General features: G+C 63.3%; 48 protein-coding genes and 2 tRNA genes. 24 read left to right on the top strand and 26 right to left on the bottom strand.

The window, feature by feature from the left end; genetic code table 11:
• Window positions 1-395 precede the first annotated feature (395 nt).
• The 3 genes from DDF70_RS22185 to DDF70_RS22175 all read right to left on the bottom strand — a co-directional run bounded on the left by DDF70_RS22185 (window position 396) and on the right by DDF70_RS22175 (window position 3,491).
• On the bottom strand, window positions 396-1,157 hold the full coding sequence (locus DDF70_RS22185) for an ABC transporter permease (protein ID WP_114946989.1): 762 nt from the start codon (window positions 1,155-1,157) through the stop codon (window positions 396-398).
• A complete protein-coding gene (locus tag DDF70_RS22180; RefSeq protein WP_205772463.1) occupies window positions 1,154-2,125 on the bottom strand; it encodes an ABC transporter ATP-binding protein in 972 nt (323 codons plus the stop codon). The genes DDF70_RS22185 and DDF70_RS22180 overlap by 4 nt, the downstream gene beginning before the upstream one ends.
• Before the next feature lie 241 nt (window positions 2,126-2,366).
• Entirely contained in the window at window positions 2,367-3,491 is a 1,125-nt protein-coding gene (locus tag DDF70_RS22175; protein ID WP_162820572.1) for a DUF2865 domain-containing protein, read from the bottom strand.
• A 157-nt stretch (window positions 3,492-3,648) separates the two neighbouring features.
• Here DDF70_RS22175 and DDF70_RS22170 point away from each other — a divergent pair, with 157 nt between their 5' ends.
• Both DDF70_RS22170 and DDF70_RS22165 read left to right on the top strand, forming a co-directional pair.
• Window positions 3,649-4,032 carry a VOC family protein gene (locus DDF70_RS22170; protein ID WP_114946986.1) on the top strand — a complete coding sequence of 128 codons (384 nt, stop codon included), beginning with the start codon at window positions 3,649-3,651 and terminating at the stop codon, window positions 4,030-4,032.
• A gap of 63 nt (window positions 4,033-4,095) precedes the next feature.
• Complete coding sequence (locus DDF70_RS22165; RefSeq protein WP_170316107.1) at window positions 4,096-4,599, top strand: CreA family protein; 504 nt, start codon at window positions 4,096-4,098, stop codon at window positions 4,597-4,599.
• 15 nt (window positions 4,600-4,614) lie between these two features.
• Here the strand turns inward: DDF70_RS22165 and DDF70_RS22160 are convergent, their stop codons facing one another.
• Complete coding sequence (locus tag DDF70_RS22160; RefSeq protein WP_114946984.1) at window positions 4,615-5,226, bottom strand: LysE/ArgO family amino acid transporter; 612 nt, start codon at window positions 5,224-5,226, stop codon at window positions 4,615-4,617.
• A gap of 94 nt (window positions 5,227-5,320) precedes the next feature.
• On the opposite strand from DDF70_RS22160, the gene DDF70_RS22155 reads away from it, so the two are divergent.
• Window positions 5,321-6,211 (top strand): LysR family transcriptional regulator ArgP, encoded by an 891-nt coding sequence (locus DDF70_RS22155; protein ID WP_114946983.1) that lies wholly within the window; start codon window positions 5,321-5,323, stop codon window positions 6,209-6,211.
• On the opposite strand, the gene DDF70_RS22150 is transcribed toward DDF70_RS22155, so the two are convergent.
• Window positions 6,208-6,531, bottom strand: a complete 324-nt coding sequence (locus tag DDF70_RS22150) for a hypothetical protein (RefSeq protein WP_114946982.1) — start codon at window positions 6,529-6,531, stop codon at window positions 6,208-6,210. The genes DDF70_RS22155 and DDF70_RS22150 overlap by 4 nt on opposite strands.
• Before the next feature lie 293 nt (window positions 6,532-6,824).
• Between DDF70_RS22150 and cysS the strand changes: the two genes are divergently transcribed.
• From cysS to cimA, 3 genes are read left to right on the top strand one after another with little or no spacing between them, the layout of a single operon-like run.
• Window positions 6,825-8,294 (top strand): cysteine--tRNA ligase, encoded by a 1,470-nt coding sequence (gene cysS / locus DDF70_RS22145; protein ID WP_114946981.1) that lies wholly within the window; start codon window positions 6,825-6,827, stop codon window positions 8,292-8,294.
• Complete coding sequence (locus DDF70_RS22140; RefSeq protein WP_114946980.1) at window positions 8,294-8,803, top strand: GNAT family N-acetyltransferase; 510 nt, start codon at window positions 8,294-8,296, stop codon at window positions 8,801-8,803. The genes cysS and DDF70_RS22140 overlap by 1 nt, the downstream gene beginning before the upstream one ends.
• On the top strand, window positions 8,800-10,395 hold the full coding sequence (gene cimA / locus DDF70_RS22135) for a citramalate synthase (protein WP_114946979.1): 1,596 nt from the start codon (window positions 8,800-8,802) through the stop codon (window positions 10,393-10,395). Before DDF70_RS22140 ends, cimA begins: the two co-directional genes overlap by 4 nt.
• 37 nt (window positions 10,396-10,432) lie before the next feature.
• Here the strand turns inward: cimA and DDF70_RS22130 are convergent, their stop codons facing one another.
• Window positions 10,433-10,786 carry a BA14K family protein gene (locus DDF70_RS22130; protein ID WP_114946978.1) on the bottom strand — a complete coding sequence of 118 codons (354 nt, stop codon included), beginning with the start codon at window positions 10,784-10,786 and terminating at the stop codon, window positions 10,433-10,435.
• Window positions 10,787-11,023: 237 nt separating this feature from the next.
• Between DDF70_RS22130 and DDF70_RS22125 the strand changes: the two genes are divergently transcribed.
• Window positions 11,024-11,473 carry a DMT family transporter gene (locus tag DDF70_RS22125; RefSeq protein ID WP_114946977.1) on the top strand — a complete coding sequence of 150 codons (450 nt, stop codon included), beginning with the start codon at window positions 11,024-11,026 and terminating at the stop codon, window positions 11,471-11,473.
• A gap of 6 nt (window positions 11,474-11,479) precedes the next feature.
• Here DDF70_RS22125 and DDF70_RS22120 read toward each other — a convergent pair whose 3' ends face one another.
• Entirely contained in the window at window positions 11,480-12,088 is a 609-nt protein-coding gene (locus DDF70_RS22120) for an LOG family protein (RefSeq protein WP_425374102.1), read from the bottom strand.
• A 94-nt stretch (window positions 12,089-12,182) separates the two neighbouring features.
• Between DDF70_RS22120 and DDF70_RS22115 the strand changes: the two genes are divergently transcribed.
• The 7 genes from DDF70_RS22115 (at window position 12,183) to DDF70_RS22085 (ending at window position 18,547) form a co-directional block, all read left to right on the top strand.
• Window positions 12,183-13,511, top strand: coding sequence for a LysM peptidoglycan-binding domain-containing protein (locus DDF70_RS22115; protein ID WP_245435600.1), 1,329 nt, complete (start codon window positions 12,183-12,185; stop codon window positions 13,509-13,511).
• Window positions 13,512-13,615: 104 nt separating this feature from the next.
• Entirely contained in the window at window positions 13,616-15,529 is a 1,914-nt protein-coding gene (locus DDF70_RS22110; protein ID WP_114946976.1) for an ABCB family ABC transporter ATP-binding protein/permease, read from the top strand.
• Window positions 15,530-15,586: 57 nt separating this feature from the next.
• Complete coding sequence (locus tag DDF70_RS22105; protein ID WP_114946975.1) at window positions 15,587-16,288, top strand: phosphatidylserine decarboxylase; 702 nt, start codon at window positions 15,587-15,589, stop codon at window positions 16,286-16,288.
• 183 nt (window positions 16,289-16,471) lie between these two features.
• Window positions 16,472-17,326 (top strand): CDP-alcohol phosphatidyltransferase family protein, encoded by an 855-nt coding sequence (locus DDF70_RS22100; protein ID WP_114946974.1) that lies wholly within the window; start codon window positions 16,472-16,474, stop codon window positions 17,324-17,326.
• A gap of 107 nt (window positions 17,327-17,433) precedes the next feature.
• The gene (locus DDF70_RS22095; protein ID WP_114946973.1) at window positions 17,434-18,084 is read left to right on the top strand and encodes a Maf-like protein; all 651 of its coding nucleotides are present in this window, start codon (window positions 17,434-17,436) and stop codon (window positions 18,082-18,084) included.
• Between the two features lie 83 nt (window positions 18,085-18,167).
• On the top strand, window positions 18,168-18,371 hold the full coding sequence (gene yacG / locus DDF70_RS22090; RefSeq protein ID WP_114946972.1) for a DNA gyrase inhibitor YacG: 204 nt from the start codon (window positions 18,168-18,170) through the stop codon (window positions 18,369-18,371).
• A gap of 100 nt (window positions 18,372-18,471) precedes the next feature.
• Window positions 18,472-18,547 (top strand) — tRNA-Phe (locus DDF70_RS22085).
• Between the two features lie 92 nt (window positions 18,548-18,639).
• Here DDF70_RS22085 and DDF70_RS36815 read toward each other — a convergent pair.
• The 12 genes from DDF70_RS36815 to hutI all read right to left on the bottom strand — a co-directional run bounded on the left by DDF70_RS36815 (window position 18,640) and on the right by hutI (window position 29,603).
• Complete coding sequence (locus DDF70_RS36815) at window positions 18,640-18,813, bottom strand: hypothetical protein (RefSeq protein WP_162820571.1); 174 nt, start codon at window positions 18,811-18,813, stop codon at window positions 18,640-18,642.
• Window positions 18,814-18,944: 131 nt separating this feature from the next.
• Entirely contained in the window at window positions 18,945-19,196 is a 252-nt protein-coding gene (locus DDF70_RS22080) for a hypothetical protein (protein ID WP_114946971.1), read from the bottom strand.
• Between the two features lie 356 nt (window positions 19,197-19,552).
• Window positions 19,553-19,783 (bottom strand): hypothetical protein, encoded by a 231-nt coding sequence (locus DDF70_RS38200; protein WP_245435601.1) that lies wholly within the window; start codon window positions 19,781-19,783, stop codon window positions 19,553-19,555.
• Between the two features lie 242 nt (window positions 19,784-20,025).
• Window positions 20,026-20,340 (bottom strand): hypothetical protein, encoded by a 315-nt coding sequence (locus DDF70_RS38190; protein ID WP_245435599.1) that lies wholly within the window; start codon window positions 20,338-20,340, stop codon window positions 20,026-20,028.
• A 633-nt stretch (window positions 20,341-20,973) separates the two neighbouring features.
• Complete coding sequence (locus DDF70_RS22065; protein WP_114946969.1) at window positions 20,974-21,765, bottom strand: ABC transporter ATP-binding protein; 792 nt, start codon at window positions 21,763-21,765, stop codon at window positions 20,974-20,976.
• Entirely contained in the window at window positions 21,762-22,538 is a 777-nt protein-coding gene (locus DDF70_RS22060) for an ABC transporter permease (protein ID WP_114946968.1), read from the bottom strand. Before DDF70_RS22060 ends, DDF70_RS22065 begins: the two co-directional genes overlap by 4 nt.
• Window positions 22,539-22,644: 106 nt before the next feature.
• Window positions 22,645-23,586 (bottom strand): ABC transporter substrate-binding protein, encoded by a 942-nt coding sequence (locus DDF70_RS22055; protein ID WP_114946967.1) that lies wholly within the window; start codon window positions 23,584-23,586, stop codon window positions 22,645-22,647.
• A gap of 181 nt (window positions 23,587-23,767) precedes the next feature.
• On the bottom strand, window positions 23,768-24,346 hold the full coding sequence (locus DDF70_RS22050) for a HutD/Ves family protein (protein WP_114946966.1): 579 nt from the start codon (window positions 24,344-24,346) through the stop codon (window positions 23,768-23,770).
• A complete protein-coding gene (gene hutU, locus DDF70_RS22045) occupies window positions 24,346-26,010 on the bottom strand; it encodes a urocanate hydratase (protein WP_114946965.1) in 1,665 nt (554 codons plus the stop codon). Before hutU ends, DDF70_RS22050 begins: the two co-directional genes overlap by 1 nt.
• A gap of 16 nt (window positions 26,011-26,026) precedes the next feature.
• On the bottom strand, window positions 26,027-26,857 hold the full coding sequence (gene hutG, locus DDF70_RS22040; RefSeq protein ID WP_114946964.1) for an N-formylglutamate deformylase: 831 nt from the start codon (window positions 26,855-26,857) through the stop codon (window positions 26,027-26,029).
• Window positions 26,854-28,389 (bottom strand): histidine ammonia-lyase, encoded by a 1,536-nt coding sequence (hutH, locus tag DDF70_RS22035; RefSeq protein WP_114946963.1) that lies wholly within the window; start codon window positions 28,387-28,389, stop codon window positions 26,854-26,856. The genes hutG and hutH overlap by 4 nt, the downstream gene beginning before the upstream one ends.
• 11 nt (window positions 28,390-28,400) lie before the next feature.
• Window positions 28,401-29,603, bottom strand: coding sequence for an imidazolonepropionase (gene hutI / locus DDF70_RS22030; protein WP_114946962.1), 1,203 nt, complete (start codon window positions 29,601-29,603; stop codon window positions 28,401-28,403).
• A 150-nt stretch (window positions 29,604-29,753) separates the two neighbouring features.
• Between hutI and DDF70_RS22025 the strand changes: the two genes are divergently transcribed.
• Both DDF70_RS22025 and hutC read left to right on the top strand, forming a co-directional pair.
• Window positions 29,754-31,112: a formimidoylglutamate deiminase gene (locus DDF70_RS22025; RefSeq protein ID WP_114946991.1), complete on the top strand. Its 1,359-nt coding sequence runs from the start codon at window positions 29,754-29,756 to the stop codon at window positions 31,110-31,112.
• A gap of 17 nt (window positions 31,113-31,129) precedes the next feature.
• Window positions 31,130-31,834 (top strand): histidine utilization transcriptional repressor HutC, encoded by a 705-nt coding sequence (hutC, locus tag DDF70_RS22020; RefSeq protein WP_245435598.1) that lies wholly within the window; start codon window positions 31,130-31,132, stop codon window positions 31,832-31,834.
• Between the two features lie 114 nt (window positions 31,835-31,948).
• Here the strand turns inward: hutC and DDF70_RS22015 are convergent, their stop codons facing one another.
• Both DDF70_RS22015 and DDF70_RS22010 read right to left on the bottom strand, forming a co-directional pair.
• On the bottom strand, window positions 31,949-33,109 hold the full coding sequence (locus DDF70_RS22015; protein WP_114946960.1) for a cystathionine gamma-synthase: 1,161 nt from the start codon (window positions 33,107-33,109) through the stop codon (window positions 31,949-31,951).
• On the bottom strand, window positions 33,109-34,482 hold the full coding sequence (locus tag DDF70_RS22010; RefSeq protein ID WP_114946959.1) for a pyridoxal-phosphate dependent enzyme: 1,374 nt from the start codon (window positions 34,480-34,482) through the stop codon (window positions 33,109-33,111). Before DDF70_RS22010 ends, DDF70_RS22015 begins: the two co-directional genes overlap by 1 nt.
• A gap of 374 nt (window positions 34,483-34,856) precedes the next feature.
• Here DDF70_RS22010 and msuE point away from each other — a divergent pair, with 374 nt between their 5' ends.
• Window positions 34,857-35,441: an FMN reductase gene (gene msuE / locus DDF70_RS22005; RefSeq protein WP_114946958.1), complete on the top strand. Its 585-nt coding sequence runs from the start codon at window positions 34,857-34,859 to the stop codon at window positions 35,439-35,441.
• Window positions 35,442-35,479: 38 nt separating this feature from the next.
• Here the strand turns inward: msuE and DDF70_RS22000 are convergent, their stop codons facing one another.
• Window positions 35,480-35,785 carry a hypothetical protein gene (locus DDF70_RS22000; RefSeq protein ID WP_114946957.1) on the bottom strand — a complete coding sequence of 102 codons (306 nt, stop codon included), beginning with the start codon at window positions 35,783-35,785 and terminating at the stop codon, window positions 35,480-35,482.
• A 249-nt stretch (window positions 35,786-36,034) separates the two neighbouring features.
• Here DDF70_RS22000 and galE point away from each other — a divergent pair, with 249 nt between their 5' ends.
• The 6 genes from galE (at window position 36,035) to tyrS (ending at window position 43,537) form a co-directional block, all read left to right on the top strand.
• Window positions 36,035-37,027, top strand: a complete 993-nt coding sequence (gene galE / locus DDF70_RS21995; RefSeq protein WP_114946956.1) for a UDP-glucose 4-epimerase GalE — start codon at window positions 36,035-36,037, stop codon at window positions 37,025-37,027.
• 103 nt (window positions 37,028-37,130) lie between these two features.
• Window positions 37,131-37,688, top strand: a complete 558-nt coding sequence (locus DDF70_RS21990) for a DoxX family protein (protein WP_114946955.1) — start codon at window positions 37,131-37,133, stop codon at window positions 37,686-37,688.
• Window positions 37,689-37,839: 151 nt separating this feature from the next.
• Entirely contained in the window at window positions 37,840-38,940 is a 1,101-nt protein-coding gene (locus DDF70_RS21985) for an outer-membrane lipoprotein carrier protein LolA (RefSeq protein WP_114946954.1), read from the top strand.
• A gap of 131 nt (window positions 38,941-39,071) precedes the next feature.
• Window positions 39,072-40,046 (top strand): phosphoribosylaminoimidazolesuccinocarboxamide synthase, encoded by a 975-nt coding sequence (locus DDF70_RS21980; RefSeq protein ID WP_170316106.1) that lies wholly within the window; start codon window positions 39,072-39,074, stop codon window positions 40,044-40,046.
• A gap of 78 nt (window positions 40,047-40,124) precedes the next feature.
• Entirely contained in the window at window positions 40,125-41,078 is a 954-nt protein-coding gene (locus tag DDF70_RS36805) for a hypothetical protein (protein WP_162820568.1), read from the top strand.
• A gap of 1,205 nt (window positions 41,079-42,283) precedes the next feature.
• The gene (gene tyrS, locus DDF70_RS21965; protein WP_114946953.1) at window positions 42,284-43,537 is read left to right on the top strand and encodes a tyrosine--tRNA ligase; all 1,254 of its coding nucleotides are present in this window, start codon (window positions 42,284-42,286) and stop codon (window positions 43,535-43,537) included.
• 26 nt (window positions 43,538-43,563) lie between these two features.
• Here tyrS and DDF70_RS21960 read toward each other — a convergent pair.
• The 4 genes from DDF70_RS21960 to DDF70_RS21945 form a co-directional block, all read right to left on the bottom strand.
• Window positions 43,564-43,649: transfer RNA gene (locus tag DDF70_RS21960), tRNA-Leu, on the bottom strand.
• Window positions 43,650-43,714: 65 nt separating this feature from the next.
• On the bottom strand, window positions 43,715-44,902 hold the full coding sequence (locus tag DDF70_RS21955; protein ID WP_114946952.1) for an FAD-dependent oxidoreductase: 1,188 nt from the start codon (window positions 44,900-44,902) through the stop codon (window positions 43,715-43,717).
• Between the two features lie 133 nt (window positions 44,903-45,035).
• Window positions 45,036-45,299 (bottom strand): zinc-finger domain-containing protein, encoded by a 264-nt coding sequence (locus DDF70_RS21950; protein WP_009489367.1) that lies wholly within the window; start codon window positions 45,297-45,299, stop codon window positions 45,036-45,038.
• Between the two features lie 199 nt (window positions 45,300-45,498).
• Window positions 45,499-45,762 (bottom strand): hypothetical protein, encoded by a 264-nt coding sequence (locus tag DDF70_RS21945; protein WP_114946951.1) that lies wholly within the window; start codon window positions 45,760-45,762, stop codon window positions 45,499-45,501.
• A gap of 544 nt (window positions 45,763-46,306) precedes the next feature.
• On the opposite strand from DDF70_RS21945, the gene DDF70_RS21940 reads away from it, so the two are divergent.
• On the top strand, window positions 46,307-46,773 hold a 467-nt coding region (locus DDF70_RS21940; RefSeq protein WP_114946241.1), incomplete at its 3' end, for a helix-turn-helix domain-containing protein.

Raw genomic sequence — 46,773 nt, 5'->3', positions numbered from 1 at the left:
CTTCCATCAACACACCAGTAGCGAGCCGGGCTGCCCGACGCGCCACCCTCGAACCCTGACGGCCCGCAGCGCAAGCTGCGGGCCCGCAGGTGCTGGCTCTTTGACATGAAATGTCATCCCGGACGAAGCGCAGCGGAGATCCGGGATCCAGAGCCGCCGACGATGCAGGAGGAGACGCGACGCGGCTCGCCCTGTCTTGAGACATGGCGGTCATGGGTTCCCGCCTTCGCGGGAATGACAAGGCGCAGGTGCCGGTGCCACAGCTGGCACCCGATCCCGGACCACCACCCGCCGCGTCATGGCCGGACTTGATCCGGCCACCCACGTCGTCGGAACGGCAACGCTGCCAAGACATGGATGCCCGGCACCAAGGCCAAGCATGACGGATGGGAATTCTAGGCCTTGATCTTGTACCCCGTCCTGAAGATCCACCAGACGGCGGTAAGGCAGATCAGCATGAAGACCATGGTCATGGCGAGACTCAAGCCCACGCCCACGTCGGCGACGCCGTAGAAGCTCCAGCGGAACCCGCTCACCAGATAGACCACCGGGTTGAACAGGGCCACGGTCTGCCAGAAGGGCGGCAGCATGTTGATCGAATAGAAGCTGCCGCCGAGGAAGGCGAGGGGGGTGACGATCATCAGCGGGACGACCTGCAGCTTCTGGAAGCTGTCGGCCCAGATGCCGATGATGAAGCCGAAGAGGCTGAAGGTAATGGAGGTCAGCACCAGGAAGCCGATCATCCAGACGGGATGTGCGATCGAGAAATCGACGAAGAGCCGCGCCGTGACCAGGATGATGGTGCCGATGATCACCGATTTGGTGGCGGCCGCTCCCACATAGCCGATCACGGTCTCCAGCGCCGAGATGGGGGCCGACAGGAGCTCGTAGATCGTGCCGGAGAACTTCGGCATGTAGATGCCGAACGAGGCGTTCGAGATGCTCTCCGTCAGGATGGAGAGCATGATCAGCCCCGGCACGATGAAGGCGCCGTAGCTCACGCCATCGATATTGGCCATGCGCGAACCGATGGCGGAGCCGAAGACGATGAAATAGAGCGAGGTCGAGATCACCGGAGACGCGATGCTCTGCATCAACGTGCGCCAGGTGCGTGCCATCTCGAAGAGATAGATGGCCTTGATGCCGTAGAGATTCATGGGCGCCCCCTGACAAGGCTGACGAAGATCTCCTCGAGAGAGGATTCCGAAGTCTGAAGATCCTTGAAGTCGATGCCGTGTTCGTTCAGGCGGCGCAGAAGGCCCGCGATGCCGGTTTCCTGCGTCTGCGTGTCGAACGTGTAGACGAGTTCGCTGCCGTCGGCGGAAAGCTGCAGATTGTCGGATTGCAGCTCGGGCGGCAGGGCGGCGAGAGGGCTCTGCAGGTGCAGGGTGAGCTGCTTCTTGCCGAGCTTCTGCATCAGGACGTTCTTGTCCTCGACCAGGATAATCTCGCCCTTGCTGATCACCCCGATCCGGTCGGCCATCTCCTCGGCCTCCTCGATATAATGGGTGGTCAGGATGATGGTGACGCCGCTCTCCCGCAGGGTGCGGACCATGTTCCACATGTCCCGCCGCAACTCCACGTCGACGCCGGCGGTCGGTTCGTCGAGGAAGAGGATCTTGGGCTCGTGCGACAGGGCCTTGGCGATCATGACACGGCGTTTCATGCCGCCGGAAAGTGCCATGATCTTGCTGTCCCGCTTCTCCCACAGGGACAGGTCCTTCAGGATCTTCTCGATATAGGCAGGATTGGGCGGCTTGCCGAAAAGCCCCCGGCTGAACGTCACCGTCGCCCACACGCTCTCGAACGCGTCGGTGGTGAGCTCCTGTGGCACGAGGCCGATCTTGGTGCGGGCCGCCCGGTAGTCGCGAATGATGTCTTGTCCGTCCGCCGTCACGGTGCCCGTGCTCGGATTGACGATCCCGCAGATGATGCTGATCAGGGTCGTCTTGCCGGCGCCATTGGGCCCGAGCAGCGCGAAGATCTCGCCCCGGCGGATGCCCAGATCGACCTTCTTCAGGGCCTGGAAGCCCGATGCATAGGTCTTGGTCAGGCCGGACACGGAGATGATGGGATCGGAGACGCCCGCGGGTTGCAGCATCTCAGGGGAATCGAGCGGTTTCATGCCGGCGTGATAGCATGACGGGAGGCGGGGCGGAATGGATGCGAAAAGCTCTTCCGATGCCGTTCCTGTCATTCCGGGACGCCGAAGGCGAACCCGGAACCTATAGCCGCCGAGGTCGCAGGAAAAAGGCGAGCGGCTTCACACCTCTTCCTGAAACGTCAGCGGCTATGGGTTCCGGGTTCCGCTGTGCGGCCCCGGAATGACGGCAGAGGGCGTCATCTTCAACACCGTGCCAAGATCATCAGTTCTGCGCGTGCGGAACCGGGATGATGTTGGGGGCGATCACGCGTACGGTCTTCTTCTGGCCGTTGCCCGCGACGACTTCCTGCTTCGAGCCCTCGCCCTGGCCGACGACGGCATTGGTCTCGATGGATTGAGGCCCGATACCGGCTGATTCCTTGCTGGCCGTCGGAGCGGCAGCGGCGATCTCGGCGGCTTCCTTGGTTTCTTCGTCGGCCTTCTTGTCGGCGGCCTTGCGGGCGGCCTGCACCTTCGGCCTGGAGAGTTCCTCGGCCTTCTCGGCGGTGACGATCACGTCGCCCTTGCGCTGCTCCAGCATGCTCTCGGCCTTGCGCAGGACCACGGCCCAGCTCTCGCCCTGCTTCTTGCAGGCACAGCTCTCGTCGAAGGTCTTGCGGAATTTGAACGCATTCGCCAGCGACGTGTAAGGCTGGTTCGACGAAAGCGAGGCGGCCCGGTTGAGGCCCTGATCCCCGCCCGGATAGGCGAACGCCAGGGTTTCCGTGCCGGGGCAGAGGGACTGGCACATCTCGTTGGCGCTCTGTCCGCCGCCCGGAGGAGTGGTCAGCGGGAAGAAGGACCCGTCGCAGGTCTTCACGCAGATCAGGCGTCCGCCGCCCATGGAGGGCGGTCCATCATCGGCGATGATGGGCTGACCCTCGGGCATGATCTCCTGCTGCTGTTGCTGACGCGGAGCGCCGAACAGCGATTCGAAGAAGCCACGGGGCTGCTCGGTGGAGCAGGTCTGCTGAACCGCTACCTGCAGCTGCCGGCGACGCGCTTCGATCTGGCTCTGGTCGACGGCCTGCGAGGCAAGTCGGGCATAGCCGGCCTCGAGCTGGCGAATCTGCTGGGCGATGGAGCCGCATTCGGCCGGGGCCGGGCCCGACAGGAAGCCCAGCGGGCCGCGCTCGCAGCCGATGCTGCGGTAGTAGCCGACGAGGCGGTTGATCTCCATCCGCTGGGCCTGCATCTGTCCGGTCGGTGCGCTCCCGCCGCTGCGGTCCAGGGCCGCGAGTTCAGCCTGGAACCGCTGGCACTGCGCCGATTGGGCATAAGCGGCCTGGCCGGCGGCCAGAAAGGCCGTCATGGTGATGAGGGAGCGGAGAAAAGATATCTTTGCCATAGAGCTTATCGCAGAACCGGTCCGTTGCGGCATCGAATGCCTGGGTCAGGCAGGTCATGTGCCGCTGGAATTTGACCCTATTGTGATTAACGCCTTGCCCCCTTCGAGGGAAGCTGTCTAGCTGATCCCGAACAGCGACTCCGAAAAGTGATCCCGCATGTACTCCCATACGACGATCGGAGCAAATGACCTCGCCCGGGCGAGAACCTTCTACGATGCGGTTCTGGCTCCCCTCGGACTGGAAGTCCGCTTCGCGGACGACAGCATGGTCGGCTGGGGCGTGCCCGGGGGGCGGCCGCAATTCCTGGTCGTGCGCCCGTTCGACGGGGGCAGGCCGAGCGTGGGCAACGGCTCCATGATCGCGCTGCTGGCGTCCCGGCGCAGCCTGGTCGACGCCTGTCATGCGGCCGCCCTGGAACAGGGCGGAGCGGACGAAGGCCTGCCGGGCCTAAGGCCGCAATACCACCGCAACTATTACGGGGCCTATTTCCGCGACCTCGACGGCAACAAGATCTGCGTCGTCTGCCATGACCGGGAATAGCCCCTCGTCAAAGGCCCAAGCCATCCCCACATGACAGCGTAACCGTGGGAGATGACTGGTAAGATGCTTGCGCGATTTGCTTTGGCCTTGGCTGTGACGATGGCTGCCGTGACCGGTGCCGCGGCCCAGGAGCCCGACCTGATCTTCAAGAAATCCACGGTCTGGCGGGCGCTCACCCCGGACGACAAGCTCGCCGTCTATGGGATCGACGATCCCGTGGTGGAAGGCGTGGCCTGCCATTATACGACCCCGGAGCGCGGCGGCATCTCCGGCACCTTCGGCGTCGCCGAGGAGGTCTCCGACATTTCCCTGTCCTGCCGGCAGGTGGGTCCGGTGAAGTTCAAGCAGAAGTTTGGCCAGGGCGATGTGGTGTTCAGTGAGCGCCGGTCTCTGATCTTCAAGAAGATGCAGATCGTCCGCGGCTGCGACGCCAAGCGCAATACCCTGGTTTATATGGTCTATTCGGACCGACCCATCGAAGGCTCGCCCAAGAATTCGACCTCGACCGTCCCGCTGATGCCTTGGGGAACCGAGGCTCCGCCCAAATGCGGGGAGTGGCTGAAATAGGTCGGGGGGCGGACGTCAGGCCGCCCCTTCGCCGAGCAGCAGCCGTGCGGCCGTCACCCACATGATCAGCCCGATAGCGACGTCGAGGATCCGCCAAGTGACAGGCCGGGCAAAGAAAGGCTTCAGGAGACGGGCTCCAAAGCCGAGGGAAAAGAAGAACGTGAAGGAGGCCAGCATGGCGCCCGCAGCGAATGATCCCTTGCCCTGATTGAACTGGGTCGAGATCGAGCCGATCAGGACCACCGTGTCGAGATAGACGTGCGGGTTGAGCCAGGTGAAGGCGAGGCAGGCGAGGACGACCCGGCCAAGGCTTTCCGGCGTTGCTTCGGATGGTCGTAAAGAGGCCGTTCCGAATGCGGCCATGAAACTGCGTGCGCCATATACGAGAAGGAATGCGGCGCCCCCGTAAAGCAGGACCGTCTCCACCCAGGGAACTCGTGCGCTGACCTGCGCGAAGCCGGACACTCCGGCTAGGATAAGTGCAGCGTCCGACAGCGCGCAGGTCAGACATACGGCGAAGACATGTTCGCCGCGCAGCCCGACTCGGAGAACGAAAGCGTTCTGCGCCCCGATGGGAAGAATGAGGCTGAGGCCTAGGAGGAAGCCGGCGAGCAGGGGTGCATTCATGTCGATGATCCGAGAAGGAGTCGACGTGTCCTAAGTCTCGTCCTAGGATTAGAGAAGTTAAACAATCTGATCCTTATTAAGAAAAACTAATCCGATGCTGGATTACGCTCTTCTTGCGGCCCTTGCGGCGGTCGTGCGCACCGGCAGCTTCGAGCGGGCTGCGGACCAGCTCAACGTCACGCCTTCAGCCGTTTCCCAACGGATCAAGCTTCTGGAGGAGCGAATCGGGGCTGTTCTCGTGGTCAGGGGGCAGCCTTGCACAGCCACGGTGGCCGGCGAGCGACTTTGCCAGCACGTGGAACAGGTTGCTCTGCTTGAAAGCTCGTTGCGCTACAACCTGCCAGGGCTGCAGCCCGAGAGCCACCCGGTTACCCTGCGCATCGCCGTCAATGCGGACAGCCTCGCCACCTGGTTCATTCCGGCCATGGCCCAGACGGAGGGCTTTCTCTTCGACCTCGTGGTCGACGATCAGGACCATAGTGCCGAGTGGCTGAGGCGAGGGGAAGTCGTGGCCGCCGTGACCGCGCATGGAAAGCCGATTCAGGGCTGCAACAGCCATTTCCTCGGCAGCTTGCGGTATCTCGCGACGGCCAGCCCTGCGTTCATCGACCGATGGTTGCGGGAAGGGTTGAATGGGCATTCGGCCGCTCGCGCGCCATGCCTCGTCTTCAACCGGAAAGACCAGCTTCAGGCGCTCTGGCTGCGGCGGGTCCTCGGCACAGATGTCACGCCGCCTGCCCACTGGCTGCCGTCATCGCAGGCTTTCGTCGATGCCGCCCTGGCGGGATTAGGATGGGGGATGAACCTGGAAATGATGGTTCAGGAGCACATCCGTGCCGGTCACCTGGTGACCTTGGAGCCCTCCGAACCTCTGGAGGTGCCCCTGTTCTGGCAGCAGAGCCGGATTGTCGGTCCCCTGCTGGGAGACCTGACCCGGGCCGTCGTCGAGACCGCCCGGACCATGCTCGCTCCCGTGACGACTTAATTGGAGCAGGTTACGGAGACCGGGCGCTCCTCAGGGCTGAGGGCAGCCTTCTGGATGGTGCCCGTCACCTCGTCGGGGGCAATCTGCCGATAGGAAACCGCTTTGGTGTAGCCATGGGCCTCGCACCAAGCGGTTGCCACAACTTGGCCACATGCCTGGTTTGAGATCAGGCATTCCGCGACGCCGTAGCCGTCGGCGGCGGGGACCATGAAGGTCGCTTGGGTCGAAGAGGCCTTGGTGCCGTTGGGAAGCAGCGTCAGGGACGCGGCTGCAAGAAACACAACAGTACCCATTCCGAGCATGGTGAATGCGCGGCGCATCGAAGACCTCATTGTTTGAACTCGGGCTATTATGCCACGAGTGTGCGTGAATAAACCTCTAACGCGCTTTGCTGGAACCCGTTTCATGCGGGCGTGCAAATAAAACATGCTTACCAAATTGGAAACCTTGACGTCCCAGGGACGAAAAGGCATTGATGGCTTCATGAACACGGCAACGATCCTCATTTCCGGGATTATTTGCGGCTAGCGCATTTCGCTGGCTGGAGCCGTCTCGTTCTCATTCCAAGATCGAAACCACCCTCCGGCCTGCGGCCTGACAGGGATTTGGTTTCATGGCGGCAAGCTTGAGGCTCTACAACACGCTGACTCGGTCGAAAGACGCTTTCGTCCCGATCGACCCTGGGAACGTGCGCCTCTACGTCTGCGGACCCACCGTTTACGACTACGCCCACATCGGCAATGCCCGCCCGATCATCGTCTTTGACCTTCTCTTCCGTCTGCTGAGATATGTTTACGGTAAGGAAGCCGTCACGTATGTGCGCAATATCACCGATGTGGACGACAAGATTAATGCCCGGGCCGCCCGGGATTACCCGGACTTGCCCCATAACGAGGCCATCCGCGTCGTCACCCAGAAGACGGAAGAGCAGTTCCACGCCGACATTCGGGCGCTGGGCGTGCTCATGCCGGAGGACGTGAACGAGGCGGGCAGGGCTCCTCGCTTCGTCGAGCCCCGGGCGACCGAGCACATCGACGAAATGCGCATGATCATCGAGCGGCTGATCGCCCGCGGGGCAGCCTATGTGGCCGAGGAGCACGTGCTCTTCTCCGTCTCCGCCATGCAGAAGCTGCCGAACGTCCCCCCGTACGGCGCCTTCTCGAAGCGCTCCCTCGACGAACTGCTCTCCGGGGCCCGCGTGGACGTGGCGCCGTACAAGCGCGACGCGATGGATTTCGTGCTCTGGAAGCCCTCTGGTCCGCAGGACCCTGCCTGGCGGTCACCGGCGGGCATCGCGACGCCGGGCCGTCCCGGCTGGCACATCGAGTGCTCGGCCATGTCCTGGAAGCACTTGGTTCAGGCCTTCGAGACGCGGCTTTCCTGCTCGGATCCGACGGAGCGGGAAATCTTCGACATCCATGGCGGCGGGATCGACCTCGTCTTCCCGCACCACGAGAACGAGATCGCCCAATCCTGCTGCGCCTTCGACACCCCGCGCATGGCCAATGTGTGGATGCACAACGGCTTCCTGCAGGTGGAAGGGGAGAAGATGTCGAAATCCCTCGGCAACTTCTTCACCATCAACGAACTCCTGCAGGATTGGCCCGGCGAGGTCTTGCGCTTCAACATGCTGCGCACCCATTACCGCCAGCCCATCGACTGGACGGTGAAGGGACTCGAAGAAAGCGAGAAGACCCTCGACCGCTGGTACGAGCTGTCGGGCCGGGGCGAGAGTGCGTATTTGTCAGACCACATCGTCGATGCGCTCGCGGATGATCTCAACACTCCGAAGATGCTGGCGGAGCTTCATGCCCTCGACGGGCAAGGGGCCCATGAGGAACTCGGCGCGAACCTTCGTGCGCTCGGCTTCCTGCTCGAAGGAGCCGAGGGCTGGAAGGCTCGCAGGCAGGCTTCGCTGAGCGTCGATCCTGCGCAGGTCGAAGCGCTGATTGCCGCTCGCAAGGAAGCACGCGCCGCCAAGAACTGGGCCGAGTCCGATCGCATCCGCGACGAGCTTGCTGCGCTCAACGTGGTCGTGAAGGACAACAAGGACGGCACGACCACCTGGGAGGTTGCACGCTGATGGGACAGGCTTTGCCTAAACCGGGACTTCGTCCCTTCCTGCCGGCAGACCTTCCGGTTCTCGTCGATATCTACGAGGAGAGCATCGCGGAGTTGACCGGCGAGGATTACAGCGAGAGCCAGCAGGAAGCCTGGATCGCCCGCGCTGAGGACGATGCGTTCGCCCAGAGGCTGACGCAGAGCCTCACGCTGGTCGCAACCGTCGAGGGCTCTCCGGTCGGCTTCATCGCCCTGAAGGACAACGAGCTGATCGACTTGTTCTACGTGCATCCAGCCGCCGCCGGGCAGGGGATCGGCACGATGCTCTACGATGCGGTAGAGAAGCTTGCCGGCGCACGCGGCGCGCCGCGTCTCGTGGCGGAGGTCAGCGACAATGCGCTCCCGTTCTTCCAGAAGCACGGTTTCCAGCCACAGCGCCGCAACACGATGCCGCTCGGCGATGAATGGCTTGGCACCACGACCATGGAAAAGCGCCTGGCGCCGCAGGAAGACAGGAAGTTGTCGTCATGAGCCGCGAACACATCACCCTCTTCGACACGACCCTGCGCGACGGGGCGCAGACCACCGGCGTGGACTTCTCTTTGGAGGACAAGAAGGCGATTGCCGCGCTCCTCGACAAACTCGGCATCGACTACGTGGAAGGCGGCTATCCGGGGGCGAACCCGCTCGACACGACCTTCTTTGCCGAGAAACGCACGAAGAGCGCCAAGTTCACGGCGTTCGGCATGACCAAGAGGGCAGGGCGCTCCGTCTCCAATGATCCGGGCGTTGCGGCCCTGTTGGAGGCGCAGGCCGACGCGATCTGCTTCGTGGCGAAATCCTGGGACTACCATGTGCGCGTGGCTCTCGAGACAACGCCCGAGGAAAACCTTACGGGCATCCACGAAAGCGTTGAGGCCGCCCGCGCGAAAGGCCGGGAGGTTCTCGTCGATTGCGAGCATTTCTTCGACGGCTACAAGGCTAATCCCGAATACGCCCTGTCCTGCGTCAAGACGGCGTACGAGGCCGGAGCGCGGTGGGTCGTGCTCTGTGATACCAACGGCGGCACGCTTCCTCACGAGGTGCGCGAGATCGTCACGGCGGTGACGTCGGTCGTGCCGGGAGCGCATATCGGCATCCATGCCCATGACGATTGCGGCTGCGCCGTTGCGAATTCCCTTGCGGCGGTGGAGGCGGGCGCACGCCAGATCCAGGGCACGCTGAACGGACTCGGCGAGCGCTGCGGCAACGCCAATCTCATCACTCTCATCGGCGCGCTGAAGCTGAAGGACGGCTATGCGTCCCGCTTCGATCTCGGCGTCACGGACGATGCCTTGAGCCAGCTCACCCACGTGTCGCGACAGGTCGACGAGATCCTCAACCGCCAGCCGAACCGCCATGCGCCCTTCGTAGGTTCGAGTGCCTTCGCGACGAAAGCGGGCATCCATGCCTCGGCCGTGCTGAAGGATCCGCGCACCTATGAGCACGTGGAGCCGGAAGTTATCGGCAATGCGCGAAAACTCCTTGTGTCGGACCAAGGCGGCCAATCGAACATTCTCGCCGAGCTGAAGCGCTGCGGCTTCGAACTCGAAAAGGGCGACCCGCGCGTCGCGCGGGTGCTCGACGAGGTGAAACGAAAGGAAGCACAGGGCTTCGCATTCGAGGGCGCAGACGCGTCTTTCTACGTGCTGGTCAAACGCATGCTCGGCGAAGTGCCGGCCTTCTTCGATGTGGAGCGCTTCTCCGTCAATGTGGAGCGCCGCTTCAATGCGGTCGGCGAACTCGTCACCGCCTCGGAAGCCATCGTGAAGGTACGCGTGGGCGACGAGGTGCTGATTTCCGCCGCAGAAGGCAATGGCCCTGTGAACGCGCTCGATGTCGCATTGCGCAAGGATCTGGGCAAGTACCAGCACCTGATCCAGGATCTGGAGCTGGTGGATTACAAGGTCCGCATCTATCAGGGCGGCTCGGATGCCGTGACGCGCGTCCTCATCGAGTTCACGGATGGCTCCGGCGACCGCTGGACCACGATCGGCGTATCGGCCAACATCATCGATGCCTCGTTCCAGGCGCTGACGGACTCGATGGTCTACAAGCTGTTGAGGAGCAAGGCATCGCTGTGACGATGGGGAGCTTGGTTAAGGCTCCCATTCCTGCCACTCAGCGGCAAACGTGCCGACGGCCGTCGCTGCCCATGTAGGTGTTCGAGCTCGGGTCGTAGGTCCGGAATCTCTGGGTGCAATAGGACGCGTGCGCTTGTGCCGGACCCGCCTGCGGCATGGCGCCTGCGACGCTGCCGGTCGACATGGGGGCAGCAATACCCGGAACATCGGGGTCATACGGGTTCATGGTGGTTGTCGGACCGTTCTTGCCGAACTGGTCCCGGTGGTTGCAGTAATAAGTCAGGGCATCCTGATTGGTCGTACAGTCAAGGTTTATGTCCTGGGCTTGTGCGGAAGAAAAATATCCGGATATCAAGCCGCAGGCGGCGATAAGGAAGAGAGACTTCTTCACGGCTATCTCCTGTCGATGGGGTCGGAGATTGTTAGCAGCGGGAAGTGTGCTACTCGAGTTTGGTCCAAATACGGGGCCGGAAATCACATTTGCGATATTCGTTTGTTTCGAATCTCTTTAAGAGCCAGCCTGATCATGCATTCAGGTCACATCACCGGTGAATGTCGGAGCCTGCATTCCAATGATTGCATCCGAAGCCGCGGTACACAGGCAGTCGTTCTTCCCAGCGGAATTCCCATGAACATCTCGATCCTGCTGCCGCTCCTCGGCATCCTTCTCGGCGGTGTATTTCTCGCTTCCCAGGCCCCCATCAACGCCGCCCTCGCGCGGTCTCTCGGCGATCCGATCCTCGCCGCATGCATTTCATTTGGAATCGGCTTCGTCATCCTCGCGGCGATCAGTGCCGTGAGGGGCTCCTGGCCGTCCGGCAGCGCCATGGCGGCGGCACCCTGGTGGTCCTGGCTCGGGGGCCTTCTTGGAGCCTTCTACGTTGCCATCGTGATCTGGGGCGTGCCCCAGCTGGGCGTGGTCAGCACCGTGGCGGCCCTGGTCTTCGGGCAGGTGGCGGCCGCGTTGGTGCTCGATGCCGTCGGAGCCTTCGGCCTTCCCGTTCAGGCCATCACCTGGCAACGGCTTCTCGCGGCGGGCATGATCCTAGGCGGGCTGGTTCTGTCCCGTGCAGGATGATGAGTTTTAAAACCGAGACTCGATCTCGTCTTCGTTGCTGATGATCCCGACGCGCCGCGCAGCATTCTCGAGCATGGGAATGACCTCTTCCACCCGCTCGGCGACCAGGTAATTGAGCTCGAGCCCCGGACGGATGAAACCTTGTTCGCGCATGTGGGCGATCAGGGTGAGAAGGGGTTTCCAGAAGCCCTTGGTGCTGAGCATCAGGATGGGCTTGGTGTGCTGGCCGAGCTGCGACCAGGTCATCTGCTCGACGAGTTCTTCGAGGGTCCCGATCCCGCCGGGCAGGGCCACGAAGGCATCGGCCTTTTCGAACATCAAGCGCTTTCGGGTGTGCATGTCGGGCACGACGATGGTTTCCTGGACATCGTCGAGGAGTTTTTCGCGGGATTTCAGGAAGTCAGGGATGATCCCTGTGACATAACCGCCGTGATCGAGCACGGACTGGGCCACGGTGCCCATGAGGCCCACATTCCCGCCTCCATAGACCAGATTGATCCCCTCTTCGGCCATGGAGCGGCCCAATACGGCCGCATTCTCAGCGAAAACGGGGTCGTCTCCGAAGCCGGAGCCGCAATAAACGCAAATGGATTTGATCGGTCTGATGGGTGACATGTCTATTCTGGGGAGGCGGGGAGCCTTCCGCGCTGAGTCGTGGAGCATTAATTGTCCTTTATGGCCGTAGCCTTTTGAAAGATAAACGGTTTAAATGCACGAAAGTGCCGCGTTCGAGAAAAGCACCATGGCGGATCCGAAGGAAATCAAGGGTACAATCGCGTTGCTCGGCGTCGCCGCTGCAGCCGTTGTCGCAGTCCTTCTCGGGGTGCTTTACTGGTCCTGGACTGGCAGGTCCGATCCTACGCAGAGCGCAATGCCTGCCCAACCAACCCCCGCATCCCAGGCGGTTCCTGGCCAGCAGGCTGCCGCCAAGCCGGCTAACCCTTCCGAGGCACCCGGGGCGAAACCCAAGGATGGGTCGGTTGCGCCGTCCTTCGATCTGGTGCGGGTTGAGCCGGACGGCGAGAGCGTGATCGCGGGTCGCGCTGCGCCCGGGGCCACAATCGAGTTGTTGAGAGGCGATCAGGTTCATGCCCGTGCGGCGGCCGACGCTTCGGGCCTGTTCGCCATCGTTCCTCCGCCTCTGCCGCCTGGCTCCCATCTGGTGGTGCTGCAATCCATTGCGCCGGACGGCACCCGCCAGCGCTCGTCCCAGAGCGTGACGGTCGTCATCACAGATGCCAAGACGCGGCCGCTCGTGACCCTGACGGCTCCGGACAAGCCGACGGTGGTCCTCTCGAATCCCGAGCCGCCCGCCAAGGCGACCGAGGAGACCAAGCCTGAGACGAACACGGCCGAAGCCCCTCCGGCAGCGCAGCAACCCTCTCAGCCCGGGCCGCAGCAGGAGGCAGGCATTGCGCCATCGACGGCTTCTCCATCGAGTGCCCCCGCGCAGCCGGCCCCGCGGCCCGAGATCAAGATCGTGACCGTCGAGGCAGAGGAGGGAAAGCTCTTCGTATCCGGCCAGTCGGCGCCGGGTGCGACCGTGCGCCTCTACCTCAACGAGAGCTTCATCGCCCCGGGCGGGGCCGGCGGCGACGGCAAGGTGTCCTTCTCGATCGCGAATGGCGTGAAGCCCGGCGATTACCGGATCCGGCTCGACGACGTGGATCCGGTTTCGGGGCAGGTCAGGTCACGGGCCGAAGTGGGTTTCAACGTACCGGTCCAAGTGGCTTCCGGACAGCCTCAGGCCCCGGCATCGGTCCAACCATCCGCCCGGATCCAGTCGTCCCGAGAAGTGGCCTCCGCTTTGCCTGAAGGGCAGATGGCGAGCGCCGGAACGGTTGTGGTTCCGAACATCAGCACAACCATCGTGTCGCGGGGCGACAATCTCTGGCGCATCAGCCAGAGGATCTACGGCAAGGGATTGCGCTATACGGTGATCTACGGTGCGAACCAGGAGCAGATCAGAAATCCGAACCTGATCTATCCGGGGCAGGTTTTCGTTCTGCCGGGCGATCAGGGCCCGAAGAGCAACTGAAGCGCTCACTCCAACAGCTAAATTGGAACTGTGACAGACTCGGGGTGAATTCATCCCGATGATCGCCTATATCGAGGTCCTGTATTTCGATTGGATTCTCGCGTATGCCTCCCTCCACCGCCGTCCCGACGACGAGCGCTGCTGCGCCAAAGCCTAACGGCTTGGCGGCCACCTGGACGAAGCTCTGGCCCTATCTCTGGCCCCACGGCAGGCCCGATCTCCAGCGACGGGTCTTCCTCGCCTTCGGTCTCCTGCTGGTGGCGAAGGGCGTCACCATGGTCACGCCTTTCGCCTTCAAATGGGCGACGGACGCCCTTGTGGCGGTCACGGGCAGTGGCGGCCAGGGCGCCGAGGCCGCCGCGACCTCGGGCTCCTGGCTCTGGAAGGCGCCGATCCTGCTGACTGCGATCTATGGCGTAACGCGCATCCTCATGGCGGTCCTGACCCAGATGCGTGACGGTCTCTTTGCCAAGGTCGCCATGCACGCGGTGCGCAATCTCGCGCTGCAGGCCTTCGAACACATGCACCGGCTGTCCCTGCGCTTCCACCTGGAGCGCAAGACCGGCGGCCTGACCCGCGTGCTGGAGCGCGGCCGTGAAGGCATCGAGGAGCTGTCGCGCCTCGTGGTGCTCACCCTCGTCCCGACGATCCTCGAATTCATCCTCGTGCTGGGGCTGCTCGCCTGGGAGTTCAACTGGCTCTACTCCGCCGTCGTCTTCGTAATGGTCGTCGTCTATCTCGCGTATACCTACAAGGCGACCCAATGGCGGATCTCGATCCGCAAGCAGATGAACGACTCCGACACGGATGCGAATACCAAGGCGGTCGACTCCCTCCTGAATTACGAGACGGTGAAGTATTTCGGCGCCGAACAGCGGGAGACCGCCCGGTACGACCGCTCCATGGAGCGCTACGAGAAGGCTTCGACCCAGACCTATACGTCGCTTGCCGTTCTCAATGCCGGTCAGGCCGTGATCTTCTCCATCGGCATGGCCATCGTCATGGTCCTGGCCGCCCGGGACATCATGGCCGGGCGCGCCTCCATCGGCAGCTTCGTCCTCGTCAACGCCATGCTGGTGCAGCTCTATATCCCGCTGAACTTCATGGGCATGCTCTATCGCGAGATCAAACAGGCCCTCATCGACATCGACGACATGTTCGCGATCATCGAGCGCAACCCCGAGATCCAGGACAAGCCTGGCGCCAAGCCGCTCCAGGTGGCCGAGGGCGTCGTGCGATTCGAGGACGTGCATTTCGCCTATATCCCCGAGCGCCCCATCCTCAAGGGCGTGAGCTTCGAGGTGCCGGCGGGCCATACGGTGGCCATCGTCGGTCCTTCGGGCGCGGGCAAATCGACCATCTCGCGCCTCCTGTTCCGCTTCTACGAGCCCACCAGCGGGCGGATCCTCATCGATGGGCAGAATGTTGCCGAGGTGCAGCAGGCGAGCTTGCGTAAGGTCATTGGCATGGTTCCGCAGGACACGGTGCTGTTCAACGACACCATCGGCTACAACATCCAGTACGGCCGCTGGGATGCGACTCCCGAGGAGGTGAGGGAGGCCGCGCGTCTCGCCCAGATCGACCGCTTCATCGGCCTCCTGCCGGAGGGCTACGACACCCCAGTGGGCGAGCGCGGCCTGAAGCTCTCCGGGGGTGAGAAGCAGCGCGTTGCGATCGCCCGTACGATCCTCAAGAGCCCCCCGATCCTCGTGCTCGACGAGGCGACCTCGGCCCTGGACACCTTCACCGAAAAGGAAATCCAGGACGCCCTCGACCGGGTGAGCCGAGGACGGACCACCCTGGTGATCGCCCATCGGTTGTCCACAGTCATCGGCGCCGACGAGATCATCGTTCTCGATCAGGGACGCGTGGTCGAGCGCGGCGACCACGCGAGTCTGCTTGCCCGTGGCGGGGTCTATGCCGCCATGTGGAATCGTCAGCGCGAGGCGGACCAGGCCCGCGAAACCCTCAAGCGGGCCGAGGAGGAAGAGCGCAGCCCGGAGAGCGTGGCAGGTTGACAAAAAGCTCCTTCGCCTGCCATCCCCCAATCAAATGCTCTTAAGGCTTGAGAAAATATGACCGATATCCTGGAATCGATGCGCCGTATCTTCGTGCCGATCCACAAGGAGGGCTATCCCTTCATCCTGATCGCGCTGTTTGCGACGATCGTCCTGGCGTGGCTCTGGTCGCCCCTCGGCTGGATCGGCGCGATCCTGACCGTTTGGGTCTGCTACTTCTTCCGCGATCCCCCGCGCGTGACGCCGATCCGGGAAGGCCTCGTGGTTTCCCCCGCCGACGGCCGGGTGAACCTCATCACCACTGCGGTGCCGCCGGCCGAGCTCGACCTGCCGCCCGAGCCGATGACCCGCATCTCGGTCTTCATGAACGTGTTCGACTGCCACGTGAACCGCTCGCCGGTCACGGGCCGGATTGCCCAGATTCTCTACACGCCAGGCCTCTTCCTGAATGCCGAACTGGACAAGGCGAGCGAGGACAACGAACGCAATGCCCTCGTTATCGAGACGGCGGGCGCCAAGATCGGCGTGGTCCAGATCGCCGGACTCGTGGCCCGGCGCATCGTGTCCTTCGTGAAGGTGGGCGACCACCTGAGCACCGGCGAGCGCTTCGGCCTCATCAGGTTCGGGTCGCGCCTCGACATCTTCGTGCCGCTCAACGCCCAGGTTCTTGTGGGCCTTGGCCAGACGGCGGTGGCGGGCGAGACCGTGCTCGCGGACCTCACAGCCAACGAACCAGCGCGTCAGTACCGCGTGGGCTGATGCCCATTCCTGCCGGGAGGAAGGCCTTCTCGGCGGGCATTCGGGCGGAACCGTTTACGCGGCTTGTGCTTTTCCATCACGCGCAAACGGCCCAGCTCTGCTTGCCGCTCTCCTCTTGATGAGCATATCGCTCAAGGTGGAAAACCGGATCCACTTTCCCGCACGATACGCTAGGTTGGTGCCATGAGTGACCTTTTCCCCCCCTTCGCTCCGGACCCGAACGAGCCGCGCAAGCGGCTCTTCAAGCCGGTTCCGTTCCGGATGATCGCCCCCAACATCATTACCCTGATAGCCCTTTGCCTGGGGCTCTGGGCCATCCGGCTGGCCTTCGACGGGCAATATGAAAAGGCCGTCGTGGCGGTGATCGTGGCCGCCTTCCTGGATGGGGTCGATGGGCGGATCGCCCGCCTGCTGAAGGGGACCTCCCGCTTCGGCGCGGAACTCGATTCACTGGCCGACTTCCTGAACTTCGGCGTCACCCCGGCCCTGATCATCTACAGTTTCGTCCTGCACGAGCTGGGACGGGTGGGGTGGATCGGCTCCATCGTGCTCGCCATCGCGGCGGCTCTTCGCTTGGCGAGGTTCAACGTCATGATCGACGATCCGAACCGGCCCGAATGGAAGAAGAACTTCTTCGTGGGAATGGCGGCGCCCATGGGAGCCATGTGCGCCTTGCTGCCGCTTTACCTTTCGTTCCTCGGCATCCCTATCCAGGAATCCTCCGTAGGGCCCATCGTTCTCGTCTACGTGGTCGGGGTCGCCTTTCTCATGGTCTCGACCATCCCGACCTATTCGGGAAAGACCATGGGCAAATATGTCCCGCGCCAGTGGGTCCTGCCGATCTTCGTCCTGTCCGTCGCGGCGTTCGGCCTGCTCATCAGCTTTCCGTGGGAGATGCTGAGCCTGATCACGGTTGCCTTCCTGGTGACGATCCCGATCAGCGTGATGCGGTACCGCAAGCTGGACCGGCAGGAGAACGCGGGTGCTGCCGCGGTCAGCCCGTCTCCATCCGGTGTCGAGCCGCCTCCCGTTGCTTGATCGACTTGATTCAAGCCTGCCCGGTGCCATGTTGCACCCAGCGTGGCCGTTTGCGTTCATGAGTGTCCTGGAAGGATCCTGCGGGGTCCCGAAGCGTGGAGAGAAAAGTGGCGTCGTCTTCAGAGGTGTCGAATTCCAGCGGGCGTCCGAGACTCGTGCTCGCGTCCGCCTCGCCGCGCAGGCTTGGCCTTCTGCAGCAGGCCGGCATCGAGCCCGATGCCCTTTTGCCCGCCGATGTGGATGAGACGCCCTTGAAGAACGAGAGCGCCAAGGACTTGGCCAAGCGCCTGGCCCGCTCGAAGGCCGAGGTGGCCCGGAAGGTCGCCCGTGTTCGCGACGACCTGAAGGATGCCTATATCCTCTCCGCCGATACCGTCGTGGTCGTCGGCAAGCGAGTCCTGCCCAAGGCGGAGCTCGTGGATGAGGCGGCAGGCTGCCTGAGGTTGCTCTCCGGCCGCGCCCACCGGGTCTACACCTCCATTTGTCTGATCACGCCGAAGGATTCCATTCGCGAGCGCTTGGTGGAAACCCGGGTCCGTTTCAAGCGCCTCTCCCGCGACGAGTTCGAGCGCTACCTCGCCTCCGGCGAGTGGCGCGGCAAGGCGGGCGGCTATGCCATCCAGGGCCGCGCGGGAACCTTCGTGGTCAAGCTGGTCGGATCCTATTCCAACGTCGTGGGCTTGCCCCTCTACGAGGCTGCGGCCCTGCTCGACGGGGAGGGCTATCCCGTCCGCTCCAGTTGGCTCGACGCGGCCTGAGTCCGTTCCTTTGATGTGAGAGCTGTCTTGCGTGTTCGGGCGCCGGCAACCACGTTGCCGTTCAGCAGGAAAGGAGGTGCGCGATGAACGCCGCCAACGAAAACAAGCCCCTCGCTTCAGCCGGCAAATGCCCGATCTGCGGAAAGCCCACCCAGCCCGAGTACCGGCCCTTTTGCTCGAAGCGTTGCGCCGATGTGGATCTGAACCGCTGGCTGTCCGGCGGCTACGCAATTCCGGCTGTCGAAAGCGAGGAAGACGACAGCGATGCGGACGACCGAGAAGCCTGAATCAATTTCCGGAATTTTTGTCGTCCGAACCGCTGGACATGCGGCTCAGGTCTGACTATACACCCCTCCACGACGCGCACGGCTTCGCCGCGCATCGGATGCCCAGGTAGCTCAGTTGGTAGAGCATGCGACTGAAAATCGCAGTGTCGGTGGTTCGATTCCGCCCCTGGGCACCACTTCTTCCCACTGCATATCAGCGGTTTGAATGCTCGGCGTGCTTGGGTCCGCTCGCGAGCATTCGGGTGCCTCACGTCACGTGGGCCCGCTGCTATCCGGCCCTCTTCGCAGCCTTGTGCAGCTTCAAGTTTTCGAGCTTGCTATGCTCATATTGCGCAAGCGCGGCACCGACCTGGCCGAAAAGCGCCCCGATGATTAGCCCGGTTATGATGATCAGCGGCAGCTGGCGCCAGTCGAGGTGAGTTTTGGTCGGATCCTGTATCATCGCTCATTCTTCGGTAGGTCTAGGGTTACCATACGGTTGTTCGCGATGATCGTAGCACGTCATCGTGCGGAGTTGAGTAGAGGGCGTCGCCTGCCTCAAGGAGGGAAGCGCAAGTCGAGGTGGATCCAAGTTCAGTCCGAACGGGTCATTACACGCGAGTGTCGCCATTGTTGCCTGGCGGTTTCTACCTCACGAGCGATTTCGGAAGCTTTCGGTGTGAGGGATGATCGGCTGTCGGAGGTCTGCTGATCGAGGAGCGAGATCGCGACGCGCGCCAGATCCCTGAACTCCTCCTGCAAGACCCCGGGAGCAGCGTCCCAGTCGCCTGAATGCTCGGTGGCGTAAAACGCCTGCGCGACAAATTCAACCTGGTTCGGCGTCATGCAAGTCTCCCTGCACCTATTAACCAGATAGGTAACAAAGGAGGTATTCGTTCCCTCACTCTCTGGTATTAATACCTAAGAATGGGATCAAGTCGTTGAGAATCTTGAGGTCGATACCCCTTTCGGACACAAAGGGGTCTAGGACTCTTTCCAGGGATATTCTGCAGGCGGGCCTCATCCACCTATTCTGCCTGTGCTTGTAGTCCGCACTTCCTATAAGGAATGCAGATGGAGGGCATGTTCCAAGGCTTCTGATGAGTACCGGCATGCCGCTGCTAAGTTTGCGACATGATCCTGAACGATGGATCGCGCGGAATTAGCCATGTGCGATAACCGATCTGGCGATCCGCTTACCTTCATTTCTTTGCGCAGATCGCCCGGGCGATCATGCCTTTTGCGCTGTCGCTCGTAGAGAAGCAGTAGACGCTCGCTTCATCCATATCGAAACGGTCGCCCCGATTGCACGTGCCGCTGATGGGATATTCATCTTCGGCACAGCGCGCCATGCATCGTCCTTGTGCTGTGCATTCCTGTACGAACACCCTGAGGAGCGTGCCGGCGATACCCGGTTTGCCTTCTGGCCCCATTCTTCCTTCCGGGCCGGGAGGTCCGACAGGACCTGTCAGGCCGGCCGGGCCAATCGGCCCGACGGGACCAGGAGGCCCGATCGGGCCGATCTCACCAGCGATACCCTGCGGACCTGGAGGTCCTGCGGGACCTACAGCGCCTATGGGGCCGGGCGGACCCACGGGCCCGGCCGGGCCAATTGGGCCAGGCTCGCCTCGCGGCCCTGGCGTGCCTTGAGGGCCCTGCGGTCCCTGATGGCCCGCTAGACCCTGGGGCCCCTGCGGTCCCGGCGGTCCTGCCGGCCCTTCCGGACCGATTGGTCCCGCAGGACCCGACTGCCCTCCTGGGGTGGCTTGCGCTTCCGTATTCCCGACCGGTCCCGGTGGTCCAGCGGGTCCTTGTGGCCCAACCGGACCGACAGGGCCGATCTCACCGCGCGGACCAGGCAAACCGGCAGGCCCTTGCGGGCCCGGAGGGCCCTCAGGACCGACGGGTCCTTGGGGACCAGGCGCTCCGTCACGACCGGACTCCCCTTGAGGACCGGGCGGACCCGCAGGCCCGGGTTGCGTCGGGGCAATAGCCGCCTCCTGCTGGGCCGCTCCCGAGCCTTCCGGACCACGCTGCCCGCAGAATCCGATAACGGCCTGCCGCTGCTCGTTCTCCACCTGAAGGTTCACGATGCAGGTGGCGGGATGATAAGGGATCCGGAAAGTAAACCTGCCGCTGGCATCCGCCTTCGTCTCGAATCGCTCGTCGAGGAAGATCGATACCTGCCGCGGCTTGCTTAATCGACCGACGACACGCAATTCGCCTGCAGTGATCATAGCCTGATCGATGAGGATGTCCGCCATGGCAGGCATGCCGCTGGCGATCAGGATGGATCCGGCTAACAGGCGTTTGAGCATCGTGCCTTCCCACTTCGGAGACGTTGAGCGTCGCCTGAAGGAGGCTGAAGCGTCAATTCACCCGGAAGGGTACTGCAAATGCCACAGAGCTTGGTCGTACCCAGCCTTTATAGCCAGCGTACACGAGTTGGACGATACGATAGGGCCGCCGCCTGCGATGCGACAGCCCGCGGTATAACTTGCAATGGTTAGGCTGGACCATTCGACGCTGCAGGTCGATGGGTGCGGTTCGTCACTCCTTCCGCCTTGATGGGTGTTCCTCGATGATCCATTCGAGGAGCGTATCCTGGCAATCTCGGACCGCGTCAATGAACGCCTTCCGCCTGCATCGCCTCTACGCGGATTTCCTCTGTCAACTGGGCTTTGAGGCTCGAGAATTCCGGCGTGGTCTTCATTCTGTAGTGGCGCGGATGCGGCAGGTCGACCGGGATGTCGGCCTTGATGCGGCCGGGGCGTGCCGACATGACGATGACGCGCGAGGCGAGGAAGATCGCCTCCTCGATGTCGTGGGTCACGAAGAGCACGGTCTTGCGCTCGCGCTCCCAGATGCCGAGCAGCAGCTCCTGCATCAGGCCGCGGGTCTGGTTGTCGAGGGCACCGAACGGCTCGTCGAGGAGCAGGATTTCCGGATCGTTGGCGAGCGCGCGGGCAATGGCCGTGCGCTGCTGCATGCCGCCGGAGAGCTGCTTCGGATAATGGTTCTCGAAACCGCGCAGGCCCACCTTCTCGGTATATGACGCGACGATCTCCTGGCGCTCTGCTTTCGGCATTCCCTTCTCGCGCAGTCCGTAGGCGATGTTCTCGGCAATCGTGAGCCAAGGGAACAGCGTATAGGACTGGAACACCATGCCCCTGTCCGCGCCCGGGCCCTTAATCTCGCGGCCATTGAGCAGCACGCGTCCGCCGCTCGGGCGGTCAAGTCCTGCCACGATGCGCAGGAGCGTGGATTTTCCGCAGCCGGAAGGACCGAGGATGGTGATGAAATCGTTCTGCGCCACCTGTAGGTTCGTGGGCTCGAGCGCCCGCACGGGCGCTCCGCCGCGTACGCCGGGAAACACGCGCGAGACGTTGTCGATCTGGAGGATCGAGCTGGTCATGCGAGCCTCCACGGGAAGAGCGAGCGGTTGAGAGCCTTGAACAGGAAATCCGAGATGAGGCCGATGATGCCGATGACGATGATGCCGAAGATCATCTGTCCCGTGGCGAGGAGCGCCTGACTGTCGATGATCATGTGCCCGATGCCGGAGGATGACCCGATGAGCTCTGCGACGATCACATAGGTCCAGGCCCAGCCGAGCACGAGCCGCAGGATTTCGGCGATCTCGGGGGCGTTGGCCGGGATGAGCACGCGCTTCACCACGCCCCGATCCTTCGAGCCCAGCGTATAGGCCGCCTCGACCAGATCGCGGCGCGTGTTGCCGACCGCTACCGCCACCATCAGGATTATCTGGAAGACGGAGCCGATGAAAATGACAAGGAGCTTCTGCATCTCGCCGATGCCGGCCCAGAGGATGAGAAGCGGCACGAAGGCGGATGCCGGAAGATAGCGGGCAAAGGACACGAAGGGTTCGAGGAAAGCTTCGAAGGACTTGTATGCGCCCATCATGATGCCGAGCGGCACTGCCACGAGAGCGGCCAGGATGAAGCCGCCGACCACGCGCCACACCGTGACGCCGATATCGTTCATGAAACCGAAGCGGGTGAGCAGAAGCCAGCCGTCCTGAACCATGGTGATCGGATCGGCGAGAAACGTGCGCGAGACGAAGCCGCCCAGCGTCGCAAAGGCCCAGGCTGCGAAGAAGAGCACGAAGAAGGAAATGCCGAGCGTGATGCGCGTGCCCTGGCTTACGGGTTCTAGAGGTCGGGGCATGAAGAATCTGTTCTGGCCATCCTGGCGTTGTGCGCCGGATGGTGTTCTTGAGGAAAAGAAGAAGCCATGGTCCGCGCAAAAGCGGACCATGGCACCGGCAAAGGCGTTACTGGATGAAGCTGGTGTCTGCCAGCGCTTCCATATCCGGCTTCTGCTTGATGATGCCGGTCTCGAGCAGCAGGTCGGCGGCTTCAGCCGAGAAGGTTTTGAATTCGCTCGAGAAGAACTTCTTGTTGGCTTCGCGGTCCTGCCAGCGCAGGAACTGGGCCGACTTGCCGAAGGCTTCGCCCGTCTGCTTCACGTCCGCACCCATGATCTCGTATGCCTTGGCCTGATCCTTGGCGATCATGTCGAGCGCCTCGAAATAGCTGTCAGCGAAGGCCTTGGCGGCCTTGGGATTGTCGGCGAGGAATTTCGGCGTGCAGCCGAAGGTGTCCATTACCATGGGATAGTCGAGCGTCGTGGCGATGATTTTGCCGGCCTGCGGGGCGGCCCGCACGGAGGAGAGATATGGTTCGTAAGTCATGGCAGCATCGTTCTGCCCGGCGATGAAGGCCTGGGCCGCAGGGCCCGGCTCCATGTTGACCACGGTCACGTCCTTCACGGAGAGGCCGTTCTTCTTGAGCATCCAGGAGAGCGCAAAATAGGGCGAGGTGCCTGGCGCTGAGGCGGCGACCTGCTTGCCCTTGATGTCCTTGATTGAGGCGATGTCGTTTTTCACGACCATGCCGTCCGCGCCGTAGCTCTTGTCGAGCTGGAAGATCTGCTTGGTGGGAACGCCGTTGGCATTCCACACGATCCAGGTCTCGACGGTCGTTGCCGCGCATTGGATGTCGCCGGACTGGATGGCGAGGTGGCGGCTCGCTTGCGGCACCTTCTTGATCGTGACGTCGAGGCCGTTCTTCTTGAAGATGCCGGCTTCCTTCGCGAGCGTCAGGGGCGCGAAGCCCGTCCAACCCGAGATGCCGATAGCCACCTTCGTCTCCTGCGCAGAGGCGCTTCCGACCGCCAGCGCCAAAACGGCCAAACCACCCAATACCGCCTTCATTGCAGCCTCCGTTGATTTCAATCCCTGGCTCGTACCGTTTGCCGTGCCTCTTGAGGAATTGCCTTGCGGCCGGCGTTCTTTTGCGAGCGGGCGAATGGCACCATGCCAGAGCAGCAATGTCAAATGTATAGACATTTATATCTGCCACCCTTTTGGGCATCGGACGCCAAAATTTGCGCTCCTATGTCTGGTCAGGCCCAATCTCGACGAGGATCGCACGACCGTCCCCCGCCAGCAGGATAAGATCCTGCGTTGCTTCCAGCATCAGTGTGTCGAGAGCATGAAGTGAATGGATCGTCGAATCGAGCGTCACGTCGAACGGACCATCTACCGCGATGAGAAAGGCGACGCTGGTATCCTCCGACAGCAGCGCAACGCCGGATTCGACGAACCGCGTCCGGTGACGGAACTGGCCGCGCCGGGTCATCACGTTGAGGTCGCGGATCGGGCCCGAAAGGAGCCGCCCGATGGTGATATCGTCGCCCGAGAATGAGAGCTTGGGGGAGACCCGGTCCAACGGATAGGCGATGCCCTCCACATCGAGCTCGATGCCGTCGCCCTCGACCACGATCAGCGTTCGGTCAATTCCGGAAAACATGGAGAAGGGGCCGTCGGAGGCCACATCCGCCATGCTGATCCGCCAGCCGAAGGTTTCGAATGTCGATCCCTCCGGAAAGGCGGCGACCTCTGCGGTGGTGCCGCCGCCGTTCTTCCAGGGGACGCGGATGAGTTCCTCGTTGCGGATGACGCGCGCTTGCATCACCGCAGGCTCGGCAGGTTGAGACCGTGCTCACGGGCGCAGTCGATGGCGATGTCGTAGCCCGCGTCCGCATGGCGCATCACGCCGGTCGCCGGATCGTTCCAGAGCACGCGCTCGATGCGTTTGGCCGCTTCCGGCGTGCCGTCGCACACGATGACCATGCCCGAATGCTGCGAGAAGCCCATGCCGACGCCCCCGCCGTGATGAAGCGACACCCAGGTGGCGCCGGAGGCGCAATTGAGCAGCGCGTTGAGAAGCGGCCAGTCGGACACCGCATCCGACCCGTCCTTCATGGCTTCCGTCTCCCTGTTCGGGCTCGCGACCGAACCGGAATCAAGATGATCGCGGCCGATCACGATGGGAGCCTTCAGCTCACCTTTAGCCACCATCTCGTTGAAGGCGAGGCCGAGGCGGTGGCGGTCGCCGAGGCCGACCCAGCAGATGCGCGCGGGCAGGCCTTGGAACTTGATGCGTTCCTTGGCCATGTCGAGCCAGTTGTGCAGGTGCTTGTTGTCGGGCAGCAGCTCCTTCACCTTGGCATCGGTCCTGAAGATGTCTTCCGGATCACCCGAGAGCGCGGCCCAGCGGAACGGTCCGATGCCCCGGCAGAAGAGCGGGCGGATATAGGCCGGCACGAAGCCCGGGAAGTCGAAGGCGTTGTCGACGCCTTCCTCCTTCGCCATCTGGCGGATGTTGTTGCCGTAATCGAGGGTCGGCACGCCCGCCTTGTAGAAATCGAGCATGGCGCGCACGTGCTCGGCCATGGATTGCTTTGCGGCATGCTCCACGGCTTTTGGGTCGCTCTCACGCTTGGCTTCCCATTGGCTAAGCGTCCATCCCTTCGGCAGATAGCCGTTGATCGGATCATGGGCGGAGGTCTGGTCCGTCACTGCATCGGGACGGATGCCGCGCCGGTAGATCTCCGGAAAGATCTCGGCGGCGTTGCCGAGAAGACCGACCGAAACCGGCTTCCTGTCGCGGCAGGATTGCTCGATGATGGCAAGCGCCTCATCGAGCGTGTCGGCGCGCCGGTCGAGATAGCCGGTGCGCAGGCGCATCTCGATGCGGCTCGGCTGGCACTCGACCGCAAGGCAGGAGGCGCCGGCCATGGTGGCAGCGAGCGGCTGTGCGCCGCCCATGCCGCCGAGCCCGCCGGTGAGGATCCAGCGGCCGGAGAGATCACCGTTATAGTGCTGGCGGCCCACCTCCACGAAGGTCTCGTATGTGCCCTGCACGATGCCCTGCGTGCCGATATAGATCCAGGAGCCGGCCGTCATCTGACCGTACATCATGAGCCCCTTGCGATCGAGCTCATGGAACTTGTCCCAGGTGGCCCAGTGCGGCACGAGGTTGGAATTGGCGATCAGCACGCGCGGCGCATCCGCATGGGTGCGGAACACGCCGACCGGCTTGCCCGATTGCACGAGCAGCGTCTCGTCATCGTTCAGGTTCTTCAGCGCCGCCACGATGCGGTCGAAGCTCTCCCAATCGCGTGCGGCGCGGCCGATGCCGCCATAGACGACGAGCTCACCCGGCTTTTCGGCCACGTCCGGATCGAGATTGTTCATCAGCATGCGAAGGGGCGCCTCAGTCAGCCAGCTCTTGGCCGACAATTCGGTGCCGTGGGCGGCGCGGATCACGCGAGCGTTGTCGATGCGGGTCATGAAACGGATCCTCGGTTCAAGCTTTGGAATGGGCGAAGGTGAGACAGGTCTGGAGAATGAGAGTGAGCGCTGTCCGCATGGGCGCGGCGTAATCCTCGTCGTAGGACGTCGGCCATTCACCCTCGGATACGGGACCGAGCAGCTCATTCATGTAGCCGCGGCAGGCGAGTTCCATCTGGACCGCATGCACACCCGCATCGGGCCTGCCGAGGCTGCGGGTGATGTAGCCGCCCTTGAAGCGGCCATTGACCACATGGCTGAAGCCGCTGCCGAGGCAGATCTTCTCGATGGCTTCGCTCAAGGATGGTGCGCAGGTGGTGCCGCCATTGGTGCCGACATTGAAATGGGGCAGGGTGCCTTCGAAAAGGCGCGGAATCACCGAGCGGATGGAGTGGCAATCGTAGATGACGATCGTGTCGTGCCGGGCGCGCAGACGTTCGATCTCGGCGCGAAGCGTCGCGTGATAGGGGTCGAAGAAGCAGGCGCGGCGCTCGGCGATCTGCTCAGCCGTCGGCTCGGTTCCCGGCGCATAGAGCGGCTCGCCGTCGAAGGTCGTCGTCGGGCACAGCTCCGTGGTCGCCTGTCCCGGATAGAGCGAGATGCCGGACGGGTCGCGGTTCACGTCGATCACCGTGCGGGAGATCGTGGTGCGGATCACGGTGGCGCCGAGACCGGCGGCGAAATCGTAGAGCCGTTCGATCCACCAATCCGCATCCTTGCGCGCAAGCCACGGCGAGACGAGGTTTCGTTCGTATTCGGCAGGGATCTCCGTGCCTGTATGCGGCAGGCTCACGACGAGCGGTGCGTCGCCGCGGGTGACGGTGAGCCAGTCGGGATGCTCGCTCATGCTCGAACCTCACTCGTCACCACCGGCAGTACGTCTGCACCGGCCGTTCCCGCGAGCGCGCCGGAAACGACGAGAGCCGTGGCCCGTTCCATGTCGGGCGCCATGTGCCGGTCGTCATCGAGATGCGGGACCTTTGCGCGCAGCAGCGTGCGGGCACGCTCCAGGCGTTCGCTGGATTTCATGGGGGCGTGAAAGTCGCAGCCTTGGACCGCGGCCAGCAATTCGATGCCGATCACGTTGGCAGCGTTTGCCGCCATCGGCAGGAGACGGCGTGCGCCATGGGTCGCCATGGACACATGGTCTTCCTGGTTGGCGGAGGTCGGGATCGAGTCCACGCTCGCCGGGTAGGCGCGCTGCTTGTTTTCGGACACCAGAGCCGCTGCCGTCACCTGCGGGATCATGAAGCCGGAATTGAGCCCCGGCTTCGGCGTGAGGAACGCGGGCAGGCCCGACAGGGCCGGGTCGACCAGCATGGCGATGCGCCGCTCGGCCAGCGAACCGATCTCGCAGAGAGCCATGGCGATCATGTCGGCGGCGAAGGCCACCGGCTCCGCGTGGAAGTTGCCGCCCGAGATGACCTCACCCGCTTCCGAGAACACGAGCGGGTTGTCGGAAACGCCGTTCGCCTCCGTGCCGAGCGTCTCGGCGGCCTGGCGCAGCAGATCGAGCACCGCGCCCATCACCTGCGGCTGGCAGCGAAGGCAATAGGGATCCTGCACGCGGTCGTCGTTGGTGAGGTGAGAGGCGCGGATCGCGCTGCCCTGCATCAGGGCACGCAGGGATGCGGCGACCTCGATCTGACCGCGGTGGCGCCGGAGCTTCTGAATGCGCTCATCGAAGGGACCATCCGAACCCTTGGCGGCATCGGTTGCCAGCGCTCCCGTGACCAGAGCCGCCTGAAACACGCGTTCCGCTTCGAACAATCCTGCGAGCGCCAGAGCCGTTGAAACCTGCGTGCCGTTGAGAAGCGCCAGGCCTTCCTTGGGGCCGAGCGAGAGCGGCTTGAGTCCTGCCCGTGCGAGCGCAGCTTCGGCAGGCTCACGCATGCCGTCGACGATGAACTCGCCGACGCCCATGAGGGCTGCCGTCATGTGGGAGAGGGGTGCGAGGTCACCGGAGGCGCCGACCGACCCTTGACCTGGTATGACGGGAATGAGGTTCGCGCGCAGGCATGCCGTCAGATGCTCGATAGTGGACCAGCGCACGCCGGATGCGCCTTGGGCGAGGCTCGCGAGCTTGAGAGCCATGACGAGCCGCACGACTGCCTGCGGCAGCGGGTCACCGACCCCGGCCGCATGCGAGAGCACGATGTTGCGCTGAAGCGTCGCGAGATCGGCGGAGCCGATGCGCACGCTCGCGAGTTTTCCGAAGCCGGTATTGATGCCATAGACCGGCTCGCCTTTTGCCACGATGGTTTCGATGGTCCTGGCGCCGGCCTCGACGGCAGCGCGGCAATCCTGATCGAGCGCGACTCCGGCGCCGAAATAGACTTTGGCCCAATCAGCGAGTGCGACGGAGCCGGGGTGAAGCATTACTTCCTTGGTCACTGTCCCCTCCAGACACGGGAGTGAAGCGGGTTGAAGCCGATGCGGTAGACGAGTTCCGCCGGGCGTTCGATGTCCCAAATCGCGAGATCGCAGGACTTGCCGGGCTCCAGCGTGCCGACCTCGCCGAGACGCCCCAGGGCCCGCGCGGCCTCGCGCGTGACGCCGGCGATGCATTCCTCGACCGTCATGCGGAACAGCGTCGCGCCCATGTTCATGGTGAGCAGGAGCGAAGTCAGCGGCGAAGTGCCGGGGTTGCAGTCGGTCGCCAGCGCCATGCGCGTGCCTGCGTTGCGGAAGGCGGCAACCGGAGGCACCTTCGTCTCGCGCAGCATGTAGAAGGCGCCCGGCAGCAGCACGGCGACGGTGCCAGCCTTTGCCATCGCGGCCGCGCCTTCCTCGTCCGTGTATTCCAGGTGATCGGCGGAGAGAGCGCCGTACTCGGCGGCGAGTTTTGCCCCGTGCAGGTTGGAAAGCTGGTCGGCATGAAGCTTGACGTTCAAGCCATGCGCCCTGGCGGCGTCGAACACACGCGCGGTCTGCTCGGGAGAAAAGGCGATGCCTTCGCAGAAGGCGTCGACTGCATCGGCCAGTCCTTCGCGGGCAAGTGCCGGCAGCATCTCGTGGCAGACCTTGTCGATGAAGGCATCCTTGTCGCCGTTCGCCTCGGGCGGGAGGGCATGGGCGCCTAGGAAGGTGGTGATGACGGAGACGGGGCGTTCCTTGGCGAGACGGCGCGCGGCGCGCAATGACCGGGCTTCGGTGTCCAGATCGAGTCCGTAACCCGACTTGATCTCGATGGTGGTGCAGCCCTCGGCGATGAGGTGATCGAGGCGGGGCAGGGCGCCCGCCACGAGCTCGTCTTCACTCGCTGCACGGGTCGCCTTCACGGTGGAGATGATGCCGCCACCGGCCCTCGCAATCTCCTCGTAGCTGGCGCCCTTCAGGCGCAGCTCGAACTCGTGCGCCCGGTCGCCGCCATAGACCAGATGAGTATGGCAATCGACGAGGCCGGGGGTGATCCATCGGCCCTCGCAGTCGATCCGCTCGACGGCGTCCCAAACGCCTGGAAGATCCTCCGCCGGTCCGGCGAAGGCAATCCGGCCACCTATGGCGGCAACGGCTCCGCTCTCGACGATCCCGAGATCGTCGCCGTTCAGCGTAGCAAGGCGAGCGTTGAACCAGACCCGATCGAAGCGCATGTTCCTGCTCCGGTGAGGTTGCGATAATGTCTATACATAATCGTGAAAGATCGGTATTGTCTAGACTTATTCGATCGGTTCAGATGATCAGGTGGCGGCATGGCTTTTTGGCGGCTGTCCTCCAGAGCCATCAACAGTGAAGGTGTCAGCATGCGCAGGCTCATTCTCGATCACGCTCTGCTACCGGATGGCTGGGCGGAGAATGTCGGGATTGACATCGAGAGCGGGGCGATTGTCGCCGTCCATCCGCATTCAGCTGCCGAGGGACGCGAGCGGATTGCCGGGATTGCGCTTCCCGGATTGCCGAACCTGCACAGTCACACCTTCCAGCGCGGCATGGCGGGACTTGCCGAAACGCGCGGTCCGGTCGGAGACAGCTTCTGGACCTGGCGGCAGGTGATGTACCGCTTCCTCGGCTCCCTCACGCCGGACGATGTGGAAGCCATCGCGGCTTTCGCCATGATGGAAATGCTCGAAGGCGGCTTCACTGCGCTCGCCGAATTCCATTACCTGCACCACGATGCTGGCGGCCGCACCTATGCCGACGTCGCGGAGCTTTCGGACCGAATCGTGGTCGCCGCGCGGGAAACCGGCATGGGTCTGACGCTTCTACCGGTCTTCTATGCGCAGGGGGGATTCGGTGGCGCTGCGCCGACGGAAGGGCAGCGGCGCTTCATCAATGACATCGAGAGCTACGCACGCCTTCTCGAAGGGGCGCGCAAGGTGGTGGCTGGTCTCGATGACGCGGTCATCGGAACCGCGCCGCACAGCCTGCGCGCCGTCACGCCCGAGAGCCTGCGCGACGTGATTGCGCTGGCAGGCGAAGGACCGATCCATATTCACATCGCCGAGCAGGTGAAGGAGGTCGAGGATTGCCTCGCATGGTCGGGGCAACGTCCGGTTTCCTGGCTGCTCGATCATGCGCCTGTGGATCAACGCTGGTGCCTGATCCACGCGACTCATCTCGATGCGCAGGAGGTCCAAGGTATCGCGATGAGCGGCGCCGTGGCGGGCTTGTGCCCGATCACGGAGGCCAATCTCGGCGACGGCATCTTCGAGGGGGCCGATTACCTTGCGGCGAAAGGTCGTTTCGGTGTCGGCTCCGATTCCAATATCGAGATTTCTGCACCCGCAGAACTCAAGCAATTCGAATACAGCCAGCGTCTCAAACACCGCGCCCGCAACGTCCTGGCCGAGCAGGAGGGGCAATCGACCGGACGCAGCCTCTACGACAAGGCCCTAGCGGGTGGCGCTCAAGCGCTCGGCCGCCGCATCGGTGCCATCGCGGCAGGTCATCGCGCCGATTTCGTGGTGCTTGATGCCAGCCATCCCGACCTCGCCTCTGTGTCGGGAGATCGTTGGATCGATTCTTATGTGTTCGTCGCGGGCAAGGCTGCCATCGATACAGTGTTCGTTGCAGGCAAGGCTGTGGTAGAAGGTGGCCGGCATGCGAACCGAGAGGCGATCCGCGCCCGCTATTCACGTGCCATGGCGCGCATCCTGTCCTGAGAGAAATGTCGTCCGGCATGAAACATCTGCACCAACGCATCCGCGACGATATCGAGGCCAAGATCATGTCCGGCGAGTGGCCGCCGGGCCACCGCATTCCCTACGAGCACGAGCTGATGGCCGAATACGGCTGTTCACGCATGACCGTGAACAAGGTGCTCTCGACGCTCGCGGCCAACGGCCTCATCACCCGTCGCCGCCGCGCCGGGACGGTGGTGGCGGAGCCGAGCAACCAGCAGGCCGTTCTGCAGATACAGGATTTTGCCCTGGAGGCGGTTCGCGCCGGCATCGACTACCACTTCAAGATCCTGCACCGTGGCGTCGAGCCCATCGACGCCGCCGCAGCGCAACGGATCGGGCTATCGGCAGGGACGAAGATGCTCTGCCTGTCCACACTTCACGTCATGGACAACATTCCACAGGCCTTTGAGCAGCGCCTGATCAACCTCGCCACGGTGCCCGAGGCCGGTGAGGAGCCATTCACGGATGATCCTCCGGGCACATGGCTCCTGCGGCGCGTGCCGTGGACGGATGCGGAGCACATCGTGCGCGCGGTCAATGCGGACAGCGCGATGGCAAAGCGGTTGCAGATCCAATCCGGATCGGCCTGCCTCGTTCTGGAACGCAGAACTTGGCAGGCGGGCGCCTTCGTGACCGAGGCGCGTATCACCTATCCTGGCGACCGGCATCAGCTCGTGGGACGCTTCTCGCCCGTTGCGTGACATGACCTGTCAATCTCCGATGACACCGATCCGGGTAGGCATCGCGCCTTTCCAAACGAGATCACCGGCACGAGGCCGGTGATGACGAGGAGATCGATTGCGTTTAAGTAATACTTACGCCAACGCCGAGCGCAGGTCGTCTATCAGATCGTCCGCATCCTCGATGCCGACCGACAGGCGCACCAGGCCGTCGTCGATGCCGAGTTCGGCCCGGACTTCCGCTGGCACGGAGGCATGGGTCATGATTGCCGGATGCTCGATCAGGCTCTCCACGCCGCCCAGGCTTTCCGCCAGCGTGAAGAGCTGGCAGCGCTCCAGGAAGCGTGTCGCGCCATCGAGACCACCCGCGATACGGGCCGTAATGATGCCGCCGAAGCCGCGCATCTGTCGCTTGGCCAATTCGTGCTGCGGGTGCGACGCAAGGCCCGGATAGATCACGCCGTTGACACCCGGATGGGATTCGAGGAATTGAGCGATCTTAAGCGCCGAGGTGCAGTGCCGTTCCATGCGCAGCGACAGGGTCTTGAGGCCGCGCAGCGCCAGGAAGCTGTCGAAGGGGCCGGAGACGGAGCCCACCGCGTTCTGCAGGAACGCGATCTTCTCGCGAACCTCCTGATTCTGGCCCACGATCACCACGCCGCCGACCATGTCGGAATGGCCGTTGAGGTATTTCGTCGTGGAATGCACCACGATGTCGAAGCCGAATTCGAGCGGACGCTGCACATAGGGACTGGCGAAGGTGTTGTCGGCCACAAGCCAGGTGCCGTGTCCGCGTGTTGCTGCGGCAATCGCTTCGAGATCGGCGAGCTTCAGGAGCGGATTGGTGGGAGTCTCAACCCAGACGAGTTTGGTGTTGGGGCGCAGAGCCGCCTTCACGGCGTCGGGGTTTCCGAGATCGACATAAGTGATGTCGAGCCCAGCCGATTTCCTGCGCACGCGCTCGAAGAGGCGACGCGTGCCGCCGTAGAGATCGTCGGAGGCGACGATGTGGGATCCGTGCTCCAGCATGTCGAGCACGGTGGCGCTCGCCGCAAGACCCGACGAGAAGGCGAAGGCCGCGGCGCCACCCTCGAGATCCGCGATGCAGCGCTCGAAGGCCATGCGGGTCGGGTTCTGCGAGCGGGCGTATTCGAAGCCCTTGTGAACGCCCGGGCTCTCCTGCGCGAAGGTCGAGGTGGCATAGATCGGCATCATCACCGCGCCCGTGGTGGGATCCGGCGATTGGCCCGCATGAATGCAGCGGGTGGCGAAATCGAGCTGGTTGCGGGCGATCATTATGGGTGGATCCGGTAGTAGTTGATGAGGTCGATGCGGGTGGCGAGACCGACGAAGGAATCGCCGTCCATGATCACCGGCACGAGGCCGGCGGCGAAGAGAGGCAGAAGCTCCTTGACGGGAGCATCGGCGGAAATCGTCTGAAGGCGCGTCACCATCACGTCGCGCACCGGCTTGTCGAAGACGCTTTGGGGAGCACCCTCGTTGGCCACGAGGGCGTCGAGAATATCGCTCTCGTCGACGAGTCCAACCACACGGCCATCCTCGATCACCGGCAATTGCGAGATGTCGGAGGAGCGCATGCGGGCGAAGGCGGAGCGCAGGGTCTCCTTGGGAGACACGAAGATCGTGGCACCTTCACCGAAGGGATTGATAACCACGTCGCGCGCGGTACCGGTCGTCTTGCGATCGAGCCAGCCCTCCTGCGCGATGAAGGCATCGTTGAACACCTTCGACAGGTACTTGGCGCCGGTATCGCAGACGAGGGTGACGACCCGCTTCGGCTCGGTCTGCTCGCGGCAATAGCGCAGGGCGGCTGCCAGAAGCGTGCCTGATGAGGAGCCGGCCAGGATGCCTTCCTTGCGAAGCAACTCGCGTGCTGCCGAGAAGCTTTCCTTGTCGCCGATCGAATACGCCTTCTTCACCAGGGAGAGATCGCAGTTCGGAGGCACGAAATCCTCACCGATTCCCTCGACGGCCCAGGATCCCGCCTCCGTCATCTCTCCCGTCTCGACCAGAGGGGCGAGGATCGAGCCCGCCGGATCGGCCAGCACCATCACGGTCTTGGGCGAGGCCTTCCTGAGATACCGCCCGATGCCGGTGAGGGTACCGCCCGAGCCGACGCCGACAACGACGGCATCGACGTCGCCGTCCATCCCCTCCAGGATCTCCGGGCCGGTGCTCGCCTCGTGGGCCGCCGGATTGGCCGGGTTCTCGAACTGGTTGATGTAGACCGCGCCGGGAGTCCTGCTTGTGATCGCCTGGGCGAGGTCCTGGTAATAATCGGGGTGGCCCTTGCCCACATCGGACCGGGTGATGACGACTTCGGCCCCCAGGGCCTTGGCATGAAGAACCTTTTCCCGGGACATCTTGTCCGGCACCACGAGGAGGGTGCGATACCCCTTGCTGGCGCCGACGAGGGCCAGTCCGACACCGGTATTGCCCGCCGTTGCCTCGACGATGGTGCCGCCCGGCTTCAGGCGCCCGTCGGCTTCAGCCGCCTCGATCATCGCGCGGGCGGGACGATCCTTGATAGAGCCGCTCGGATTGGCGCTCTCAAGCTTGAGGAAGAGCTTGCATGGACCGGTGTCCAGACTCGTCACCTCGACGAGGGGAGTTTTGCCGATCAGGTCAAGGGCACCATGGGCAGCCATTTTGCATCTTTCTGATGTAGAATAGATTATTTGTTTCTTTTCTGATGTGAAACTGGGTAGTCCTTACCGAGCCTTCGATGGATTGTCACCTGCCGTTCTCACCCTCAACGGCTATCTAATACCTTTAGTCCCAGGGATTTCGCGTTTCAGATTTCCGCGACGTGCCGTAAGCGCTTCCGACAACCAAAATCTCCTGGCGGCGCCTGAAAGAGAAAATCCTTCTTTTCTGTTCTTTTAAAAGAACAACCCAATTGACAGAGCGGATTCAGCGGCAGAACCTTCCGGGAATTCCGTGGCAGGAGCAGGTCGGTGAAGAATGGTCCCACCCGTCGCCGTAATGAAGCCTTGCCCCATCGCATCAGAAAGGGTTCTCCATGGCGCTACCAAGGATTGTCGGCATCGCCGGCAGCTTTCGCCGCCCCTCCAAGACACGATCTCTCGTCGAAACCATCGGGGCCGAGGTCGGGCGATTGACCCCGGTCGATTTCATCGTACACGATCTGGTGGAAATCGGGGCCGGTCTCGGCGGCGCATACTCGCGCACGCAATTGTCGCCGGAGGCTGCGCGCGTCCTCAGAGACATCGAGACCGCCGATGCCCTGATCGTGGGAACGCCGGTCTTCAAGGGGTCCTATACGGGCCTCTTCAAGCACCTCTTCGACCTCGTCGAGCCCGATGCCCTGAGGGACGTGCCTGTGCTGCTGACCGCCACGGGCGGGGGCTTACGCCACGCGCTTGTGGTCGAGCATTACCTGCGCCCGCTGTTCGGCTTCTTCGAGGCGCTCACGATCCCGACCGCCGTCTATGCGAGCGAGAGCAACTTCATCGACGGTACGCTCGTGGATGTCGCCGTGCGGGAACGCGCCTCAGCGGCTGCCGCGCAACTCTCGGCCGTTCTGGGCCAGCGCGTCGCGCAGACCCGTAGCCGTGAACCGGTGCGGCTCGCGGCCGTGCGCTGATACCGATTCGAAGGGGGATGACGCGCCTCGATCTCCCGTCACTTGATGAGATCGAAAAGCGGGCCCGAGCACTGCGCGACGAGAATCAGCAGAAGTATGCCGATGAACCAGAGCCAGGAGCCGCGCCGCTGCGGCTGGGCTGCGGTCGGCTGGGGCGCGGAAGGGCGTATGACGGGGACCGGAGGAGCCGGCAGTCGCTCAATCAGTTCGGCCGAAGTGGCGGTGACATTGCCGCCCATGCCGATGAACCTGAAACTTACGGGAATGCCCCCGACGAACTCGACCTCGGCAGGCTGGACTCTGGAATCATAGCTGACCCACCAATATTCCCAACGATCATCCATCCTGCACTCTTTCATTAACAAATCGCCGGAGCATCAGGCCCAAAGGGGGAAGCTACCTTTGGGCCTGATGCTCGCTTTTCCTGTCTGACGCATCATTCGGACCGGCGCAAAGGTCGCGTCAGCGGGAAGCCCGATACACTTTTCCGCGCGATGCCCTAGCCTTCCTGTCATCGGGATCATCTCGATCTAGAAACTTTAAACAAATATCGCCAGCATGTGGACATTCGAGCTGGGCTTCCAGGAGATTTCATGAACGTTCTCGTCACAGGCGGAGCAGGATATATCGGTGGCCATATGGTCCTCGCGCTGCTCGATGCGGGCCATAATCCAATCGTGTTCGACAATCTGTCGACGGGGTTCCGCTGGTCGGTGCCGGAAGGGGTGCCCCTTGTCGTCGGCGACGTGGGCGATTTCGAGCTCGTCCTTCGTACGCTCCAACAGCATCGGGTCGATGCCATCGCCCATTTCGCAGCCAAGCTCATCGTGCCGGAATCCGTCTCCGACCCGTTGGGATATTATCTGAACAACACCGTTAAAAGCCGGTCCCTGATGGCGGCAGCCGTTGCCGCCGGCGTCAAGAAATTCGTGTTCTCGTCGACAGCGGCTGTTTACGGCGACACCTCCGACAAGCCCATTGACGAGAATGCCCCCTTGGGGCCCCTGTCACCCTACGGCAGTTCGAAGCAATTGACGGAGATCATGCTGCGCGACGTCGCGGCCGCCCATGATATGCGCTACGTGGTCCTGCGCTATTTCAACGTCGCGGGAGCCGATCCGTTGATGCGCCACGGCCAATCGACGGCGAATGCCACTCATCTGATCAAGGTGGCCGTACAGACGGCGCTCGGCATGCGCTCCCACATGGAGGTCTACGGCACGGATTACCCCACGCCGGACGGCACCTGCATTCGCGACTACATCCATGTAAGCGACCTGATCGCGGCCCATTTGCAGGCGCTGACCCATCTCGATGGGGGCGGCGAGAGCCTCGTCATGAACTGCGGATATGGGCACGGCTATTCCGTGTCCGAGGTGATCGAGACCGTCCGGAAGGTGTCCGGCAAGCCGGTCGAGGCGCGGATCGGACCGCGGCGCGCGGGCGATCCCGTGCGCATCGTGGCCGATTCGACCCGCATCCGATCAAGACTCGGCTGGGAACCTCGCCATGACGACCTCGCCACGATCGTGGATCACTCGTTGCGTTGGGAGAGTATGCTGCGGGAGCGGAACCTGAAGCTCTGAAGTCCGGTGAATTGCCGGTTCCCGATAAGGGCGGGTTAAGAACCTCTGCCTCAAATGCTCATCTGGCGTCCGGACGATTCCCGGCGCCAGAGGAATTGGCGAGATGGAGGACAAAGGCATGGGCGAGGGCAGGGGAGCGGGCATCAATGGAATTCTGCTGCTGAACCGCCTGCTGCTGGCGGGCTGCTTCCTGCCGGTCGCCATTGGGCGTCTGTCGAACATTTCCGGGCTTGCCGCCGCGCTGACTCTTAAGGGCATGCCCTATGGAGATGTGGTGGCGACCCTGATCGTTCTGGCCGAGGTCTTCGGGCCTCTGGCCCTCATTTTCGGTTTCGCGCCGCGCCTGAGCGCCTCCGTCCTCATCGCCGCCCTGGTGGTGACGACGGGGACCATGCATCGCTTCTGGGATTATGGCGGGTTGAACCGTCAGGCAGAGCAGGCGATATTCCTGTCCCATCTAGGCGTTCTTGCTGGTCTCCTCTTTTATGGGCTGATGGGCCCCGGCGCTTGGAGCTGGCAGGGGTGGTGGAGAGGGCTGAACGGCAAGGCAAAGCCTGCCAAGGGCAAGAAGAAGCAGCCGTCCCGCCCGCGGACGCCCAAGCCCCGGCCGGCGCCCGCCCGTCCCGTAGCGGACGAGGACGAGCTGGCGGACGCCGCTTAATGGAACCAGAATGGACCCCCGCTCTGGACACGACTCGCTTTTGCCTGCAAGGCTCCTGCCTTCATTCAGCCTCTTATCCCGGCCATAAAGCATTGCTGCATCGTGCTTTTGCGCACGTGCATCGGTGATTTTTCAGGTTAGCTCTGGCGTCATGCTCCATTCGTCCTCGCGTTGCATTCTCGGTCTGGCTGTCGTCCTTGCGTGCCTGTCTCCCGCTGCTGCCCAACAGGCATCGGATCCGCTGACCCGCTTTCTCGACGGCGTCTTCAAGAAGCCGGCGGCTCCGGTGGAGACTGCGCCCCAACCGACTGCCCCCCAGGCTGCTCCCACTCCTCCGGCGCCTGCCGCTTCGCGCCCTCAGGCGCAGCCGCAAACGCGCCCGCAGCCTTCCTCTAAGCCGAGCGCGACAGCTCAAAAGCCTCAGGCCCAGCCTCAAAAAGCCGCAAAACCACAGCCGCAGGCTGCTCCCCAGACGGCGGCGAAGCCCGAGGTGAAGCCTGCACCAGCTCCCGCAAAGGTGGAAGCGAAGCCCGCCGCCCCGGAACCTCAGAAGCCTGCTCCCGAAACGCCCGTGCAAGCGGCGGCCGAACCGCCCAAGCCTGCCGCGCCGCCTCCGGCCAAGGTGGCGGAGCCGCCCAAGCCGGCCCGTGCCACTCCGGCCCAGCCTGCGGCGCCCGCTCCGACCTCGGTGGCCGCGCCCTCCTCATCCCCGACGCCGACATCGCCTCCGGGCCCGCGCACGCCCGAGGAGGCCCTCGACCGGGTCAATGCCTACTTCAACAGCATCGACGTGATGTCGGCCTATTTCGTTCAGAAGAATCCGAACGGCCAGCAGGCCGAAGGCACGCTCTCCATGCGGCGCCCCGGCCAGTTCCACTTCGCCTATTCCCCTCCGAGCACCCTCGAGGTGATCTCGGACGGGCGCAACGTGGCGATCCGCGACAAGAAGCTCGGCACGAACGATGTCTATCCCGTCAGCCAGACGCCCCTGAAGTTCCTGGTCCAGGACAACATCGACCTGTCGCGGGACACCAAGGTTCGTGACGTGCAGGTCGGGCGCGACGGCATGGTCACGGTTCGGTTCGACGACAACGCGACCCTCGGCGGCACCTCCAAGATCACCCTGCGCTTCGACAGCCGAGCCAATGCCCTGAAGCAGTGGACCATCATCGATGCCCAGGGCTACGAGACCTCCGTGACCCTGTCAGGCCTCAATGCAACCTATCGCCGGGACGCCAAGGCTGGTCAGTAAGGCGCTGGCTGGCCGTCTTCGTGGAAAGAGCCGCTTTTTGCCGGTTTTGATCTAGCATGACGTGGATTTCGGTTTAGAACTCCGCGCAACCGCGACTGGAGCGCGGCATCCGAAATTCTTGGCAGGTGAGCATGGTGGATAAAGCAGCCCTTGGTGCCTATGCCGGTTACGTCCTCGAGGACGCGACCATCCCGGAACTGCCAAACCATTATCGCGGCAAGGTGCGCGACAATTACGACCTACCGGACGGACGGCGCATCATCATCGCGTCGGACCGCATCAGCGCTTTCGATCGCAACCTCGCGGCCATTCCCTTGAAGGGTCAGGTGCTGACGCAGACCGCCAAATTCTGGTTCGAAGCGACGGCGGATATCTGCCCTAACCACGTGATCGAATATCCAGATCCGAACGTGCTGGTCGGCCGCAGGCTCACCATCCTGCCTGTCGAGATCGTGGTTCGGGACTATCTCGCCGGCACGACGGGAACCTCGATCCTCTCCCTCTACAAGGCCGGAGAGCGCGAGATGTACGGCATCCGCCTGCCCGACGGCATGCGCGACAACGAGAAGCTGCCGCAGACCATCATCACACCCACCACCAAGGCGTTCGACGGTGGGCACGACGAGCCCCTGACCGCGCAGGAGATCGTCGAGCGCGGCCTTCTTACGGCAGAGCAGTGGCAGACGGTTTGCGATTACGCTTTCGCGCTCTTCGCGAAGGGCAGGGAAATGGCCCGCGAGCGCGGCCTCATTCTCGTCGATACCAAGTATGAGTTCGGCATCGACAAGACCGGAAGGATTATGATCGCCGACGAGATCCACACGCCTGACAGCAGCCGCTACTGGTTCCTGGACAGCTACCAGAGCCGCTTCGAGGCCGGCGAGCGGCCGGAGAGCTTCGACAAGGATTTTATCCGCACCTGGGTTGTCGCCCGCTGCGATCCTTACAAGGACGAAATCCCTGAGATCCCGCAGGACGTGGTGCTGGAGACCTCGCGCGTCTACATCGATGCCTTCGAACGCATCACCGGCCAAACCTTCGCTTTGCCGCCGAGAGACGTTCCGGTGCTGGAGCGGGTGCGCAAGAGCTTGAAGGCTTATTTCTGATAGCCCGACGTCAGTCCATGACGGTTTGATCGGGATATCGAACCAGGAACGAAAAGGGGCGCGGAAGCGCCCCTTTTGATGTTGAACCGGATCGGGTCAGCGCTTGCCACCGCCTTGACCTCCACCGCCGTTTCCGCCGCGCTCGCCCCCGCCCTGACCGCCGCCGTTATTATTGCCGCGATCGCCGCCCTGGCCGCCGCTGCTTCCGCCGCCGGTATTTCCACCGCGATCGCCGCCTTGGCTGCCGCTGCTGTTTCCGCCACGGTCACCGCCGTCGCGGCCACCGCGTCCACCGTCTCGGTCACCACCTTTCCCGCCGCCATTGGATCCCTTGTCGCTATCGGATCCCTTACCGTCGGAGTCCTTGCCGCTGGAATCCTTGCCGCCGTTGCGATCGCCACCGTCGCGACCTTTGCCGCCGCGGCCACCATGATCGTCACGATCCGGCTTGCCACCATGGTCTCCAGACCAGCCGCCTTCGTGTCCACCGCGACCGCCGCCATCGTTTCCTCTGCCGCCGTTACGATCACCGCCGTCGTGACCTTTGCCGCCGCGACCGCCGCCATGACCATCGCGATCGGGTTTTCCGCCGTGATCGCTGGACCATCCACCGCCGTGATGCCCGTCGCGGTCGTCGCCGGGCCCTTTGCCGCCGTGGTCTCTACCTCCGTGATCCCTGCCGTCGTGGTCTTTGTCGCCATGATGATCGCCGTCACGGCCTTTTCCACCGCGACCGCCACCATGATGGTCCCGATCCGGCTTACCACCGTGATCACCCGACCACCCGCCGCCGTGATGGCCATCCTTGCCGCCATGGTGACCGCCTCCCTGGTGACCACCGCCATGGTGTCCCCCACCAGGATTCCCGCCACCAGGATTCGTGCCGCCACCGGGATTTGTCCCGCCACCCGGGTTCGTGCCTCCGCCCGGATTGGTACCGCCGCCTGGCTCGGTGCCGCCACCCGGGTTCGTGCCGCCACCGGGATTGGTCCCTCCGCCCGGATTGGTTGTGCCGCTACCCTGGTCTGGTGATGTTCCCCCGCCTGCGCTGGGGCCCGTGCCGCTGGCGGGACTGGAACCGCTGCCGGACGATTGGCCGCCTCCACTGCTCTGCGGCGGGTTGTTGCCGCCCCCTGATCCGCCTCCCGAGGATCCGCCTCCCGCGGCCGGCGGATTGCTCGGACCGCCGGTGGTCGGACCGGATGGCGACGACCCGGCGAGGCTGGCGCTTGCCTGTGGGCTTTCACCTCTGTCGCGGTAGGTGTTGATGAAGTCGGGCGCGAATTGCGCGCTTGGAGCTGTCGGGCATTCCCATACTTGGCGCGGTCCAAGCAGGCCGCGGATCGTGACGGGCCGGCAGTATTGTCGGAACGAGGCATCAACGTTTTCAGTATAGACTGGCGCGGCCGCGCTCCGGTTCGTCGCGGGCCTCACGGATCTTGCGTTCGAAGCTTCTGCTCGCCTTGCGTCTCCAGTTACTGACTGCCGCGCTGCCGAAGAAGTGTACGCTTCATAGGAAGTAATACGCTTAGTATTTCGGGTTGGTTGATCGGAAGCGAATGCGCTTGTAGAGGATAATAGGGCGAGAATTCCAACGCAAAGGCGAACTGACATGGATGCTCCTGCTCACTGAAGTATTTTTCAGAACACATTCTTGAGCAGATAACATCTTCATCATAGGATCAGTTCGGATATGTCTTCTTTCTATCCGGGGCTAATACCTTGGTGGATGGATATATACGCTGGGATAAAGGGATAAGATTATAATTGTATTGTTCAACTGTTGGGTAGAGAACGGCGCTGATGGATTAGCGCGGCTGGACAGCGCGAATTACTCCCTATGGATGGGATAAAACTCCGATCGTGCCCGTCCCCCTGCCTGCGGAATTCCCGCTACAGCATCGGACCCGACAATGGATTTGCACCTTTGGGATCCCATCCGTCGCTCCGCTCCTCGGACAGCGCATCATTCTTGCGACAAACCGGTCCACTTTTCCGCACGATGCGCGATCGGTCCGATGCCATGCGAAGGCGGATTGACGATCCTGGCCCGTACTCATAAGATCGTGCCCATGATCACCGGTCGCACAACTTTCACGAATTATTTTACGCCGTCCCCATAGGGCGGCTCCGTTCGGTTGCGACCAGACGTTCGATGCCGCCGCTCTCCGGCGGCATCTTCATTTGATGATCAGGTCTCCGGGCAGCGGCTCCCGCCAGTCCCAAGGAGACATGACATGAGCACTCCGAAATCTGACTTCCTGAAGATTCTTGCCGAACGCGGCTTCATTCACCAATGCACGGATTTGAGCGGCCTCGATGCGCGGCTCTCGGACGCCTCCGTCCCGGCCTACATCGGTTTCGACGCCACTGCCGACAGCCTGCATGTCGGCAGCCTCGTGCAGATCATGACCCTGCGCTGGCTCCAGAAGTGCGGTCACAAGCCCGTCGTGCTCATCGGCGGCGGCACCACGCAGATCGGAGATCCGAGCTTCCGCGATTCGAGCCGGCCTCTGCTCGACGATGAGCAGATCGCCAGGAACGCATCGGGACTCAAGCAGGTATTCTCCCGCTACCTCGCCTTCGGCGACGGGCCGACCGACGCAGTTATGGTGGACAATGCCGTTTGGCTCGACCCGCTGCGGTACCTGCCGTTCCTGCGCGATTTCGGAACTCATTTCACGATCAACCGGATGCTGAGCTTCGACAGCGTGCGCCAGCGGCTGGAACGCGAGCAGCCGCTGACGCTGCTCGAGTTCAACTACATGGTCCTCCAGGCGTTCGATTTTCTGGAGCTGTCGCGCCATCACGGCTGCGTGCTGCAGATGGGCGGATCCGATCAATGGGGCAACATCGTCAATGGCATCGAACTCGCGCGCCGGATCGACCGGCGCCAGCTCTTCGGGCTGACGACACCGCTGCTCACCACATCCGCCGGCGCCAAGATGGGCAAGACGGCGAGCGGCGCGGTGTGGCTCAACGCCGAGAAGCTGAGTGCTTACGAATTCTGGCAGTTCTGGCGCAACACCGAGGATGACGATGTCGCGCGCTTCCTGCGCCTGTTCACGGAATTGCCGCTCGACGAGGTCCATCGCCTCGGCCAGCTGAAAGGCTCCGAGATCAACGAGGCGAAACACATTCTCGCCCATGAGGCCACCCGTCTCGCGCATGGCGAGGAAGCCGCGAGCAAGGCTGCCGACATCGCGCGACGGACCTTCGAGGAGGGGGAGAATGCATCCGGTCTTCCGACTTTCGGTCTCTCATTGGCGGACCTCGATGCCGGCGTTACCGTTGCGCAGCTTCTTGTGCTCGCGGGCTTCTCAAGCTCCAAGAGCGAGGCGCGCCGTCTGGTGCTCAACAGCGGAGCACGGCTCAACGGCAATGTGGTTCAGGACGCGGATGCGCGCATCGGTGCAGGCGATCTCGCCGCCGGCGCCTTGAAGCTGACGGCCGGCAAGAAACGGCATGTGCTCGTTCAGGTGAATGATTGAGGAAGCCGAGAAAGACCCGGTCGGTTTGGTGCGGACGGCGGGGGTCGAACCCGCACGGGCAGTGCCCGAGGGATTTTAAGTCCCTTGCGTCTACCGGTTTCGCCACGTCCGCATCGCAATGAGGGTTATCGGGCCGGAGGGCGGAGTGCAAGGGCCAAGACTTCGCCTCTCCCGGCATTACTCAGGGACACGGAAGCCGTAGAGCCAGTCGTAACGCCGGGTCATGCCCTCGGGTCCGAGATGGCGCATGACCTGATTGCGCCCGAAGCCGATGAGGCCGCCCGCATGATAGATGCGACCGTTCCTGCGGGCCTCGTTCTGCACCCGGCGTGCTCGTGGAAGACGTTGCGTCTCGTAGCTGGACAGGGCCCGGGCGATGTCCGGTCCGTCCCGGCCCAGGAGGGCGGCGAGGGTGGCGGCTTCTTCTATGGCAAGGGCCGCGCCCTGCGCCAGGAAGGGGAGAACGGGATGGGCGGCGTCGCCGAGAAGGGCGATCCGGCCCTTGGCGAGACGCTCGGCTGGATGATCGAACAGGGACCAGCGCAGCCATTCCCGAGGCTGCGACAGGAGATTGCGCAGGGCAGGGGCGGCCGACGCGTAGTGTCCGAGAAGTTCGTCCCGGTCGCCCGGCGCGGCCCAGCCTTCCACGGGGGCAGGGCTCCTCTGGATCGCCACCACGTTGACGAGCCTGCCGCCGGCGATCGGGTAATGCACCACATGGCCCCGCGTGCCGAGCCAGAGGCCGGTCTCGTCGCCGGCGAGTTCGGCCGGCGCCAAGGCGCGCTCGAAGGTGGCGCGCCAGGCGATGGTGCCGCGAAAAGCCGGTGGCGTCCCGTCGCCCAGGGCCTGCCGGACCTTCGACCAGATGCCGTCGGCCCCGATGATCAGGTCGGCCTCGATGCTCTCCCGCGCACCGCCGGCGGAAGTCCAGGTCAGGCCCGCGCGACCGGGCCCGTCCGTCACCTCGTCGACTGTCCGGCCCATGACGAGCCGGATCGCCGGTTCGGAGCGCACGGCGTCGAGGAGAATCGTCTGGAGGTCGGCCCGGTGCACGACCCAATAGGGCGCCTCGAACCGCTCGCGCATGAAGGCTCCGAGGGCGACTTGCCCGATGGGCTTGCCCGAGCGGATGGCGCGCACGACGACCCTTCGGGGCTCCGTCACGACCCGGCGCAGGGCGGCGCCGAGCCCGAGACCGAGCAGGATCCGGCTCGCATTGGGCGAAAGCTGGAGCCCGGCGCCGACTTCGCTGAATCCGGTCCGGCGCTCGACGAGGGTCACCGCATGGCCCTGCCGGGCCAGCGCCAGGGCCGCCGTGAGACCGCCGATGCCGGCGCCGATGATGGCGATGGAGAGTTTCTGCACTAGAGCCTCGGACCCGAAAGTGGCTTCCACTTTCGGGATTGATCCGATGCACCTTTTCTTAAGCAGCGCATCGTTGGGGACGGAAAACCGGGGCCACTTTTCGCTGCGCGGCCCGCTGGGTCCGCACGATGCGTTAGCGCGAGGCGGGATCGGTCGCGAAGTCGGGCTCCCAGACGCACTCGGCCGGGCGGGCCTCGTCGGCCTTCAGGCTGGGGTCGTACTTGAACAGCGTCGAGCAATAGGAGCAGACGGTCTCGCTGTCATAGCCCATGTCGATGAAGATATGGGGGTGATCGAAGGGAGGCGTCGCGCCGATGCACATGAACTCCTTCGAGCCCACGTGAATGACGGGAACGCCCGGATCGTTGTGGAAGTGGGGTGTGCCTTTGTCAGCCATTGCCGTTGCTCTAACCCGTGAAATTTGCGCGCACCATAATGGCCGAATGGCCATGCGCCTAGAGGATCGTGCAAAAAAGTGGACCCGGTTTTTGGCCCAGGACGATGCACTGATCGGAGACAAAGCATCGGATCGGACCCGAAAGCGCAAATCCACTGTTGAGTCCGATGCTCGAGTGCCTTTTTCCGGAGGGAAGGGATCACCGCCGCCGCTCCTCCGCCTGGATCGATCGGTACCGGTCGTGCCAGTACTCCCGGTATTCCTGCATCTGCTCACCCACGCCTTTCATGAAGGCCTGGCGGTCATCCAGATAGCAGGGCGGCCCGTAGCCGCCTTGGCACGAGCCCCTGCGCCGGCAGCGGCTCCTGCGGCAGGTGACCGGCATCTGCAGCACGTCGGCGAGGCGGCGCAGAGTATCGTCGCAATCGGGCAGGTCGGACAGGATGGGGTGAAAGCGTGTCATGGAATGATCTTTCGGCAATCGGACGGGAGATGAAACAGGGACAGGGCATGCGCCCTCGTCTCCGGGCTGCGAGAGCCCGGAGGTCGAAGGCAATCGAGGGTGGCGCGATGGGCAGCCCGGCTCGATGTCTAATGATGGTTGTGAGAGCCGAACTGCTCGTCACGCACGGTTCTTTTAGGCGTTTAGACTTGGCAGCCCGCAGGCACCAAGGGCCTCCTGTCAGGCGGCTGCGTATACCGTCTGGCAGGACCGTGCCTGCTCCCACAACTTGCGACGCCTCGCGAAGCACGCCCCTCGTCGGATCAGGCTGTGCAATGATATAGCCAAGGTTGCGCCATCTGTCAAGAACAAAGTGAGAACATTGTGTCAGCTGCTCGTCCATTGGATCTAATGTTTTTGGGTTGCAAATTATACCTATGGTAGTAATTTTGTCTGGGGGCCTACCATGGTAACACGCAAGATTTCGCTCAACTCGCTACTAGTGGGTCGTCTGCCGTCGGATATGGTATAGTGGCATGGTGATCCTCGTGTTGCGAGGTGCCCCATGTCGCGCCACCAGAAAGATCCACTACGCCCGCTCACCGTAGACGAGCGCAAAGAACTCACCCGCCTGAGCCGCTCCCAGAGTACCCCTGCCGCTGAAGTCGACCGTGCCCGTGCCCTGCTGGCGATTGCCGAAGGCGCCAGCTACACCGCCGCCGCCCATCTCGTCGGGCGCGGCCACAACGAGACCATCTCGGCCTGGGTCAGTCGCTTCAACCGCGAGGGCCTGGCCGCCGTGCGCCCGCACCACGGTGGCGGGCCACGGATCCGCTATGGGGCTCACGCGCAGCAGCGCATCCTGGCCGAATGGGCGCGAGCGCCGCAGCGCGAGCAGGACGGCACCGCGACCTGGTCGCTGAGCCTGCTGCAGAAGGCCTTGCGCCAAGCCCCGGACGGCCTGCCGCAGGTGAGCCGGTTCACCATCGCGCGCACCCTGCACGAGGCGGGCCTGAGCTGGCAGAAGAGCCG

The organism is Microvirga calopogonii (genome assembly GCF_003347665.1).
GTDB classification, from domain to species: Bacteria; Pseudomonadota; Alphaproteobacteria; order Rhizobiales; family Beijerinckiaceae; genus Microvirga; species Microvirga calopogonii.
This window is presented reverse-complemented; position numbering and strand designations above follow the sequence as displayed.

What these genes read in the sequence shown, in the direction of transcription:
- DDF70_RS22185 (WP_114946989.1), bottom strand. Translation starts at nt 1,157, where the DNA reads ATGAATCTCTACGGCATCAAGGCCATCTATCTCTTCGAGATGGCACGC.
- DDF70_RS22180 (WP_205772463.1), bottom strand. Translation starts at nt 2,125, where the DNA reads ATGAAACCGCTCGATTCCCCTGAGATGCTGCAACCCGCGGGCGTCTCC.
- DDF70_RS22175 (WP_162820572.1), bottom strand. Translation starts at nt 3,491, where the DNA reads ATGGCAAAGATATCTTTTCTCCGCTCCCTCATCACCATGACGGCCTTT.
- DDF70_RS22170 (WP_114946986.1), top strand. Translation starts at nt 3,649, where the DNA reads ATGTACTCCCATACGACGATCGGAGCAAATGACCTCGCCCGGGCGAGA.
- DDF70_RS22165 (WP_170316107.1), top strand. Translation starts at nt 4,096, where the DNA reads ATGCTTGCGCGATTTGCTTTGGCCTTGGCTGTGACGATGGCTGCCGTG.
- DDF70_RS22160 (WP_114946984.1), bottom strand. Translation starts at nt 5,226, where the DNA reads ATGAATGCACCCCTGCTCGCCGGCTTCCTCCTAGGCCTCAGCCTCATT.
- DDF70_RS22155 (WP_114946983.1), top strand. Translation starts at nt 5,321, where the DNA reads ATGCTGGATTACGCTCTTCTTGCGGCCCTTGCGGCGGTCGTGCGCACC.
- DDF70_RS22150 (WP_114946982.1), bottom strand. Translation starts at nt 6,531, where the DNA reads ATGCGCCGCGCATTCACCATGCTCGGAATGGGTACTGTTGTGTTTCTT.
- cysS (WP_114946981.1), top strand. Translation starts at nt 6,825, where the DNA reads ATGGCGGCAAGCTTGAGGCTCTACAACACGCTGACTCGGTCGAAAGAC.
- DDF70_RS22140 (WP_114946980.1), top strand. Translation starts at nt 8,294, where the DNA reads ATGGGACAGGCTTTGCCTAAACCGGGACTTCGTCCCTTCCTGCCGGCA.
- cimA (WP_114946979.1), top strand. Translation starts at nt 8,800, where the DNA reads ATGAGCCGCGAACACATCACCCTCTTCGACACGACCCTGCGCGACGGG.
- DDF70_RS22125 (WP_114946977.1), top strand. Translation starts at nt 11,024, where the DNA reads ATGAACATCTCGATCCTGCTGCCGCTCCTCGGCATCCTTCTCGGCGGT.
- DDF70_RS22120 (WP_425374102.1), bottom strand. Translation starts at nt 12,088, where the DNA reads ATGTCACCCATCAGACCGATCAAATCCATTTGCGTTTATTGCGGCTCC.
- DDF70_RS22115 (WP_245435600.1), top strand. Translation starts at nt 12,183, where the DNA reads ATGCACGAAAGTGCCGCGTTCGAGAAAAGCACCATGGCGGATCCGAAG.
- DDF70_RS22110 (WP_114946976.1), top strand. Translation starts at nt 13,616, where the DNA reads ATGCCTCCCTCCACCGCCGTCCCGACGACGAGCGCTGCTGCGCCAAAG.
- DDF70_RS22105 (WP_114946975.1), top strand. Translation starts at nt 15,587, where the DNA reads ATGACCGATATCCTGGAATCGATGCGCCGTATCTTCGTGCCGATCCAC.
- DDF70_RS22100 (WP_114946974.1), top strand. Translation starts at nt 16,472, where the DNA reads ATGAGTGACCTTTTCCCCCCCTTCGCTCCGGACCCGAACGAGCCGCGC.
- yacG (WP_114946972.1), top strand. Translation starts at nt 18,168, where the DNA reads ATGAACGCCGCCAACGAAAACAAGCCCCTCGCTTCAGCCGGCAAATGC.
- DDF70_RS36815 (WP_162820571.1), bottom strand. Translation starts at nt 18,813, where the DNA reads ATGATACAGGATCCGACCAAAACTCACCTCGACTGGCGCCAGCTGCCG.
- DDF70_RS22080 (WP_114946971.1), bottom strand. Translation starts at nt 19,196, where the DNA reads ATGACGCCGAACCAGGTTGAATTTGTCGCGCAGGCGTTTTACGCCACC.
- DDF70_RS38200 (WP_245435601.1), bottom strand. Translation starts at nt 19,783, where the DNA reads ATGGGGCCAGAAGGCAAACCGGGTATCGCCGGCACGCTCCTCAGGGTG.
- DDF70_RS22065 (WP_114946969.1), bottom strand. Translation starts at nt 21,765, where the DNA reads ATGACCAGCTCGATCCTCCAGATCGACAACGTCTCGCGCGTGTTTCCC.
- DDF70_RS22060 (WP_114946968.1), bottom strand. Translation starts at nt 22,538, where the DNA reads ATGCCCCGACCTCTAGAACCCGTAAGCCAGGGCACGCGCATCACGCTC.
- DDF70_RS22055 (WP_114946967.1), bottom strand. Translation starts at nt 23,586, where the DNA reads ATGAAGGCGGTATTGGGTGGTTTGGCCGTTTTGGCGCTGGCGGTCGGA.
- DDF70_RS22050 (WP_114946966.1), bottom strand. Translation starts at nt 24,346, where the DNA reads ATGCAAGCGCGCGTCATCCGCAACGAGGAACTCATCCGCGTCCCCTGG.
- hutU (WP_114946965.1), bottom strand. Translation starts at nt 26,010, where the DNA reads ATGACCCGCATCGACAACGCTCGCGTGATCCGCGCCGCCCACGGCACC.
- hutG (WP_114946964.1), bottom strand. Translation starts at nt 26,857, where the DNA reads ATGAGCGAGCATCCCGACTGGCTCACCGTCACCCGCGGCGACGCACCG.
- hutH (WP_114946963.1), bottom strand. Translation starts at nt 28,389, where the DNA reads ATGCTTCACCCCGGCTCCGTCGCACTCGCTGATTGGGCCAAAGTCTAT.
- hutI (WP_114946962.1), bottom strand. Translation starts at nt 29,603, where the DNA reads ATGCGCTTCGATCGGGTCTGGTTCAACGCTCGCCTTGCTACGCTGAAC.
- DDF70_RS22025 (WP_114946991.1), top strand. Translation starts at nt 29,754, where the DNA reads ATGCGCAGGCTCATTCTCGATCACGCTCTGCTACCGGATGGCTGGGCG.
- hutC (WP_245435598.1), top strand. Translation starts at nt 31,130, where the DNA reads ATGAAACATCTGCACCAACGCATCCGCGACGATATCGAGGCCAAGATC.
- DDF70_RS22015 (WP_114946960.1), bottom strand. Translation starts at nt 33,109, where the DNA reads ATGATCGCCCGCAACCAGCTCGATTTCGCCACCCGCTGCATTCATGCG.
- DDF70_RS22010 (WP_114946959.1), bottom strand. Translation starts at nt 34,482, where the DNA reads ATGGCTGCCCATGGTGCCCTTGACCTGATCGGCAAAACTCCCCTCGTC.
- msuE (WP_114946958.1), top strand. Translation starts at nt 34,857, where the DNA reads ATGGCGCTACCAAGGATTGTCGGCATCGCCGGCAGCTTTCGCCGCCCC.
- DDF70_RS22000 (WP_114946957.1), bottom strand. Translation starts at nt 35,785, where the DNA reads ATGGATGATCGTTGGGAATATTGGTGGGTCAGCTATGATTCCAGAGTC.
- galE (WP_114946956.1), top strand. Translation starts at nt 36,035, where the DNA reads ATGAACGTTCTCGTCACAGGCGGAGCAGGATATATCGGTGGCCATATG.
- DDF70_RS21990 (WP_114946955.1), top strand. Translation starts at nt 37,131, where the DNA reads ATGGAGGACAAAGGCATGGGCGAGGGCAGGGGAGCGGGCATCAATGGA.
- DDF70_RS21985 (WP_114946954.1), top strand. Translation starts at nt 37,840, where the DNA reads ATGCTCCATTCGTCCTCGCGTTGCATTCTCGGTCTGGCTGTCGTCCTT.
- DDF70_RS21980 (WP_170316106.1), top strand. Translation starts at nt 39,072, where the DNA reads ATGGTGGATAAAGCAGCCCTTGGTGCCTATGCCGGTTACGTCCTCGAG.
- DDF70_RS36805 (WP_162820568.1), top strand. Translation starts at nt 40,125, where the DNA reads ATGTTGAACCGGATCGGGTCAGCGCTTGCCACCGCCTTGACCTCCACC.
- tyrS (WP_114946953.1), top strand. Translation starts at nt 42,284, where the DNA reads ATGAGCACTCCGAAATCTGACTTCCTGAAGATTCTTGCCGAACGCGGC.
- DDF70_RS21950 (WP_009489367.1), bottom strand. Translation starts at nt 45,299, where the DNA reads ATGGCTGACAAAGGCACACCCCACTTCCACAACGATCCGGGCGTTCCC.
- DDF70_RS21945 (WP_114946951.1), bottom strand. Translation starts at nt 45,762, where the DNA reads ATGACACGCTTTCACCCCATCCTGTCCGACCTGCCCGATTGCGACGAT.